Here is a 57671-nt window from a genome sequence, read left to right as displayed (position 1 = left end):
TCGTGCGGCTGGGCCACTGGCGGTCGGCGAGGGCGACCGGGGGGAAGGCGGAGTACTTGGTTTGCGGATTCTTCAACATGATGGTCTTGTCCTTTGCTTTCGTCGGAAACGGTTCGGGTGTTCGGATGCGGGCATGGGGCTGCCAGACTGCCGCGGGCTCGTGGCCTGGCAACCGGGGCGCAGTCGTAGGGACAGCAGGGACAGATCGAGGGTGGACATGGTGAAACTCCGTTCAAAACGCGTGCGAAGACGCAATTCGCCTGTTAAAGGGCGACGGGGTACGACAACAGGAAGGGGGAGAAAAGATGTGCCCGTTAGGGCAGCAGCAGACCCAGCCCGGAGAGGGCCAGTAGGGAGAAGAGATTGGTCTGTTGCGCGGAGGTCATGGACGATAACTTAACAGCCGCGCCGGCGGCCGTCAAACATCCTGATCCAATTCATTCGATAGCCTGTTGCTATGTCGACGTCAGGCAACATTGCAGCTGACGATCTGGTAGCCCGGACCGCTGACCAGCACCGTGCCCGGCTGCAGCTTGACCGTACGCCCCGCCACCTTGGCGAACACCGGCCGCGGCGAGCGCATGGCGCCAGGCTCGCAGACGATGCGCACCGCACGGCCGCGCACCACCGGATCGCACAGGATACCGCTCCAGCTTCGGGCCCCGTCATCGAGCAGCGCCGGATAAGGCTCGCTGGAGATGGTCTGCAGCCCAACCGCCGCGCCGCCTTCGATGTCGGATCGGACACGGCGCACCAGCGCCAGCACCCAGCGCCCTGTTTCGCCCACATGGGCGCCCACCAGCGCGCCCACCCGGCACACGTCGGGGTCGAAGGCCCCGGAGATCACCCCGAAACCATTGCGGCTGGCGTCCCGCAGCGCCCAGGCTGCCGCCGGCCGCATCTGGGCTTCGCCGGAGATCTGCGAGCGGATGAAACCCAGCCCGGTGGCCAGCGCCAGCGCACCGCGCACCGGGTGGCGGCGATACTGGCGCATGGGCGGCACCGGCCCCCACTGACGCGAAAGATGGCGGATCGCCCCGCTCACCGACGGCACACCGATGCCCGCAAAAAGCGGCCCGAGCCCCCCGTCGGCGACCGTCTGGCGTAGCTCGCCGAGCATCACCACCGCGTCGGCGGGGCGGAAATAGCGGATCGTGGAAGGCACGTCCTCGGGCACCGCGAGGCAGCGCTGGGGGGCCGAGAGACTTTCCAGATCGAGGAAGAACTGGCCGCCGCCGCGCGGCTCGCTGGTCAGCGCCAGGGAATGCTGGAGATAACGCACCAGCTTGTCGGTCGCCTCGATGCGGTCGGGCGAGAGCTGGTCGAGGCTGGCGCACTGCATCGCCACCAGCCGGATGAATTCGCGGCTCACCGTCGAGCGCGTCTCGCGCCCTTCGCGGACGTTGATCGGCGTGTTGAGCGCACCGTACTGGCCGGCCGCGCGGTAGGCGACGATGGCCCGCTGCCAGACTTCCGGGGCGAGTTCCTGGTAATCGAAGGCGACCCACTTCATCTCGCCGGCGGCAGCGCGCACCGCCCGCAGCAACACCTCGACCCGCATCGGATCGGCGTCGTCGATGGTGAAATCGGTGGCGAGGCCGTTCAGGACGAGATCGTAGGCGCGCCCAAGGCTGGCGTAGAAATCCCGCCCCAACGCCTTGTAGCGCACGCTGCGCGAGCCGAACACATTGGAAAGGTACAGCCCGGAGGCCTGGCGCAGCTGGGGCTGGGCGGCCTCGTCGAGAATGGCGACAAGGCGCGCAAGCTGGTTGAGGGGGACTTCACCCTCGAAATGGAAGGAATCCAGCCAGCGGATCAGCTCGACAATGGCCGTGGGCGCGGCACTGGTGGCAACGTCGTTCAGAATCCGGCTCAGCGTGTCCTGCTGCATGAGCGGATGGGAGTGTTGAACCGCTGAACCGATTGCCATGTGGGTGTCTCTGCGCCTCTTCGGACCAATGATCCGAAACGTTTTTTCACGATCAACCATGTTAGCACAAAGGTGTTTTTCGTCACGCTTGCCGACGAAACCCCGGCGGGCAAGTACGGATACGCGGGCACGCCCTAAACCGGTAAAATCGCGTCCTCTCGATTCAGCCTCCAGCCTTCATGCGCCAGTACCTCGAACTCATGCGCCACGTGGCGGAACGCGGCCACCGCAAGGACGACCGCACCGGCACCGGCACCCTTTCGGTCTTCGGCTGGCAGATGCGTTTCGATCTCGCCGAAGGCTTTCCGCTGCTCACCACCAAGAAGCTCCACACCCGTTCGATCATCCACGAGCTGCTGTGGTTCCTGCGCGGCGACACCAACATCCAGTACCTGAAGGACAACAAGGTCTCGATCTGGGACGAGTGGGCCGACGAGAACGGCGAGCTCGGCCCGGTGTACGGCAAGCAGTGGCGCCGTTGGGAAACCGCGGACGGGCGCAGCATCGACCAGATCGCCCAGCTCATCGAGGCCCTCAAGAAGAACCCGGACTCACGCCGCCACATCGTGTCGGCCTGGAACCCGGGCGAAATCGAGGGCATGGCCCTGCCGCCCTGCCACGCGCTGTTCCAGTTCTACGTGGCCGGCGGCAAGCTGAGCTGCCAGCTCTACCAGCGCAGCGCCGACATCTTCCTGGGCGTGCCCTTCAACATCGCCAGCTATGCGCTGCTCACGATGATGGTGGCGCAGGTGTGCGGCTACGAGCTGGGCGATTTCGTATGGACCGGCGGTGACTGCCATCTCTACGTGAATCACCTGGAGCAGACCCAACTCCAGCTCTCCCGCGAGCCCCGCGCCCTGCCAACAATGCGCATCAACCCGGACGTGAAGGACATCTTCGCCTTCACGATCGACGACTTTGTCCTCGAAGGCTACGACCCGCACCCCCACATTTCCGCACCGGTGGCCGTATGAGCACTTCCGCCCGGCCGCCCGAAGGAAGTGCTCACTCCTCCCCTGGGGAGGATGCCGCGCAGCGGCAGGAAGGTCGTCCAGTGAGCAAACCCGTTCTCGCCCTGATCGCCGCCCACGCCCGTGACCGCGTGATCGGCATCGACAACCGCATGCCCTGGCACCTGCCGGAAGACATGAAGTTCTTCCGCGAGACCACCCGCGGCAAGCCGGTCATCATGGGCCGCAAGACCTGGGAATCCCTGCCCGACGCCTTCCGCCCCCTGCCCGGGCGGGTGAACATCGTGGTGAGCCGCAACGCGGCCTACCCGGCCGATGGCGCCACCGTGGTGGGCAGCCTGCCCGACGCGCTCACAGCCGCCGGAGACACCGACATCGTCTTCGTGATGGGCGGCGCCGAGCTCTACCGCCAGGCCTTGCCCATCGCCGACCGGCTCTACCTCACCGAGATCGATGCGGATTTTGCCGGCGATGCGTTTTTTCCGGAATTGGCCACGGACGACTGGCGCGAAGCTCAGCGCAACCCGCAGGTCGCCGCGTCGGGCCTCAAGTTTGCGTTTGTGACCTACGAACGCAGATAGATCCTGCGTGGCCCGGGGTTCAACAAAAAACGCCGCGAAATCCGCGGCGTTTTTTGTTTTGACGGCGAGGATGCTCAGTCCCGCACGCAATCCACGTAGTAGTAGATGCGCCCATCCTTCACTTCCTTCACGAGGCCGTGCACGTCGGTCTCGAAGCCCGGGAAGCGTTCGTTGAACTCGCGGGCGAACTGCAGGTAGCGCACCACCGTCTTGTTGAAGCGCTCGCCCGGGATCAGCAGGGGGATGCCCGGCGGATAGGGCGTGAGCAGCACGCTGGTGACACGACCCTCGAGCTCGTCGATGGCGACGCGCTCGATGTTGCGGTGGGCCATCTTGGCGAAGGCGTCCGCCGGCTTCATGGCCGGGATCATGTCCGACAGGTACATCTCGGTGGTCAGGCGGGCGACGTCGTTGGCGCGATACACCGCGTGAATGTCGCGGCACAGGTCGCGCAGGCCGACGCGCTCGTAGCGTGGGTTCTTCTGGACGAACTCGGGCAGCACCTTCCAGAGGGGCTGGTTCTTGTCGTAGTCGTCCTTGAACTGCTGCAGCTCGGTCACCATGCTGTTCCAGCGGCCCTTGGTGATGCCGATGGTGAACATGATGAAGAAGGAGTACAGGCCGCACTTCTCGACGATCACGCCGTGCTCGGCCAGATACTTGGTGACGATGGCCGCCGGGATGCCGCGCTCGGCGAACTCGCCGTCCACGTCGAGGCCCGGGGTGATGATCGTAGCCTTGATCGGGTCGAGCATGTTGAAGCCTTCGGCGAGGTTGCCGAAGCCGTGCCAGCGGTCGCCCGGGTTGAGCATCCAGGCTTCGCGCTCTTCGATGCCTTCTTCCGACAGGTCGTCCGGGCCCCACACCTTGAACCACCAGTCGGCGCCCCATTCTTCATCCACCTTGCGCATGGCGCGGCGGAAGTCGAGGGCTTCGGCGATCGACTCCTCGACCAGCGCGGTGCCGCCGGGCTCTTCCATCATCGCCGCAGCCACGTCGCAGGACGCGATGATCGCGTACTGGGGGCTGGTGGAGGTGTGCATGAGGTAAGCCTCGTTGAACACATCCCGGTCGAGGTGGCTGTTCTCGGCGTCCTGCACGAGGATCTGCGACGCCTGCGACAGGCCTGCCAGCAGCTTGTGGGTCGACTGGGTCGAGAAGATCATCGACTCCTTGCAGCGCGGGCGATCGGCGCCGATGGCGTGGTAGTCGCCGTAGAAGTCGTGAAAAGCCGCGTGGGGCAGCCAGGCTTCGTCGAAGTGCAGGGTGTCGATCTTGCCGTCCAGCTCGTCCTTGATGGCCTCGACGTTGTAGAGCACGCCGTCGTAGGTGGACTGGGTGATGGTGAGCACCCGCGGCTTGGCGGTCTTGTCGGCAATGAAGGGGTTGGCGTCGATCTTCTTCTGGATGCTTTCCCAGTTGAACTCGGAGCGCGGGATCGGGCCGATGATGCCGAAGTTGTTGCGGGTCGGCATCAGGAAGACCGGGATCGCGCCGGTCATCATGATCGCGTGGAGCACCGACTTGTGGCAGTTGCGGTCCACCACCACGATGTCACCCGGCGCCACGGTGGAGTGCCAGACGATCTTGTTGGACGTGGACGTGCCGTTGGTGACGAAGTACAGGTGATCGCAGTTGAAGATGCGCGCGGCGTTGCGCTCGGAAGCCGCCACCGGGCCGGTGTGGTCGAGCAGCTGGCCGAGTTCTTCCACCGCGTTGCACACGTCGGCGCGCAGCATGTTCTCGCCGAAGAACTGGTGGAACATCTGGCCGACGGGCGACTTGAGGAAGGCCACACCGCCGGAGTGACCCGGGCAGTGCCACGAGTACGAGCCATCCGACGCGTAGTGGGTGAGCGCGCGGAAGAATGGCGGCGGCAGGGATTCGAGGTAGGCCTTGGCTTCGCGCACCACGTTGCGGGCGATGAACTCCGGCGTGTCCTCGTACATGTGGATGAAGCCGTGGAGCTCGCGCAGCACGTCGTTGGGGATGTGGCGCGAGGTGCGGGTCTCGCCGTGCAGGAAGATCGGGATGTCGGCGTTGCGCATCCGGATCTCGCTCACGAAGGCGCGCAGATCGGCGATGGCCTTTTCGGCCGCCTCGGGCGAGGAAAACTCTTCGTCGTCGATCGACAGGATGAAGGCCGAGCCGCGGCTCTGCTGCTGGGCGAAGGACGACATGTCGCCGTAGCTGGTGACGCCCAGCACCTGCAGGCCTTCCTTCTCGATGGCTTCCGCCAGGGCGCGGATGCCCAGCCCGGACGTGTTTTCCGAACGGAAGTCCTCGTCGATGACGATGACCGGAAAATTGAAGCGCATGCTCGACTCCTCGGTGCCCGGTTTGAGCCCGGGCAGATCAACAAAAAGTTTTGGGCGGACCCGCGTGCCTGCGCATGGTCCGCCCGATGTTCAAAGTGTAGCTGACAAGTATTTCAGATTTTCGGCAGGGTGACGCCAGTCTGACCCAGATATTTACCGCCGCGATCCTTGTAGGAGGTGGCGCAGGTTTCGTCAGACTCGAAGAACAGCATCTGGGCCACGCCTTCGTTGGCGTAAATCTTGGCCGGCAGCGGCGTGGTGTTGGAGAACTCCAGCGTCACGTGGCCTTCCCACTCGGGCTCGAGGGGCGTCACATTGACGATGATCCCGCAGCGCGCGTAGGTGGATTTGCCCAGGCACACAGTGAGCACGCTGCGCGGGATGCGGAAGTATTCAACCGTGCGGGCCAGCGCGAAGGAGTTCGGCGGGATGATGCACACGTCACCGGTGAAATCCACGAAGTTGCGCTCGTCGAAGTTTTTCGGATCGACGATCGTGGAGTTGATGTTGGTGAAGATCTTGAATTCGTTGGCCACGCGAACATCGTAGCCGTAGCTCGAGGTGCCGTAGGAGACGATCTTGCCACCTTCGTTCTGGCGCACCAGCTCGGGGGCAAAGGGTTCGATCATCTTCGCATCGCCTTCCGCCATGCGGCGAATCCACTTGTCCGACTTGATGCTCACGCTGGCTGTCCCTGCACAAAAATGCGCATTCTACATCCACGCGCACGAAATTTCGGCCAAATGCGTGACGGCGGCCATCAGACCGCCGTCACCCCGAAAGCCCCCGGAAGAAGCGCCCGCTCAGTTGGGCTACTTGTCCTTCGGCTCGTCGTCCTTCACGACGTCGTAGATGCCCTTGCCGACCTTGAAGGGCACCTTCACGACTTCGACGCCCACATCCACGGCGGTGCCGACCACGGTACCCACCACACAGCCGGACAGGCTGGTGGCAAGCGCGGCCACCAGGGCTGCGCGCATCACGACATTGAATTTGTTCACGTATTCTGCACCACGATGTTCGGGAACTTGTGGCTCATGTCCTTCGCCCGTTCGGCGATGGTGATGGCCACCTTGCGGGCGATGCCCTTGTAGATTTCGGCCACCCGGCCATTCGGGTCGGCCACCACGGTCGGCACGCCGCTATCCACTTCCTGACGGATCTGGATGTCCAGCGGCAGCGCGCCCAAGAAAGGCACGCCGTAGTCCTTGCACATGGTTTCGCCACCACCGGTGCCGAAGATGTGCTCTTCGTGACCGCACTTCGAACAGATGTGGATGCTCATGTTTTCCACGATGCCGATGATGGGCACGCCGACCTTCTCGAACATCTTGAGGCCCTTGCGGGCGTCGAGCAAGGCAATATCCTGGGGCGTCGTGACGATTACCGCACCGGTCACCGGCACGGTCTGCGAGAGCGTCAGCTGGATGTCGCCGGTGCCCGGCGGCATGTCGATCACGAGGTAATCCAGATCACGCCAGTTGGTTTCCTTGAGGAGCTGGTTGAGGGCCTGGGTGGCCATCGGGCCACGCCACACCATCGGGGTCTCCACATCCACCAGGAAGCCGATCGACATCACCTGCAGGCCGTGGGCCTCGAGGGGCTCCATGGTCTTGCCGTCGTGGGATTCGGGGCGCTCGCCACCGATGCCCAGCATCTGGGGCTGCGACGGGCCGTAGATGTCGGCATCCAGCATGCCCACCTTGGCACCCTCGGCCACCAGCGCCAGGGCCAGGTTGACCGCCGTGGTGCTCTTGCCCACGCCGCCCTTGCCGGACGCCACCGCGATGATGTTCTTCACGCCCGGCAGCAGCTTCACGCCCTGCTGCACCGCGTGGGCCACGATCCGGCTGAACACGTTGGCGCTCACGTTGCCCACGCCCGGCACCGATTTCACCTGGGCGATCACCGCCTGGCGGATGGTGTCGATCTGGGTCTGGGCCGGGTAGCCCAGTTCGATGTCGAAGGACACGTCGGCACCGCTGACGCGCAGGTTCTTCACGGCACGGCTCGAAACGTAATCCTTGCCGGTATTGGGGTCGGCATACTGCCGGAGGCTGTCGAGGACGCTTTGATCGGTGAGGCTCATGGTGTCAGGGGCCGGCGAACGGCGAAAAAAGGAGAACATGGTGCAATGAAAGCAGGAAAGACGCCAGACGGCGCATTCAAACCCGAGTAATTTACTCCAGTAATTGAGTTTACTTGAAACGCCGCTCTACGGTAAGGGCGCGGGCCTGCCGTGCCGCAGGCGCCGGAGCCGGCCGTGGGGCCTCCGCCTTTGCTAAAATGCGGGGTTCACAACAATTATGTTCCAGGCCCACCCATGAGCTCCCCGCGCAAGATCCTCGTCACCAACGCCCTGCCCTACGCCAACGGCGACATCCACCTCGGCCATCTGGTGGGCTACATCCAGGCCGACATCTGGGTGCGCTACCAGCGCATGCGTGGCAACACGGTGCATTACGTCTGCGCGGACGACACCCACGGCACGCCGGTCATGCTGCGCGCCGAAAAGGAAGGCCTGACGCCCGAGCAGCTCATCAACCGCGTGCATGGCGAGCATAGCCGGGATTTCCGCGATTTCGGCGTGGCCTTCGACAACTACCACTCCACCCACAGCGACGAAAACCGCTGGTACGCGGAAGACATCTACACCCGCCTGCGCGACGGCGCCAAGCTCATCGACACCCGCGCCATCGAGCAGTTCTACGATCCGGTGAAGGAAATGTTCCTGCCGGACCGCTTCATCAAGGGCGAGTGCCCCAAGTGCGGCGCGGCCGATCAGTACGGCGACAACTGTGAGGCCTGCGGCGCCGCCTACGCGCCCACCGAGCTCAAGAACCCCTACTCCGCCGTCTCCGGCGCCAAGCCGGTGCTGAAGACCTCCGAGCACTACTTCTTCCGTCTCTCCGACCCGAAGGCCGTCGAGTTCCTGCGTGACTGGACCCAGGGCACCACGCCCGACGGCGCCCGCCGCCTGCAGTCCGAGGCTGCCAACAAGATGAAGGAATGGCTCGGCGAAGCCGGCGAGAACAAGCTCTCCGACTGGGACATCTCCCGCGACGCGCCCTACTTCGGCTTCGAGATCCCCGGCGCGCCGGGCAAGTACTTCTACGTCTGGCTGGACGCGCCGATCGGCTACTTCGCCAGCTTCAGGAACCTCGCCGCCCGCAACGCCGACATCGACGTGGCCGCCTTCACCGAAGCCGGCCCGGCTGCCGCCACCGGCACCGAGATGATCCACTTCATCGGCAAGGACATCCTGTACTTCCACGCGCTCTTCTGGCCCGCGATGCTGCACTTCGCCGGCTACCGCACGCCCACCCAGCTGTGCGTCAACGGCTTCCTCACCGTCGACGGCGCCAAGATGAGCAAGAGCCGCGGCACCTTCATCACCGCCCGCAGCTACACCGAACAGAAGCTCAACCCCGAGTGGCTGCGCTACTACTTCGCCGGCAAGTCCAACGGCACGATGGAAGACGTGGATCTCAACCTCGACGACATGATCGCCAAGGTCAATTCCGATCTGGTCGGCAAGTTCGTCAACATCGCCAGCCGCTGCGCCGGCTTCATCGCCAAGCGCTTCGACGGCAAGCTCGCCGCCCACGACGAGGCCCTCGCCCTCGACTGGAACATCGACGAAGTCACCGCCGCGTTCGAAACCCGCGACTACAGCCGCGCCCTGCGCAAGATCATGGAGTTCGCCGATCTCGCCAACGGCTACGTCAACGACAACAAACCGTGGGAGCTCGCCAAGCAGGAAGGCCAGGACGCCCGCCTGCACGTGGTGTGCACCACCGCCATCAACATCTTCAAGGCCCTCACCGGCCTGCTCAAGCCCGTGCTGCCGACCCTCGCCGGCCAGGTCGAGACCTTCCTCAACATCGAAGCGCTCACCTGGAACAACCTGCTCGCCCCGCTGCCTGCCGGCCACACCATCAACGCCTACAGCCACCTCATGACCCGCATCGAGCGCAAGCAGGTGGACGCCCTGCTCGAAGCCAACCGCGAATCCCTCGCCCCCGCCGCCGACACCAAGCCGGCCGCCGAAGCCAAGGACGCCAAGGCCAAACACTCCGAGCAGCGCCACGCCCAGCACCAGGCCCACACCGCCGCCACCGAAGCCGCCAGCGCCGACGCGTTCGAGCCCTTCATCTCCATCGACGACTTCGGCAAGGTCGACCTGCGCATCGCCAAGATCGTCTCCGCCGAGCACGTCGAAGGCGCCGCCAAGCTGCTGCGCCTGCAGCTGGACATCGGCGAGGAGAAACCCCGTCAGGTGTTTGCCGGCATCAAGAGCGCCTACGACCCGGCCACCCTGGTCGGCCGCCTCACGGTGATGGTCGCCAACCTCGCGCCGCGCAAGATGAAGTTCGGCATGTCCGAAGGCATGGTGCTGGCCGCCTCCGACACCACCGGCGACGCCCCGGGCCTGTTCATCCTGTCCCCCGACGCCGGCGCCCAGCCCGGCATGCGGGTCAAGTGACAGCCCGACGTAAGCCGCCTGTCAGCCAGCACTTCTAAATTTTTGTATCCATGCAAGCCAACCGTTCTCCGCTTCCGCGCCTTACCCTCGCCTTCTGGGGCTGGGCGCTGCTCGACCTCATCGGCGTGCTGATCCTCGCCATCGGCGCCGCCTGGCTGATGGAAGGGCGCGCCACGATCCTGCCGGGCTTTCCCGCCAGCGCGATGCACGCCTGGGCGTGCGTCCTGATCGGTGGCGCGCTGCTGTTCGTCGCGGCGGTCAAGATGCTGGTGGAGGTCATGCACGCGACCTCCCGCCAGAACCAGGCCGCCAACGACGCCAAGTACTCCTGACCCCATGCCCGCCAGGACAACCACGGATCCTTCCAACGTTCTCCTGGCGGCCGCCCACGGCCAGTCCGCCAGCCGTCCCGACGGCACCCTGAGCGCCCGCAAGCGCTGGATCATCCAGCACCGTACCGGCCCGGGCTCACCGCCTCCGCAAACTGCGTGCACCAACGCATCCCGTCTCACCCCTCAATTGCGGAGGCCCCATGAAGATTTCCTTCCACCCCAAGCTCCTCGACACCCTGCCGGGCTACGACAAGGCCCAGTTCGGCCGTGACGTCTCCGCCGGCCTGACCGTCGGCGTCCTCGCCCTGCCCCTGGCCATGGCCTTCGCCATCGCCTCCGGCATGACCCCCACCGCCGGCATCTGGACGGCCATCGTCGCCGGCTTCCTCATCTCCGCCCTGGGCGGCTCCCGGGTGCAGATCGGCGGCCCCACCGGCGCCTTCATCCCGATCATCTACGGCATCGTCGTCGAATACGGGGTGCAGAACCTCCTCGTCGCCACCATGCTGGCCGGCGCCATGCTGGTGGCGATGGGCGCCTTCCGTCTGGGCAGCCTGATCCGCTTCATCCCCAAAACCGTGGTGGTCGGCTTCACCAACGGCATCGCGGTGGTGATCTTCCTCGCCCAGATCAAGGATTTCCTGGGCCTCAAGATCGACCATCTGCCCGGCGAATTCTTCGGCAAGATGAAGGCGCTCATCACCCACCTGGACACCGTCGACATCCCCACCGTCTCCCTGTCGGTCGCCTCGATCATCGTACTGCTGTCGTGGAACGGCCTCGCCCGGCGCTTCAAGCCCCTGGCCCGGCTGCCGGGGCCGCTGGGCGTCCTGGTGCTTGCCACCGTCGCCAACGCCCTGTTCCAGTTTCCGGTCGAGACCATCGGCAGCCGCTTCAACGGGATTCCCCAGCAACTGCCCGGCTTTGCGCTACCGGCGCTGTCCCTCGAAACCCTCGGCAAGCTGATCTCCCCGGCGCTCACCATCGCGCTCCTTGGCGCCATCGAATCCCTGCTGTCGGCCCGGGTGGCCGACGCCACCATCGAGGATCGCCACGACCCCAACCAGGAACTCATCGCCCAGGGCATCGCCAACCTGGCCGCGCCGCTGTTCGGCGGATTTGCCGCCACCGGCGCCATCGCCCGCACCGCCACCAACGTGCGCACCGGCGGACGCAGCCCTATCGCCGGGATGGTCCACGCCCTGGTGCTGCTGGCGGTGGTGCTGGTGCTCGCGCCCTTCGCCACCGACATTCCGCTGGCCACCCTCTCGGCCATCGTCGTGGTGGTCGCCGTCAACATGGGCGAATGGCACGAGTTCCGCGGCCTGCGCCGTTTCTCGCTCACCTACCGCACCACGCTGCTCACCACCTTCTTCACCACGGTGCTGTTCGATCTCACCCTGGCGGTCGAGCTGGGCATGGTGCTGGCCGCCCTGTTCTTCATCTACCGGATGTCCAACCTCACCCGCATCGAGCGCCTGCCGCTGGCCGAGCTGTCGATGCTGCCGGGCTTCCTGTACCCGGACGGCTCGCCCCGGGTCGTGGCCTACTCGATCTACGGCACGCTGTTCTTCGGCGCCATCAACAAGCTCGAAACCCTGCTCGACCCCAAACAGCGCCATCCGGAGGTGGTGATCCTCGAACTCAACCACCTGGTCAGCCTCGACACCACCGGCCTGGAGGGGCTCGAGAGCCTCAGCAAGAACCTCCACAAGCGCGGTTGCGCGCTGCTCCTGTGCAACCTCAACCCCCAGCCGGAATCCCTCATCACCCGTTCGGGCTTTGTGGACGAGATCGGCCCCAACAACATCTGCGGCGACATCTACAGCGCCCTTGCCCGCTCGCGCGACCTGCTGCCGCGGTTCATCGATGAAGACAACCTCTGAGCCCACCGCCCTCCTCCTGCGCATCCACGGCGTGGTGCAGGGCGTGGGCTACCGCAATGCCCTGCAGGCGCAGGCCACCCGGCTGGGGCTCACCGGCTGGGTGCGCAACCGCAGCGATGGCACCGTCGAGGCCCTCGTCGCCGGTCCGGCCGACGCAGTCGAGGCGCTCATCGAATGGTCGCGCCGGGGCCCGCCGGCGGCGCGGGTCAGCCACGTGGACGACACGCCAGCCGCCCCACCGACCCACACCACTTTCATACGGGAAACAACGTACTAAAGCCTGGCCGTCTCGTGCCGAAATGGTTCTAGAATGCAGATGGCAAGTATTCGCCCTTTTGCTCGACGAACCCTATCGACACCGTACAGACCGTGCCCACGCCCTTGCTCACTCAACCGGCAGTCAACCGGGACAACTCCATGTCCCTGTTCGACCACCTGCCCGCGCTGATCTGGCGATCCGGCCTGAACGCAAAGTGCAACTACTTCAACCAGACCTGGCTCAATTTCACCGGCCGCAGCTTTGAACAGGAGTTCGGCGACGGCTGGACCACCGGCGTCCACCCCGAGGATTTCGACCGCTGCGTCAGCACCTATCTCGAGCACTTCGCGGTCCGCACGCCCTTCGAGATGGAATACCGCCTGCGCCGCCACGACGGCGAATACCGCTGGATCATCGACACCGGCCGGCCGATCTTCGACGCCGACGGCGAATTCGTCGGCTACATCGGCTCCTGCCTCGACATCACCGACCGGCGCAACACCGAAGCCGAACTGCGCGAGCGGGAAACCCGCCTGGGCACCCTCCTCGCGTCGATGGGCGAAGGCGTGGTCATGCGCGATGCCAGCGGAAGGCTCCTCGCCCACAACGTCGCCGCCTGCGAGATCCTGGGCCTGTCCTCCGACCAGCTCCACGACTGGAGCGCCTTGGAGACGCTCATCACCTACCTCGACGAGGACGGCACGCCGCTCGAGCCCAACAACACCCCGTCGGCCCGCGCCCTGCGCTCGGGCCTGCCCCAGGCCGGCATACTCGGCATCGACCGCTCCGACGGCAGCCGGCGCTGGCTGTGGAGCAACGCGGTGCCGCTCTTCGAGGACGATGATCCCGCCGCCCCGGTACGCGGCGTGGTGACCACCATCGCCGACATCACCGTGCGCCGTACCCACGAAGAACAATCGCGCCTCGCCTGGACGGTGTTCCAGAACAGCGTCGAGGCGATCATCGTCACCGACGCCGACGAGCGCATCCTGTCCGTCAACCGGGCCTTCACCGACGTCACCGGCTACACCGCGGAGGAAGCCATCGGCCAGACGCCCCACCTGCTGTGCTCCGGCCACCACGACAAGGCCTTCTACGAAGCCATGTGGCGGGACATCAACATCATGGGCTTCTGGCAGGGCGAGATCCACGACCGGCGCAAGAACGGCACCTTCTATCCCTCGTCCCTGTCGATCAGCGCCGTTCGCAACAAGACCGGACGGGTCACCCACTACGTGGCGGTGCTGTCCGACATCACCGAGCGCAAGGCCTCGGAAGCGCGCATCGCCTTCCTGGCCCAGCACGACCCGCTCACCGGCCTGCCCAACCGAACTCTGCTGCGCGACCGCCTCGATCAGGCCCTGGCCAGCGCCACCCGTCACGGCAAGCGCATCGCGCTGATGTTCCTCGATCTCGACCGCTTCAAGACGATCAACGACTCCCTCGGCCACATGATCGGGGACCGCCTGCTGCAGGGTGTCGCCCAGCGCCTCACCAGCTGCGTGCGCGAGACCGACACGGTGAGCCGCCAGGGGGGCGACGAGTTCCTGATCGTGCTCACCGACGTGGACGTGCCCGACGACGCGGCGCGGGTGGCCGAGAAGATCCTCGACCTGCTCGGCCCGCCATTCGACGTGGACGGGCAGCAGCTCGGCACCTCGTTCTCCATCGGCATCGCCCTCTACCCCGAGGATGGCAACAGCGTCGAGCTGCTGATGAAGAACGCCGACACCGCCATGTACCACGCCAAGGAGAGCGGCCGGAACACCTACCGCTTCTTCGACGAGGCGATGAACGTCAACGCCCTGGAGCGCCTGCACCTCGAAAATGGCCTGCGCCACGCCCTGGCCCAGGAGGAATTCCAGCTCTTCTACCAGCCGCAGGTTGACCTGATGAGCGGCCGGATCATCGGCGTGGAGGCGCTGCTGCGCTGGTTCAGCGGCGTGATGGGGGGCATCTCGCCGGCACGTTTCATCCCCCTGGCCGAAGAATGCGGGCTGATCGTGCCGATCGGCGAATGGGTGCTCGGCACCGCCTGCCGCCAGGCCGTCGCCTGGCAGGATGCAGGCTTTCCGCCGATGCCGGTGGCGGTGAATCTGTCGGCGCTGCAGTTCCGCCGCAGCGACATCGTGGCGAGCGTGGCCGCCGCGCTAGCTGCAAGCGGGCTCGACGGCCGCTGGCTCGAACTGGAGCTCACCGAATCCCTGCTGATGCAGTCCGGCCCGGATGTATCCGCCACCCTCGCGCGGCTCAAGGCGCTGGGGGTGCGCCTGTCGATCGACGACTTCGGCACCGGCTATTCGAGTCTGGCCTATCTCAAGCGCTTCCCGGTGGACCGGCTGAAGGTGGACCAGAGCTTCGTGCGGGATCTGACCGACGACCCGGAAGACGCCACCATCGTGCGGGCGATCATCCAGCTCGGCCATAGCCTGCACCTGGAGGTGATCGCCGAAGGCACGGAAACCCCCGAGCAGATGGCCTTCCTGCTCCGCGAAGGCTGCTCCGCCGCCCAGGGCTATCTGTTCAGCCCGCCCCTGCCGGCCGACGCGGTGACGGGGCTGCTTGAGGCCGGCAGCCTGCCGGCCACGCCGATCAGACCGCTGTAAAGGCGCGCTTCATCTCGGCCAGGTAGCCGGCAACGCCCGGCTCGCCCTCGGCCGGCGCCCACTGGCCCCATTCGGCCGCCACCGGCACCGCGTAGGGGCCGGCCTTGATCTCGATGAACACCGTGCCGCTCTCCAGCGCCACGATGCTGTGGAACACCCCGGCCGGCACGTGAAAGCCGAACGCGCCGGCCTCTGGCGCGATCACCCGCGCCTCCAGCACCTTGCCCTCCCCATCGAACACCAGCGCCCCGAGCCGCCCGCGCAGCGGGATGATGGTCTCGGACTTGTTGGGATCGAGGTGACAATGGGGCCGCACGTACGAATCCGGCTCGATCGCCACCAGCAGGCGGTGGGCCGGCTCGGTGGATTCGAGGTGGAGGTTGTGGTGGCTGCGCAGGCGCGGCACCGAACGGGCCTTGGCGACCAGCTCGTCAAGGAGGCTGGCGTCGAGAAAACAGTTGCTCATGAGTAGATCACTTCAACGGAATCAGGGGGTAGCCATTCGCGCAGGCTTTCCAGCAGGCTGTCGTCGGGGCGCACGCGCCAGCCCGGGCCGAGGGGGAAGTCGGCCTCGGCCTCGGCGTTGCGGTAGCGCACGCGGATCGGGCACTCGCCTTCGCGGAAGGGGGTGAGCATCGTCTGCAGGCGCTCGGCTGCGGCGGTAGCGCCACCCGCCTCACCGACTTCGCCGTTGAGCTTGAGCTGCAGGGCGCGGGCAAAGCGGCCGCGGGCCTCGCCAAGGGTCATCAGGCGGTCGGCGACGATGCGCAGGCCACCGGGGCCGGAGAAATCATCGGGGCTCACCTTGGCGTCGACGATCAGCACCTCGTCCACCACGATGCGCTCCCGGTTGTTGTCGAAGGTCTCCGAGAACACCGACACCTCCCGGGGCGTGGTGCCGTCGTCCAGCAGCACGAAGGCGATCTTGCCGCGGGCGGTCATCTTGGCGCGCACTTCCATCACCACGCCGGCCAGGGTGACGAGATCCTTCGACGGCTCCACGTGGGCCAGGGTGCGCCGCACGAAGCGCCGCACTTCGGGCTTGAAGGCGTTGAAGGGATGGCCGGAGAGGAAGAAGCCGATCGCCAGCTTTTCTTCCTTCAGGCGCTCGCGCTCGCCCCACGGCCGCACCTTGACGTAGTCGGCCATCGGCGGGGCTTCCATGCCGGGCATGTCGAACAGGCCGCTCTGCATGGCGTTGGCGGCGATCTGCTCGGCGGCTTCCATGGCGATGCCCACCGAAGCCAGCAGCTTGGCCCGGTCGGCCGGCTGCACGGGGTCGAGGGTGTCAAAGGCGCCGGCGCGGATCAGGGCTTCGATCACGCGGCGGTTGGCCATCCGCTTGTCCACCCGGCAGGCGAAGTCGAACAGATCCTTGAACGGCCCGGCTTCCCGCGCAGCGAGGATGGCCCGCACCGCCGGCTCGCCCACGCCCTTCACCGCCCCCAGGCCGTAGCGGATGGTCTTCGAGTCGGTGGGCACGAAGCGGTAGTCCGACTGGTTCACGTCCGGCGGCAGCACCTTGATGCCGTTGGCGAGCGTGTCCTCGTAGAAGATCTTGATCGTGTCGGTGTTGTCCAGATCGGCGGACATGGTGGCCGCCATGAACGCCGAGCAGTGATAGGCCTTGAGCCACGCGGTGTGGTAGGTGACCACCGCGTAGGCTGCCGTGTGCGACTTGTTGAAGCCGTACTCGGCAAACTTGGTCATCAGGTCGAAGAGCTGCTCGGCCAGCGCCGGGTCGTAGCCCTTCTGGCGAGCCCCCGCGGCGATGGTCTCCCGGTGCTTGGCCATCTCCTCGGGCTTCTTCTTGCCCATTGCCCGACGCAGCATGTCGGCGCCGCCCAGGGTGTAGCCCCCGATGATCTGGGAGATCTGCATCACCTGCTCCTGATACACGATCACCCCGTAGGTGGGCGACAGGCAGGCGGTGAGATCCGGGTGGAAGTAGTCGATGGCCTGCTGGCCCTTCTTCCGGAGGATGAAGTCGTCCACCATCCCCGAGCCCAGCGGGCCCGGACGGTAGAGCGCCAGCACGGCGATGATGTCTTCGAAGCGGTCGGGCGCGAGCTTTTTCAGGAGCTTCTTCATGCCTTCCGATTCCACCTGGAAGATCGCCGTGGTGTTGGCGTCCCGGAGGATCTGGTAGGCGGCCTGGTCTTCGAAGCCCAGGCTCATGAGGTCGGGCTTAGAGCCGGTGAGACGCTCGACGTAATCGAGCGCCAGCTCGATGATGGTGAGGTTTCGCAGGCCCAGGAAGTCGAACTTCACGAGGCCGACGGCTTCCACGTCGTCCTTGTCGAACTGGGACACCGGCGTGGCGTCCTCGCCGTCGGCGATGTAGAGCGGACAGAAATCGGTGAGCTTGCCCGGCGCGATCAGCACACCCCCGGCGTGCATGCCGACGCCGCGGGTGAGGCCTTCGAGCGGCTCGGCGAGGCTCCAGAGTTCCTGGATCGACTCGCCGTCGTTACCGTCGGCCATCAGCTCGTTGATCTGCGGCTCCTGGGCGCGGGCGTCGGCCAGCGAAAGCGGCTTGTTCTGCACCACCGGGATCAGCTTGGAGAGGCGGTCGCACAGGCCGTAGGGCAGATCCAGCACGCGGCCCACGTCGCGCACCACGGCCTTCGAGGCCATCGTGCCGAAGGTGGCGATCTGGCTCACCGCGTCCTTGCCGTAGCGCTCGCGCACGTACTCGATCACGCGGTAGCGGTTGTCCTGGCAGAAGTCGATGTCGAAGTCGGGCATCGACACCCGCTCGGGGTTGAGGAAGCGCTCGAACAGCAGCGCGTAGGCGAGCGGATCAAGGTCGGTGATCTTGAGGGAGTAAGCCACCAGCGAGCCCGCACCCGACCCCCGCCCCGGCCCCACCGGCACGCCGTTGTTCTTGGCCCACTGGATGAAGTCCGCCACGATCAGGAAGTAGCCCGGGAAGCCCATCTGGACGATGGTGTCGGTCTCGAACTTGAGACGGTCTTCGTAGCGCTGGCGCTGGGCCTCGCGCTCCTCGGGGTGCGGATAGAGCTGGGCGAGACGTTCCTCGAGGCCGGCCTTGGCTTCCTGTACAAGGAAGTCGTCGAGGCTCATGCCGTCGGGCGTCGGGAACAGCGGCAGGAAGTTCTTGCCCAGCTGCACCGTGAGCGAGCAGCGGCGGGCGATCTCGACGCTGTTCTCGAGCGCCTCGGGAATGTCGGCAAAGAGCGCCGCCATCTCGTCCTGGGTCTTGAAGTACTGCTGCTCGGTGAAATCCTTGGGCCGGCGCTTGTCGGCCAGCACGTAGCCTTCGGCGATGCACACCCGCGCCTCGTGGGCCTTGAAGTCCTCGGGCCGGATGAACTGGATCGGGTGGGTGGCGACCACCGGCAGGTTGAGCCGCGAGGCGAGCTGGACGGCCTCGCGGATGTAGGTTTCAGTGCCCGGATGCCCAGCGCGCTGCAGCTCGATGTAGAACGAATCCGGGAAGCGCCGGGCCCAGTCGGCGGCCAGGCTCTCGGCCATCTGCATGTTGCCGTTGGCCAGCGCGTGCCCCACGTCGCCGTCCTTGGCACCCGACAGGCAGATGAGATCGGACGCGGCTTCGGCGGTCAGCCATTCACGGCGGATCTCGGCGCGGCCGCGATACTTGTTCTCCATGAAGGCCAGGGTCAGCAGCTCGCACAGCTGGCCGTAGCCCTTGCGGTTCTTGCAGATCAGGAGGACGCGGGACGGCTTGTCGCGATCGACCGCGTTGGTGATCCAGACGTCGCAGCCGATCACCGGCTTGAGGCCCTTGCCGCGGGCGCCCTTGTAGAACTTGACCATCCCGAACAGGTTGGCCAGATCGGAGATGCCCAGCGCCGGCATGCCGTCGGCGACGGCGCGGGCAATGGCGGAATCCACCTGCGCGATCCCGTCGGAGATCGAATACTCGGTGTGAAGGCGCAGATGGATGAAACGGGGGGAGTGGGATTCAGGCATCCCGGGATTTTACCTTCCGGCCGGCCGCCGGTTGACCCCCGTGGCGAGATTTCCCGACTAGCGGCCGGCGGCCTCCACCGACTTGCGCAGGCGCATCTGCAGCAGGATGTTGTCGGCCTGCACCTGCAGGGTGCGCGAACGCTCGATCCACACCGCCTGATGGGTTTCGATGGCCTGGGCCAGCGCCTTCAGGGCGTCGCGGCGGGTGGTGGCGTAATGCACCAGCTCGTCCCGCTGCCATTCGTAGTCGTCCGGCGCCTCGCGCCACGACAGGGCGGTGATGGCCCGGTCCCAGCGGGGGATGAAGTCGTGCTCCAGCTTGTCGAGGGCCGCCGCTTCGGTGATCCGCTTCTGGCGCATGGCGTCCATCAGCGCGGCCTGCTCGCGCAGGAGCTCCTGCTCTTCGAGGGCAAACTGGCGGATCGTCTGCTGGTAGGCCGAACCGATCTCGAAATTGCGCACCACCTGGGGCGACTCCTTCCACAGCCAGCTGCCCAGCGCCGCCGCCAGCAGCAGCCCGCCCAGCACCTGGGGCGCAAGCCAGCGCACCGGCTTCGGCGACACCAGCGGCTCGGCAAAGGCCGCGCCCAGCAGCAGCCCGCCCACCAGGCCGCCCAGGTGGGCGGCGTTGTCGATGCCCGGAATCGAGAAGCCGGCAAACAGCGAATAACCGATGAAGCCCAGGGTACCCGAGCGCATCTCGCGGAACACCTCGGTGGGCACCGACCCCCGCTGACGCAGCAGGTAGGCCAGCAGCGCACCATACACGCCGAAGATCGCCCCGGACGCGCCGACGCTCACCGGGCCCGGCTTCCACCACAGGCTGGCCGCATTGCCCAGCAGGCCGGCGATCACGTAGATGGTCAGGAAGCCCCACCGCCCGAACAGCCGCTCGACCACCTGCCCGGCCTGGTGCAGCGCCAGCATGTTGAGCCCCACGTGGAGCAGCCCGCCGTGCAGGAAGAGCGCGGTGAAGAAGCGCCACCCCTCACCCTGCTGGACCAGCGGGGCGAAGTTGCCGCCAAACCGGATCAGCAGATCGGGCGGGATCTGCATGGGATTCACCGCCGCGATTGCCAGCGCCGCAAAGACGACCGAATTGATCACCACCAGCGCACGGGTCACGTCGGCCCGGGGCACCCGGGAGAACAGAACGTTGATGAAAGTGTCGTAGTTCAAGAGGGAAGGAAATTGCAGAGGGAAGCCCGGATTATACGCAGCCGGGCGACGACGCAATCCCGACTTCTCGGCGCGACCGCCCGTGGCCCTGCAGCCGCCCTGCGGCATCCAGGCTCCGCTGCACTGCCAAGTACAGGTAGAATCGCGAAAATGTGACCACAAAAAGCCAATAATGTCGCACCGGGCACCATGATCCACGTCCTCAAGCACGTCGAATCCATCACCCAACATCGAGACAGGGCCTTGCTTGAGCTAGGCGTCGCGTCAGCGTTGTTCGAGCTGGTCAAGGCCCGCGAGGTCAATCTTCACAAGATCGTCGGGGATGGCGATGCCCGCGCCCTCGAACAGGTCACCCACGTAGGCAGCGACGGGGTTCGCTACGCGACCGAAGCCGAGATCGACGACCCCCAGCCCATCGGCACCCGGCCGGAGATCCTCGCCTGCGTCGAGAACTCGCAGATCGTGCGACGGGAGCTCAAGGAAACCGGCGCCTACATCCACTGTTTTCCGATCAGCGTCGACCGGCGCGTGCTGGGCGTGCTCGAAGTCTCCTGCGACCGCCCGCTCTCGGAAGACGACCTGGGCACCGCCGAAGGTTTCCTGGGGCTCTACCGCAACTACCTGAGCCTGCTGGACTACAGCGAGCGGGACACCCTCACCGGGATGCTCAACCGCAAGACCTTCGACGAGAGCCTGTCGAAGATCCTCGCCGGCATGGCCGCGATGCAGGCCGCCGAAAACGATCCGGCCGCCGTCCGTCGCCGGCGCCAGCAGGAAGACGGCAACCACTGGCTGGCGGTGGTCGACGTAGACCACTTCAAGCGCATCAACGATCACTTCGGCCACCTGTACGGCGACGAGGTGCTGATCCTCCTCGCCCGCATCATGCGTGAGAGCTTCCGTCACCAGGACAAGCTGTTCCGTTTTGGCGGCGAGGAGTTCGTCGTCACCCTGCGCGCGATGTCGGAAGACGAGGTGCGCACAGCCCTCGAACGCTTCCGCACCGCCGTCGAGAACTACGTTTTCCCGCAGGTCGGGCAGGTCACGGTGAGCGCCGGCTACACCCACATCAGCGCATCCGACACCATCCCGGAGATCGTCGGCCGGGCCGACGAGGCGCTGTACGTGGCCAAGGAAAACGGCCGCAACCAGATCGCCAGCTACGAAGCGGCCCTCCGCGCGGGCAAGGTCGCCGTGCGCGACAAGCCCGACAACGACATCGAGCTGTTCTGAGCGGGCCGGGCGGCCCGCGTCCCTTTCAGCGGCCCGCCGCCTGGGCCGGCAGATCCTTCAGCGCCTGCTTGCGCTCGCCCTCGGCGGCGAAGATCAGCGCCTGCTGCTCATCGGTGAGCGGCGCCTTCAGGTCACGTTCCAGCGAGTTGTAGATCCGCGCCAGACGGTCGGTGAGGCGGCCCTTGGCGGGGATCGCGCGCACCACCTGATCGTGGCTGGCGCCGGTGATGCTCATCACCTTCTGGATGAAGGCCTCCTCGATGCGCCGGGTTTCGGCCTGCATGAAGGCCACCTGGCCCGGCGTCAGCACCGCGGCGGTCGGCGGAGCCGGCGGCGCAGCGCTGGCCGGAGCCAGCGGAAGGGACAGGAACAGGGCCAGGACGGCAGAAGCAGAAAGCGGAATTGCGGATTTCATGATCACGGAAGCAGGACGGTCGAGCCGGTGGTGCGCCGGGCCTCGAGTTCGCGGTGGGCGACGGCGGCATCCTTGAGCGGATAGCGCTGGTTGATCGACAGGCGGACCTGACCGGAGGCCACCACGTCGAACAGTTCATCGGACATCGCCAGCAGATCCTCGCGCCGGGCGATGTAGTGGAACAGGGTCGGACGCGTCAGGAACAGGGAGCCCATCCTGGCGAGCAGCGCGGGCTCGAAAGCCGGCACCGGGCCCGAGGCATTGCCGAAGGTGACCATCACCCCCAGCGGCCGCAGGCAGGCCAGGGAATCCATGAACGTGTCCTTGCCGATGGAATCGTAAACCACCGGCACGCCTTCGCCCGCGGTAATTTCACGGACGCGGCCCGAAACCGATTCGCGGGTGTAAATAATCGTGTGATCGCAGCCATGCTGCCGGGCGATCTCGGCCTTGGCGTCCGAGCTTACGGTGCCGATCACCGTGGCGCCCAGGGCCTTGGCCCACTGGCAGACGATCAGCCCCACTCCACCCGCGGCGGCGTGGATCAGGATGGTATCGCCGGGCTGGACCCGGTAGGTGCGACGCAGCAGGTACTGGGCGGTGAGCCCCTGCATCATCATCGCCGCGCCCTGCTCGAAGCTCAGGCTGTCGGGCAGATTGACCAGCAGGCTGGCCGCGATGTTGCGGCTTTCGGAATACGCCCCGAGGGGGCCGCCCACGTAGGCAACCCGGTCGCCGGGCACGAACTCCACCACACCCTCGCCGACGGCTTCGACGACGCCCGCCGCTTCCTGGCCGAGGCCGGACGGCAGCGTCAGCGGGTAAAGCCCGGAGCGGTGATAGGTATCGATGTAATTGACGCCGACCGCCTCGTGGCGGATGCGGACTTCGCCGGCAGCTGGCGGCGGCAGGTCGGCCTCGACCCATTGCAGGACGTCGGGGCCGCCGATGCGGTCGAAACGGATCAGATGAGTCATGGCGTCACCTCGCAGGACATCGTGGGCCACGATTGTACCGGAGGTGAGCGTCCGCCGCCCCCGGCGGGCATGCGCAAAAGGCCATGCCCGCCGGGGGACGGAGCGCGCGGGATCAGTTGCCTTCGCGCTGCTCCATGGCGTCCACCACCGCCAGGGCGGTGATGTTCACCAGCCGGCGCACGGACGCCGACGGGGTCAGGATGTGCACCGCGCGGGCGCTACCAAGGAGGATCGGCCCCACCGACACGCCGTCGCCGTGGGCAACCTTGAGCAGGTTGAAGGCGATGTTGGCGGCATCCAGATTGGGCATCACCAGCAGGTTGGCTTCGCCGTGGAGGGTCGAATCCGGGTGCAGACGCTCGCGGATCTCGTGGGACAGGGCCGAGTCGCCGTGCATCTCGCCGTCGCACTGCAGGTCCGGCGCCTTGACGCGCAGGATGTCGCGGGCTTCGCGCATGCGGCGGGACGAGGTGGACCGGGCGCTGCCGAAGTTGGAGTGGGACAGCAGGGCCACCTTCGGCTCGATGCCGAAACGCTTCAGCTCGTCGGCCGCCATCACGGCGATCTCGGCGGCGTCCTCGGCGCTCGGCATCTCGTTCACGTAAGTGTCGGTGATGGCCAGCACGCGCTGGGGCAGCAGCAGGATGTTCATCGCCGCGTACAGGCTGGCGCCGTTCTTCAGGCCGATCAGGTTCTGGACGTGCTCGAAGTGGTGGTCGTAGGAGCCGGTGGTGCCGCACACCAGGGCGTCGGCGTCGCCGCGACGCAGCAGCATGCAGCCGATCAGGGTGGTGTCGGAGCGCAGGGCTTCGCGGGCGGAATCCGGCGTGACGCCGTCGCGGCCCATCAGGCGGTAGTACTCCTGCCACAGCTCGCGGTAGCGGCTGTCGGATTCCACATTCACCACATCGAAGTCGCGGCCGGACTTGAGGTTGAGGCCGAACTTCTCGATGCGCATGTCGATGACCGCCGGACGGCCGATGAGGATCGGACGGGCCAGGTTTTCATCGACCACCGCACGCACGGCGCGCAGCACGCGCTCGCTCTCGCCTTCCGCGTAGAGCACGCGCTTCTTGTCGGCGGGGATGCGCTTGGCGGTGGAGAACACCGGCTTCATGATGATGCCGGACTGGTACACGAACTCGGTCAGGCTCTGGACGTAGGCGTCCATGTCGACCTTGCGCGTGGCCACGCCGGAATCGATGGCGGCCTGGGCCACGGCCGGGGCGATCTTGACGATCAGGCGCGGGTCGAAGGGCTTGGGGATCAGGTAGTTCGGGCCGAAGGAAAGATCGGCGCCGCCGTAGGCCTGGGCCACCACGTCGGACTGCTCGGCTTCGGCCAGCTCGGCGATGGCCTTCACGCAGGCGAGCTTCATCTCTTCGTTGATCGTCGTGGCGCCGGCATCGAGGGCACCGCGGAAGATGAACGGGAAGCACAGCACGTTGTTCACCTGGTTCGGGTAATCCGAACGGCCGGTGGCAATGATGGCGTCGGGGCGGACTTCCTTGGCCAGCTCCGGCATGATTTCCGGGGTCGGGTTGGCCAGCGCGAAGATCAGCGGCTTGTCGGCCATGCCCTTGACCATCTCGGGCTTGAGCACGCCGGCGGTGGACAGGCCGAGGAACACGTCGGCACCGACCATCGCGTCGGCGAGGGTGCGGAATTCGGTGTTCTGGGCGTAACGGGCCTTGGTCGGCTCCATCTTCTCGTCACGGCCCACGTAGATCACGCCCTTCGAGTCGCACACGAAGACGTTCTCGCGCTTGATGCCGAGGCCGCACCACAGCTCAAGACAGGCGATCGCCGCGGCGCCGGCGCCGGAACACACCACCTTCACTTCGTCGATCTTCTTGCCGACCACCTTGAGGCCGTTGAGCATCGCGGCGGCGGAGATGATGGCGGTGCCGTGCTGGTCGTCGTGGAAGACCGGGATCTTCATCCGCTCGCGCAGCTTCTGCTCGATGTAGAAGCACTCGGGCGCCTTGATGTCCTCGAGGTTGATGCCGCCGAGGGTGGGCTCGAGGGCGGCGATCATGTCGATCAGCTTGTCCGGGTCGTTCTCGGCGAGTTCGATGTCGAACACGTCGATGTTGGCGAACTTCTTGAAGAGGCAGCCCTTGCCTTCCATCACCGGCTTGGCGGCCAGCGGGCCGATGTTGCCCAGGCCCAGCACCGCGGTGCCGTTGGTGACCACGGCCACCAGGTTGCCGCGGGAGGTGTATTCCTGCGCGTCGGCCGGATCGGCCACGATGGCGTCACAGGCGGCGGCCACGCCAGGGGAGTAGGCCAGCGCCAGGTCGCGCTGGTTGGTCAGGCCCTTGGTCGGCACCACCGAAATCTTGCCGCGGGTCGGGCTACGGTGGTACTCGAGGGCGGCGGCGATGAAATCCTTGTCCATGTTCTATCTCTACCAAAAAAAATGGTCCGACCCCTCCCCGCAAGGCAAACGGCCAAGCGGGCAAGGAGCGCTAACCCTGCTGCACACGGAAGTCTGTAAGCGTCTTGGATGCCCCGAAGTGGGCATTTGCATGGTCTGACGGCCGGGTGCGATTGACGCCTGCGCCTGGCCGGAGTTCCGCCGCCGGGAGGGGGCGACGAAGACTGCAGATTATTCTTGTCGGGCGAGTTTAACCGACGAGGCGCATTTTCGCACCCCTCGTAATTAGGGCGGACCCGCATTGCGTGGCACAATCGCGCCCAGTCATAACACTGGCACCAAAGATCAGAGGGAAGAGACGATGCGACGAGTGGTGTTCAACCAGAAGGGCGGCGTGGGCAAATCCACCATCACCTGCAACCTCGCGGCGATCAGCGCCGCCAACGGCCTGCGCACGCTGGTGGTGGATCTGGACCCGCAGGGCAACTCCACCCACTATCTGCTCGGCAACGGCGCCGAGAACGCCGACGACACCATCGCCGGGCTCTTCGAGCAAACGTTGAACTTCAAGTTCAACCCCAAGAAGACCGCCGAGTTCGTCCAGCCGACGCCCTTCGCCAACCTGTCGATCCTGCCGTCCCACCCGGATCTCGAAGAGCTCCAGGGCAAGCTCGAATCCCGCTACAAGATCTTCAAGCTGCGCGACGCGCTCGATGAGCTCGCCGACGACTTCGACGCGGTGTTCATCGACACCCCGCCGGCCCTCAACTTCTTCACCCGCTCGGCGCTCATCGCCACCCGGCTGTGCCTGATCCCCTTCGACTGCGACGACTTCTCGCGCCGGGCGCTCTACGCGCTGCTCGAGAACGTTCAGGAGATCAAGGCCGACCACAACCGCGATCTGGAAGTTGAAGGCATCGTCGTCAATCAGTTCCAGCCCCGCGCCAGCCTGCCGCAAAAGCTGGTGCAGGAGCTCATCGACGAAGGCCTGCCGATCTTCAAGACCTACCTGTCCAGCTCGATCAAGATCCGCGAAAGCCACGAGCAGGCCAAGCCGATGATCCACCTCGACCCGAAGCACAAGCTGGCCCAGGAATTCAGCGCCCTGCACGCCGAGCTGCGCCGGTGATTTCACGGCGCCGGCACCCGGCGCCGTGACATATCTTTCACCCCGCAACCTTCCGCCACAGCGCGGGGCACTCAAAGCGGATAAGCTGCGCCCGGTCGACTCAAGGGCGCGGCACCGCCCCCCACGCACGCATGCTGTTCAATTCGTATTCCTTCCTGCTGGCCTACCTGCCGGTCACGCTGCTCGGCTTCTTCATTCTGGGCCGCATCGGCAAACAGGCCGGCGCGGCCTGGCTGGCCGCCAGCTCGCTGTTCTTCTACGCCTGGTGGGATTACCGCTACCTGGCCCTGCTGCTCGCCTCGATCTGCGCCAACTACCTGGCCGGCGGCTACATCGCCCGCCGCGCCGGCACCGCCGAGGGGCGCCGGGTGCTCACCCTGGCGGTGATCGTCAATCTGGTGCTGCTGGGCTACTACAAGTACGCCGACTTCTTCCTCTCCAGCGCCAACGCCCTGCTGGGCACCGACTGGCCGATCCTCGGGATCATCCTGCCCATCGGGATCTCGTTCTTCACCTTCACCCAGATCGCCTTCCTCGCCGACGCCTACGCCGGCAAGGTCACCGAATACCGCTTCATCTACTACGTGCTGTTCGTCACCTACTTCCCGCACCTCATCGCGGGCCCGGTGCTGCACCACAAGGAGATGATGCCGCAGTTCGACGAGGACCGTAATTACCGCCCTCACGCCGCCAACTTCGCCATCGGCCTCACCATCTTCGCCATCGGCCTCGCCAAGAAGGTGCTGATCGCCGACAGCCTCGCCGACTACGCCGCCCCTGTCTTCGCCCCGAATGCCGACGCCCTCACCCTGTTCAATGCCTGGGGCGGCGCGCTGGCCTACACCTTCCAGCTGTACTTCGACTTCTCGGGTTATTCCGACATGGCCATCGGCCTGTCGCGGATGTTCGGCGTGCGCCTGCCGCTCAACTTCAACTCGCCCTACAAGTCGCGCAACATCACCGAGTTCTGGCGCCGCTGGCACATGACGCTCTCGCGCTTCCTGCGCGACTACCTTTACATTCCCCTGGGAGGCAACCGCCACGGGCGCTTCCGCCGCCATTTCAACCTGCTCACCACCATGGTGCTGGGCGGCCTGTGGCACGGCGCTGGCTGGAACTTCGTGATCTGGGGCGCGCTCCACGGCGGCTTCCTGGTGGTCAATCATGCCTGGCAGGACGTCTGCCGCCGGGTGCCGGTGCATCTGCCGGCCGGCCTGGGGCGTTTTCTGGGGGTTGCCCTCACCTTCCTGTGCGTGGTGTTTGCGTGGGTTTACTTCCGCGCGCCGGATCTGGCCACCGCCAACAAGCTCATCGCCGGCATGCTCGGCCAGTTTGGCGCCAGCCTGCCCGAGCCCATCCTGTCCCGCCTCGGCCCGCTCAAGGGCGTGGTGGATGGCCTCGGCATCGGCGTGAGCCTCGGTGGCGGCGCGGCCTTCGTCGAGACCTGGGCCTGGGTGATCGTCGGCGCGCTGGTGGCCTTCTTCGCTCCCAACACGCAAGAGATCATGGGCCGCTTCGACCCCGCCCTGCCCGAAGACAGCCGCCACGCCCAACCCGTGGCCCGTCGCCTGGCCTGGCAGCCCAGCCGGCGCAGCGCGCTCGCCATCGGCCTGCTGTTCGCGCTGGGCGTGCTGGCCCTGTCCCGCCCCACCGAATTCCTGTACTTCCAGTTCTGATGGCTTCCCCGACGACTCCCTTCTCCTGGGCCAGCTACCTGCGCTGGATGCTGGCAACCCTCGTCGCCTGCGTCGCGCTGGTGGGCGCCATCAATGTCTTCATCGACCCGCTGGGCATCTTCGGGTCGCCGCGGATCGCCGGCCTCAGCGCCACCAAGCCCTATCTCGACCACCACCGGGAGCTCACCCGCTGGCAGGCCGCCCGCCGGCTGTGCCCCAGCGCCGGCATCTTCGGCAATTCCCGCGCCGAGATCGGCTTCGATCCCGAGCACCCGGCCTTTGCCGCCCAGGGCCTGTCGGCCTTCAACCATTCCATCCCCGGCTCGGCGGTGAGCATGGCGCAGCGCCAGTTTGGCTGGCTGCAGGCCGCCGGCTGCACGCCCAAGGTCGCCCTCATCGGCGTCGAGTTCTACGACTTCCTCGGCTCCACCAAGGCCGCCCCGCTGCCGCCCCTCGACACCCCACCGCAGATCGACGGCAAGGTGCTGGCCGAAACCGTGTTCTCCATCACCGGCCTGCGGGATTCCGCCAAGACGGCCGCCCTGCAGCGCGCCCGCTACGCCGCCACCCTCACCGAGCGCGGCTTCAACCCGCTGGACAACTACATCGCCGAGGTGGACAACAGCGGCCACTACATCCTGTTCCGCCAGCGCGCCGACGAGAACGCCCGCAACTGGGGCCGCAAGGCCAAGGCCATCCAGCCCGCCGAGGGGCAATCCATCGACCAGCAGGCCCTCGACGCCCTCCTCGCCGGCATCCAGACGAGCGGCGGCAAGGCCCGGCTGGTGATCTACCCCTACCACGCCGAAATCCGCCTGATGCAGGCCAGGCTCGGCCTCGCCGATCTCTTCAACGACTGGAAGCGCATGGTCGTCGCCATCGCCGCCCGCCATCCGGGCGTCGAGGTATGGGATTTCAGCGGCATCGGCCCCGAAACCCTCGAAGCCATCCCCGCCCCGGGCGACCGCAAGACCCACCTCCAGTATTTCTGGGAAGCCGGCCACTTCAAGCGCGCCCTGGGCGACAAGGTGATCGCCCGGGTGATGGGCGCACCCGACGCCGATGGCAGGTTCGGCATCCAGCTCACCCCGGACAACATCGAAAACGTGATCGCCGCCGACCGCAAGCAGCTCGACACCCTCCTCACCACCCCGTCGCCGCTCCTCACCGAAGTGGACGACGTGGTCGGCAAGCGCCGCTAAGCCAGTTCATGTCGGACTAAAGTCCGACCTACAGATCGGTGGGGCTGCAACCCACAAACCCGCGAAACCCCTGTAGGTCGGACTTCAGTCCGACAGCACGGCCCAATCAAGCACCCGGTGTCGGACTAAAGTCCGACCTACAGATCGGTGAGGCTTCAACCCACACACCCGCGAAACCCCTGTAGGTCGGACTTCAGTCCGACAGCACGGCCCAATCAAGCTCCCGGTGTCGGACTAAAGTCCGACCTACAGATCGGTGAGGCTTCAACCCACACACCCGCGAAACCCCTGTAGGTCGGACTTCAGTCCGACAGCGCGGCCCAAATCACACACCCGGTGTCGGACTAAAGTCCGACCTACAGATCGGTGGGGCTGCAACCCACACACCCGCGAAGCCCCTGTAGGTCGGACTTCAGTCCGACAGCGCGGCCCAAATCAAGCACCCGGTGTCGGACTAAAGTCCGACCTACAGATCGGTGAGGCTGCAACCCACATACCCGCGACGCCCCTGTAGGTCGGACTTCAGTCCGACAGCACGGCCCAAATCAAGCACCCCGTACCAGACCCAAACGCCCCCTCACAGCCAGACCGCATCCCACAACGGATAATCCCCCACCCGATCGACAATCCCCGCGCGGACGGGGTTGGCGACGAGGTAACGGGCGGCGGCGCGTACATCGTCCTCCCGCCGCAGGGCGCGGTCGTGGTAGGCCGGCGCCCACACCCTGCCCCCGCCCGTGCCGTCATTGAGCGCCAGCGCGCTGCGCCCCTTGAGGCGCCGCATCAATGAGCCCAGAGTCAGCCCTTCCGGGAGCTGCACCAGCCAGTGCACGTGATCCGGCATCACCACCCACGCCAGCGACAGGCCCGGATACCCCAAAGCCAGATCGTGAATCACCCTCGCCACCGCACACCCGGCCCGGAAATCCCCAAACCACGGGCGGCGGTCATGGGTGACGGTCGTCAGCAGATAGACCTGCCCCACCACCGAAACCCGGCCCTTGCGAAGATCGGAATAAGACATACGCCCGGTTGAGATTGCCCGTCCTGCGATTCAATACGGCCTGCTGGTGTGTTCTGTCGGACTAAAGTCCGACCTACAGATCGGTGAGGCTTCAACCCGCATACCCGCAAAACCCCTGTAGGTCGGACTTCAGTCCGACAGCACGGCCCAAATCAAGCACCCGGTGTCGGACTAAAGTCCGACCTACAGATCGGTGGGGCTTCAACCCACATACCCGCGAAACCCCTGTAGGTCGGACTTCAGTCCGACAGCACGGCCCAAATCAAGCACCCGGTGTCGGACTAAAGTCCGACCTACAGATCGGTGGGCCTTCAACCCGCACACCCGCAAAACCCCTGTAGGTCGGACTTCAGTCCGACAGCACGGCCCAATCAAGCACCTGGTGTCGGACTGAAGTCCGACCTACAGGGCTTCTTCTCCGCCGTTCGACACCTTCACCTGCCCCGCGGTGGCGGATTCGATGGCGTGGCGCAGGGCAGCACGGGCCTCGTCGTCGCCGTGGATCAGGCGGACCTCCTTCGGCCAGTGGCGCATGCCGGTGACGAAGCGCACCAGCCCGGCCTGATCCGCGTGGGCGGAATAGCCGGAGACGGAATGGATGCCGGCGCGGATGTCGATGCGCTCGCCGTCGATATCCACATAACCGCCCTTCGGCCCCCAGGTCTGGATCGCGTGGCCTGGCGTGCCGCGGGCCTGGTAGCCCACGAACAGCACGTCGTGACGCGCATCGTGGAGCATGGCCTTGAGATAACCCATCACCCGCCCACCGGCGCACATGCCGCTGGCGGCGATCACGATGGCGGGCTCGCCGCTGCGGGCAAGCCTGCGCACGTTGGCTTCGTGGTCGGCATGCTCGTCGATGGCCACCAGCTGGTCGAAGGCCAGCGGCTTGCGCCCAGCCCGCACCCGGGCCAGGGCCTCGTCGTTCCAGTAGGGTTGCAGCTCACGGTAGAGCCGGGTGAAACGCCCGGCGAGGGGTGAATCCAGATAGATCGGCAGCTTTGCCCAGCGCCCGGCATGGGGCCCGGGCTGGCGCTGTTCGCGGTAGAGGATGTCCTCGAATTCATACAACAGCTCTTGCGTGCGGCCGATGCTGAAGGCCGGCACGATCACCGTGCCGCCGTTATCCAGCGCCTTCTCGACCACTCGCTGGAGGCGCTCCCGGCGGGCCTTGCGGTCTTCATGGAGGCGATCGCCATAGGTGCTCTCCAGCACCACCACATCCGCCGTCAATGGCGAGCGCGGCGCCGGCAGCATCGGTGCGTGGGGCGCCCCCAGATCCCCCGAGAACACCACCCGGGTCCGCCGCGCCCCGGGGCGCACGAGATCGCACTCCACATAGGCCGACCCGAGAATGTGCCCGGCCCGCTGCAGGCGAATGCCACAACTGCCATCCGGCCCCTCGAAAACCGTCTGCCATGTATTCCAGGGCACCGGGCGGATGCGCGCCTCCACCATCCGCAGGTAACGCTCCACCAGCCGGGCGTCCCGCGTCACCCCCACCGCAAAGGCATCGGCCAGCACCACCGGCAGCAGCCGCGCCGAAGGCTCGCTGCAATAGATCGGCCCCTTGAACCCCGCCGCCAGCAGCCACGGAATCCGCCCCACGTGATCGATGTGCACATGGGTGACCACCAGCGCCCGCACGGCATCCACCGGAAACGGAATCTCCAGCCTGTCGCTGGCCGAACCGCCATCGGGCGAAGTCTCGGCCCCCTGGAACAGCCCGCAGTCGATCAGCAGGCTGTGGGTGTCGTCGATGAAGAGCTGATGACAAGAGCCGGTGACCCCATGCAGGGCGCCGTGATGAATGATGTTCGCATGCATGGCCGGGGATTCTATACCGCTGTACGGATCAACGGGAAGAGCAGACGAAAAAATCATCTCAGCTATGCTGTTTACGTATACATCATTTCAACTTCCACTTATCATCGCCGCCAATTTATAGCGAGTCGATCAGCTCGAGCACGCTGCGGCACAGCGACCAATGGTCGCAGCCAACGCCAGCCGAAGCACGCAGACGATGGTTCAGACCTTCCACCACAAGCCGCAGCGTTCCCATCCGCTCCCGCCCAAACCGCCGCACGTGCCGCCGTGCTGGCCGCGCGCCCGGCAATCATTGCAGGACATCCTGCAGCCTTTGCAGGACGTCCTGCAGCAATCCACGGACATCCGGCAATTCTCCACGGACATCCCGCCAGCGCTGCCGGACGTCCGGCAAGCGCTCACGGACATCCGGCCATCCTTGCAGCACATCCGGCAGCCGCAGCCGGACATCCGGCCATCACTCATGGACGTCCGGCTGCAGCCCAAGGACATCCGGCCAAAGCAGCAGGACGTCCTGCAATCATTCCAGGTCGTCCTGCAATCATTGCCGGACGCCTCTCCCAAAACCCGCAAATTACTGCAAAGCCTTTACTGGCGCGGGTTTTCAGCGGTTTTCGGCCTTCCGGCCGCGTAGCAATCACCCACCCACCCACAAGCAATCGGAGGAGAAGCACCATGCCCAAGAACTACTACCTGCCCAACGATGACGCCGGCCGCGCAGCGCTGCTCGAACACCTCGCCGCCCACTTGCCGGCCCTGGCTAACACTCTCGAACTCGGCGAATCACACATCAAGCAACTTGAAGCCGACGCCGCCTCATTCAGCTATACCCTGTCGTCGCTTGAATCTGTACAGGCCACCGCCAAGCGCTGGACCGCTTACAAGAACCTGCAGCGCGACGGCGGCGAGGGCACCGCCGCGTATCCGCACGTGGCAAACCTGCCCCCAGCGGCCCCGGCCGTCCCCCACGGCATCATCCCGCGCCTCACCAGCCTGGTGGCCCGCATCAAGGCCGCCAAGAACTACTCCGACGACATCGGCAGGGAGCTCAACATCATCGGCGCCGCACAGATCGTCGATACCGACGGCGCCAAACCCATCCTCGACATCTCCAAAAAAGCCGGCCAGCCCAGCATCCAGTGGCCCAAGGGCGACGCCGACGCCATCGAGATCTGGGTGGATCGCAGCGATGAAAAGGGCTTCGGTTTCCTCACCATCGCCAACTCCACCCGCGTACCCGACAACGCCCCCCTTCCCGCCACACCGGTCACGTGGCAATACAAGGCCATCTACCGAGTGAAAGACAACCGGGTTGGCGAATGGAGCGACGTGGTGAGCATCACCGCAGGCGGCTGATCCGACGGCCAAGGTAGAACGAATGTCGGACTGAAGTCCGACCTACAGATCGGAAGGGCACCAACCACACCCCCGCGACACCCTGTAGGTCGGACTTCAGTCCGACACCATCGCCACGGAACATCCACGCAGACCGGCCCGGCGCCCCAAAAGAAAAACGGGCAGCCAAAGCCGCCCGCCAAGCTAACCGCCCCATCCCTGCTCGTCGAACTCCATTCCAACGGCACGGCCCAGATCACGCTCCGCGTGTCGGACTGAAGTCCGACCTACAGATCGGAAGGGCACCAACCCGCACACCCGCGATGCCCTGTAGGTCGGACTTCAGTCCGACACCATCGCCACGGAACACACACGCAGACCTGCCCGGTGCCCCAAAAGGAAAACGTGCAGCCAAAGCCGCCCGCCATGCCAACCGTCCCATCCCTGCTCGTCGAACTCCATTCCAACAGCACCGCCCAGATCACGCTCCGCGTGTCGGACTGAAGTCCGGCCTACAGATCGGAAGGGCGCCAACCCACACCCCCGCGACACCCTGTAGGTCGGACTTCAGTCCGACAAACCCTGCCTGGGATGACCGCCTTCGAAACGCCCCCAAAAGGCAGGGCGCGCGTACTTGCGATTCACGCCGTGAGGCAACCGTTGCCTCACGAACTCAACCAATTCGTGCCAGTTCCAAAAAGCAGAAAGGCAGCCCACAGGCTGCCCTTCTGCACCCTTAGAACATCATTACAACCGCCAAACCGTAGCGCCAGCAGCGGCGATCTCGGCCGGGTCGTAGAAGCTCTTCACGTCGGTGAACACGCCGTTCGGCACCAGCTTGTCGCACAGCTTGGCCACGCCCATCTCGGCGTATTCCTTGTGGGCGACGGCGGCGACGATGGCACCGGCCTTCGGGAGCTTGTCCCAGGCGGTGAGGCTCACGCCGTACTCGTGCTCGGCCTCGGCGGATTCGGCCACCGGGTCGTGCACGTGCACCTTGACGCCGTAGCTCTGCAGCTCACGGATCACGTCGATGACCTTGCTGTTGCGCAGGTCCGGGCAGTTTTCCTTGAAGGTGAGGCCCAGCACGATCACGTCGGCGCCCTTGATGTTGAGGCCGTTCTGGATCATGGTCTTGACGGTTTCTTCGGCGACGTACTTGCCCATGCTGTCGTTGATGCGACGGCCGGCGAGGATGACCTGCGGGTGGTAGCCCAGCATGTCGGCCTTGTGGGTGAGGTAGTACGGATCGACGCCGATGCAGTGGCCGCCGACCAGGCCCGGACGGAAGGGCAGGAAGTTCCACTTGGTGCCGGCGGCCTTGAGCACTTCGAGGGTGTCGATGCCGATCTTGTGGAAGATCACGGAGAGTTCGTTCATCAGGGCGATGTTGAGGTCGCGCTGGGTGTTCTCGATGACCTTGGCGGCTTCGGCGACCTTGATGGAGCTGGCCGGGTAGACGCCGGCGGTGATCACCGAGGCGTAGGTGTCGGCGACGATCTTGAGGGTTTCAGGCGTATCGCCGGAGACGACCTTCATGATCTTGGTGACGGTGCGTTCCTTGTCGCCCGGGTTGATGCGCTCGGGGGAGTAGCCGACGTTGAAGTCCTGCTTCCACTTCAGGCCCGAGAACTTCTCGAGGATGGGGATGCACACTTCTTCGGTGGCGCCGGGATACACGGTGGATTCGTAGACGACGATCGCGCCCTTCTTCATGTACTTGCCGACGCTCTCGGACGACTTGACCAGCGGGGTGAAGTCCGGCTGGTGGGCGTCATCCACCGGGGTGGGCACGGCGACGATGATGAAGTCGGCTTCGGAGATCACCTTCGGGTCGGTGCTGCAGGTGAGATGCACCGCGGCCTTGAGGTCTTCGGTGGCGACTTCGCCAGTCGGGTCCACGTGGCGGGCGTAGGCGTCCACCTTCTCCTGGTGGAGGTCGAAACCGACGGTTTTCACTTTCTTGCCGAATTCAACGGCGAGGGGCAGGCCAACGTAGCCGAGGCCGATAACTGCAATGGTGGTCATGCGTAAAACTCCAGAGATACAAAAAAGTAATTAAAAGGCCCTCAATGCAGCTGCGATCTGCTGAACAGCGGCCTTCGATGAATAGAGACGGTCTGACAATGCACGCGCACGGACCGCCATTTCATCCTTGTCCTGCGCGTCACAGACTGCAACCGCGGCAGAGCAAAAATCATCAAGTGAACTACCAACGTAGGCTTGCCCCACCCGCTCCTCAGAGATGAGCTTGGCCAAGTCGTTACCTTCATTGATCCGGGCAAGAACTGGCAAACCAGCTTGCATGTAGGTAATGAACTTTCCCGGCACGTTATGCGTCTTGTGCCTTGGATCGAGCATTACCAAACCCACATGCACTTGAGCAAGCAGGCCTGGTATTTCCTTCGGATCAATCTCATCATGAAAAGCAACGTTATCGAGTGCTTGCTCGGCGGCAAGTGCTTTCAGGCGTGCGACGTCACTCCCCCGACCCACAAGCACAAATCCAATGTCTTTCCTGTGCTTGAGCCTCGAAGCAAGGCTGACGACCATATCCATTCCTTGTGCGACCCCCATATTCCCAGCGTACGCAACAATGCGCCTGCCCGCCAGAGGTCCGTCGTTAACAGAAATGGAACACCCCACATCGCTGGCGGGCGCAAGCCAGTTCTGCAGTACTTCAAGACGCCGCCCCGGATGCTGGGCCCACTCAGCGAGATACCCCAAGTTTGAAGACGACTGAACGCCAATAACATCCGCCACGGAATACTGCAAGCGCTCAAAGAACTTGAAGAAGCTGTATATGAGGCCTTTCTTAAGAAGCCCCATGTCTACAGCCCATTCAGGGAATACATCACGCAGGATCAGATAGCTTCTGGCCCCGCTCTGCCGCTTTAAAGCACCTACAAGCTGCCCCAAGAAAATCGTAGGCGAATACCAGACAACAGCGTCCCAGACGACGTTAGCCAAAGGGCTTCTGCGGAGGCCCCGAAGCATCATTGTCGAAAGCATCACCTCGCCAAGGGTTCTCCGCACGTAGCCGATATCTTTGGTCGGGAGCGCTGCCACGCGGAGCACCTGCACCCCATCGAGATCTTCAAGCGCCCAACTTGTCTGCAGGTCAGATGACGGCACAAGAACACTTACATCATGCCCCTGCCGCTTGAACTCCTGCGACAGATCTCGAAGTTGAACGGCACCCGAAGTACGGAGCGGCGGATAAGAATCCGCAACCAATGCTATTCGCACAAAGACCTCACTTGGACCAGACAGTGCGGTTGATGTAGTCAACGTAACTCAAGACAATCCGCACAATTTGGGTCGACACATGCGGATTCTCATAATCTGCCACCGGCAGCACAGAAGGTTGCCCCTCGGCAAACTGAGTGACCACTGTATTCACAGCCTGCAGGACGCGCTCACGCTTCAGGCCACTCATGACGAGAGTGCCGACGTCCATGCCCTCAGGGCGTTCGTGAGCATTACGGATAGTAACAGCCGGCAGATTGAGTAACGACGCCTCTTCCGTGATGGTTCCGCTATCGGACAACACACAGCAGGCTTTCATCTGAAGGTAGATGTAGTCGTGAAAACCGAAAGGCTTACTGAAAACGATTTTGTCGCTGAGTGTCGTATCCACGATATCTGCGAGCCTATTCCGAGTTCTCGGGTGAGTCGAAACGATAACCGGAAAGCCGTATTCTTCCACCAAGGCGTTCAGTGAATCGAGCAAATCGCCAAGAGCCTCCGGCGAGTCAACATTTTCTTCCCGGTGTGCGCTAACGATGAAATACTCACCCGCCTTCAAGCCAAGCCTCGACAACACATCCGACTCGAGAATCCTCGGCATGTAATGATCGAGGACCTCCCGCATATGAGAGCCCGTTTTGATAATCGTCTCAGGCCGGATCCCCTCGGCGAGCAGATAGCGCCGAGCGTGCTCGGTGAGCACCATGTTGATATCCGAGAGATGATCCAGAACCTTTCGATTCAGTTCTTCAGGCACGCGCTGGTCGAAACAACGATTCCCAGCCTCCATATGAAAGACCGGAATCTTGCGGCGTTTCGCCGAGAGAATCGCCAGACACGAATTGGTATCCCCATAAAGCATGACGGCATCAGGCCTCTCCTCCTCGAAGAGTTCGTCGCTCTTGGCGACGACTTGTGCAATCGTCTGGGCAGCATTAAAGCCCGCAGCCTCCAAAAAATAATCCGGCTTGCGGATACCGAGATCTTCGAAAAAAACCTGATTAAGTTCGTAATCGTAGTTCTGCCCGGTGTGCACCACGAGATGCTCCGTGTGACGGTCAAGTTCTGCAATCACGCGGCTCATTTTGATCAGCTCGGGACGCGTACCGACGATCGTCATGACCTTAAGCATCGAGCTCCTCCCGGATGTAAGCCAGCGTCAACAGGAGCTTCTTCACACCATCGACATCAAGCCGTTCGGTGTTGTGAGAGGTGTAATCATCGAACTCCGAGATCTTGGTTTCGCCCTCGACGAAGTACTTGTTGTAGTTGAGATCCCGATTATCGGCCGGGATCCGGTAATAACGCCCCATGTCTTCAGCTTTGGCCATTTCCTCACGGGAAACAAGTGATTCGTAGAGCTTTTCGCCGTGGCGAGTACCAATGATCTTGACCGGGGCTTCGCTGCCGAAAAGCCCATTCAACGCTTTTGCTAAGTCCTCAACTGTCGATGCCGGCGCCTTCTGAATGAAGATATCACCTTGCGTTGCATGCTCGAAAGCATGCAGCACCAGATCCACGGAGTCCTCAAGCGACATGAGGAAGCGGGTCATCGTCGGGTCGGTGACCGTAAGAGGCTTGCCATCCTTGATCTGCGAGATGAACAGGGGGATAACTGAACCGCGGGATGCCATCACGTTCCCGTAGCGCGTCGCGCACATTACCGTCTCACCCTCGCCCCGCATGCGGGACTTGGCAACCATCAACTTCTCCATCATTGCCTTGGACAATCCCATGGCATTGATCGGGTAAACGGCTTTGTCTGTACTCAGCACAACAACACGCTTCACGCAATTTGCCACCGCAGCATTCAATACGTTCTCGGCACCCAAGACATTTGTGCGCACCGCCTCCATTGGGTAAAACTCGCAAGAAGGCACCTGCTTCAAAGCTGCTGCGTGGAAAATATAATCCACCCCCTTGGTCGCCTCAAAAATACTATCGTAGTTGCGAACATCTCCAATATAAAACTTCAACTTCGGATTATTGTAGGCAATCCGCATATCTTCCTGCTTCTTCTCATCACGGCTGAAGATGCGAATCTCACGAACGTCCGTCTTAAGGAAGCGGTTAAGCACCGCACTACCAAATGAGCCGGTACCACCGGTGATCATCAAAACTTTACCGTTAAACATGAAAACCTCCCGACCACTGTCTTTCATACATATTTTTAATTAATACAGACCAATCCGGTGCAACATAACCAGTAATCGCCTTAAACTTATCCGCACTCAATGAGCGATCGACCTTTACATCCGAGTTAGGAACAATTTCCACACTCAATTTAAAAACATCTGCAACAAGCTTCAAAAGCGTATATTTGTCGATTGGCTTCGCAGCGACATGAAATAAACCGCGCAAATCAGCCCTAGGGAGTACAACATCACGAATCACCCTCGCCAACTCATCCGTAGGCAAACCTGAAAAAACTGCCTCTGTGTACCCATTAACCCGGCCTTTTTGAGACAAAAACCAACACAAAAGGCTACGGCTTCCTGAAAGCTCCCGACCGATTATCGAAGTGCGTAATGTAATTGCATTGGGATAATCAACCTCTCCCAAAAACTTAGTACGCCCATAAACATCATTCGCATCAGGAAAGTCAGTTTCGCAATACGAACCAGCCGCGCCGGAAAAAACACAGTCGGTACTGATATGAACAAGCCGTGCACCAACCATAGAACACAAACGCGCCAACTGATGCGGCAACAAGGCATTAAGTGGAACTGCCGTCAGAACATCCTCTGATGCGTCAAGCTGTTTGACAAGCCCAATACAGTTGATAACCACTGTCGGCTTAGCCACATCGAAAGCACGGCAAATATCATCAAACTTACTGACATCAATGCTCGTTATAATATAATTCCTAAGATCTGCATCTAAAAACGACGAAACTCGATCTGACCGCGAGGTTCCAAAAACAACACAGCCACTTAACTCAGAAAAACAACGTAAAACCGCATTTCCGAGCATGCCCGTGGCACCAAGAACAAGTACCCTAATACCCTTAGTCATCATCAACCTTTATTCCCACGTGATTCGGTTACTTTACATAAAAATTGAAAAGTACGTTTGGCGCAAAGCTCCCATGAATACCGTTTAGAGTCCTGATAACTCGACTTGGCCTTCTCGGCTCTCAATTCAGCGTCACACAGATATGTGCGTAGGCACGATGTAATATCAGAAATATTCTCTGGATCGAAATAAAGCCCCGAATCACCCAAGATCTCTCGCATCGGCCCCCTGTTCGAGCAGGCGACAGGCAATCCTGAAGCCATTGTTTCAACGAGAATATTTGGCATGTTTTCACAACTTGAAGCAAAGACACCCAAATCCGCATTCGCATAAAATTGATTCAACTCATTATAATCAACGGCACCGTGATACTTAACCCACTCACCCGCCGGATCTAATTCTTCAATTACCCTATTAAGTTTCTGAAGCGACGGACTATAAGCTGGCCCAACGAGATCGAGGAATACGGGGATTCCTTCTTGCCGTATTCTTGCCACAGCCTCCACCACATTCCATTGATGCTTATAAGGCTCTACAATCGAAACATAGATAATTTTATATGGACTTCTATCAGAATAGTTTTCAACATTAAATTGAGATTTCGGCGAAAAATCAAACCGTGAATTCATCCCGTGAGGAATAATTTCCACCATTCCATCCATCGATTTCACTACAGCACCAACAGTTTTGCGAGCATATTCGGTCAAAAAGATTACTCCATTCGCCTTCCGAATACTCCTAGACTGTAAAAGACGTAGCAACAGCAACTTAACAGCCATCCACGAAACACCATAACGGCTAAGCTCTCGAAACTCGAATGGCAGCAAGTTTCTACTCATAGTTACGACTGGACTGAATGACGTAGAAAAAACGCCCCCAGGAACAAAAAGAACATTACAGCCAGCTTTCTTCACTGATTTTGACAGTTGTGTTTTCTGCCAAATAAGTCGATGCAGAAAACCTCTATCGAGCGCAGCCGGAGTTATTATGTCAATCCAATTGTTGGTCGGCAATTTCTTGGCTAACTGGCTACCGCAAAATACAACGACTTTGTTAACACCTGAAGGCTTTCCATCCAGAGCAGATAACAGCTCGACAATATGGGTAACTCCCCCACCCCGTCTAAGATTGGTGGCATCAACACCAACATTGATAGATTTCAAGTCCATTCAAATCTTTCTAGAAAACGATGATAATAACTAAATAAGCGCTTTCATCCCAAAAAGCGGACAGCAAATTTCAGATCAAATTAAAATGATCTATGACAAATTACCTCCGACTAACCTCTCAGAGTTGAATTTGTCTTCTTTAGAGCCATTGAAACTGGGGAAGCAAGAAGAAGATTAAGCAGAACCCACAACGGTATTATCCGCGCCTGTAAATGAACGGGCATACCGACTCCAGCGATTAGGAATGCAATAGACAAACCCAAAAAAGGACGCGAAAACGGACTTCCCGTTCTGATAGACAAATAATTTAAATATGTGATGTAGACACAAAATCCATAAAACAGCATCAACAACCCCGCTCCACCCACCAGCAATATCTGCCGATATTCGAAATCCGCATATTTGTAATCAAATGCTTGATCACCGAATCCAAGAACCCACGTCGAGAATTGACTTGTTACATCAACTACATTATCAAAATAGCCTGTAGTGTCAGACGCACCAAATCGACTAGAAAAAATGTCAGAAACACCGTGCCCGCTGTCGCCAAAAAGGAGCAAGAACGGTCTTGACACCATCGGCAGGTCTTCGGCTAGAAATATGACTAAAAAAGCGGCTGCGCCAATGACAAGAAAAGCATACAAATGAAATTTTGTAAGCTTCAAACCAACAGTTGCAAAATTAATTATCAAAATAATTAGTGCGCCAAAATAGTATGTTTTGCTCGTCGAAAGAACACCGCCAACAATGGAAAGTGCCAACGCGAAGGTGACGATATAAAAATGACGCGGAAATTCTTTTTTTGATACGGCAGCTCCGACGCAAACCGACAAGGTAAGTAGATTGTAAATACCCAAGGAATGCATGCCCGAAAAAATTGACGTAAACCTCCCTCCACCTCGAACACTCAATTCTGCTAGCGTTCTGAAATCCTCATAGCGCCCCTCTTCTTTACCGCCATAATAATCAAAGACTAGAGTGACAAATGGCGAATCAGTGTCTGCAAACTGATAAATTGCATACGCGTTGATAAAAATAGAGACCAACAAGAAAGCAATAACGAACGAACGCCATTCAATAGACAGATAAACCCGATGAAAATAATAAAGGGCGCAGCCGAATACAATTAATGAAAACTGGTTAGCCAATTGCAAGGCTCCACTTAGATTTGATAGATCAACGAATATTCTGAACAAAACAAACAAAAGCATTCCAACACCTAAAGCAAAGACTTTAGTCTCGTACTGTCTTTCAATTCTAAATACACCACCCGCAAATAGTGGAAGTACGAATAATGCACAAATATAAATCCAACCGATGATCTGATCGAGACGAAAGCTCGTACCAGGGTAGTATGGTCCAAAAAAACTCAACAAGAGAAAAAACAGAACAAACGGCTTCACGGATCTTGAGTCGGCATTCATTTTCAGTACCTACCCAGTTATATCAGGTGCTAACTTTTGAAAGAAGTTCTTCGTATCTTTTACCAACTTCGGGAGCGCTGAGCATGGCCACATCTTTTTTTGCATTATCTACTATAGATACATTATGTGTTGTATCTTGCAGTGCCGCGTGAAGTGCAGCCGACATCCCTATAACATCATCACAGTCAAAGAAATAACCTGATTTTGGACCGAGAATTTCGCGATGGGCATCAATATCGGAAAGGCAGATTCTGCAACCAACAGCGGCCGCTTCAATAAGTGAGTTCGGCATTCCTTCGTACCTGCTAGGCATTACAAGAACATCAGCAGACTTCATCCATCCATATGCGTTACTCACATAGCCCAAGAAACGAACGCGCTCGAAAATTTTCAAATCTTTCGCTAAAGACTCTAGTGCGGGCTTTTCCGGCCCTTCACCACACAAGATCAAAACACTGTTGTCTTGTTCTAGCACACGCGAAAACGCCGTCAGCAGGTTATGTAGATTCTTTGAAGGGATAAGTCTTCCAACATATAAAATCAATTTACAATCATCCGACCGACGGAACAAGCCGTCGTCTTCTGGAGGCGCCTCTTCGATCTTGTCGAACGGTATTGCATTCGGAATTACCTTACACCGCTCAACCAGCCTAGGGACAACATTCCAATAGGCAATGCCACCACTGGAGTTTGCTACGATTGCATTCGCAAAGCGACCCAAAATTCGCCTTACAAAAATCCGGGCATTACTCTTCGAATATGCGCTTTGCGATGTCCGCTCAGTGAGAATCCATGGTCGACGAGTTGTCAGTGCCGCAATGCCTCCTGCGATATCCATTAATGGCAGCCAGGTCTGCACTACATCAGCATTGACATCTAATATGATCTTCCGAATTCTACTTACCATCGACAAATCATAGTTACTGGACACAATCAGCCTATGGAGCGTCACGTGTTCCCGATCAAGACTCGCAAGATTCTGCCCATACTCAAGCACAACGAGGTGCACTGTCCACCCCAATTTGGCAAGCTCATTGCAAAGAATTACGACCTGCCGTTCAGCGCCTCCTCCACCCAAGCTGGCAATACACTGAACGACTGTCTTGTTCTTACGATTAATGCTATTCATCTCTGACAATAACCCTATTGGACGAACTCACGACCGTAGATTTGGGCTTTATTATTTTGTTAGCAAGAGTAACGCCTGCCCCAATCCTTGAATCATCGCCAACCTCAACCATACCAATAATAGAAGTATTGCAGCCAATAAAAACTATATTACCAATCACCGGCGCCTTACTAGTATTAGATCGACCATCGATCGGAACATCAGACCCAATGGTTACGTGATGCAATATGATACAATCGTCTCCAATAACCGCGGATTGAGATATAAAGATACCATGCAAAGAGTGCACAAAATTAACTCGATTACCGATAGTGGCTTTGTAGGGCAAGAAAGCTCCATACAAGATTTTTGCCAAAGATCCATAGAAAAATAGAGCATGAAAATTATCACTCTTAGGACTTTTCGGCAGATCACACTATCGGCATGAATTTTGTCTAGATGCCTACAGAGCCGATAGCAAAATATGATATGTTTGCAGTAAATAGACATATACAACCAACCGCTCTTTTACTATTTCGTTTCTAGATGGCTGATGAAATCATCTACGATAAAAGCCTCTGGATTAACAGGCAAATCGTGCCACTCAAGATCTCTGGTCCAGAACCCTTGACACGAATAGTAGACATCAGCCGTAAAGCCATAGCTCGTCTCGATCAGCAACGGAACACCATCTCTATAGACATAATCTAGAGCGAGCGACTGTGACTGAATTGCGTCCGCGACACTAAACGCGGATCTAATCATTTCAGCCGGAAAAATCTCTTTGTCGAATTGTACTAACCCACTGCCTGAGGCACGGAAATCGCCAGGACGACAATGTCGACGGATACAAAAGCAGCGGTTGCCGATCACGACCGCTCTATCGTCATACGCCGCATTAGGAACAAAATCCTGAAAATACGCGTACCCCAGCTGCCGGGGCAGTAGTCTTTCGCGCTTAGAGCGAATCCACAACCTAGGCGTTCTCTTTGCCACTAACCATAATGCGTCTAAGGACCGATCTCGACGCCAGCGCCATATCGCATCTTTAAGTGACTCGACTCGATCTAAAAGCGGAAAACCTCTCGAGAAGCAACGCTTAATCAGTGCAGATGATTCATGGAGATTTTTAACTACTTTCACATTCAGTGAGCCAGCTCCTCCTCTCAACTTGAACACTTTTGGGTAGTCCGTGTTACGAGCCCACTCGATGGCTTTATCAAAATCAACGAACACGTAACTTGGTACAAGGGGAGCCCCAATGGCTTCCAGCAAATACTTCTGCGCAAGCTTGTCATCAAAGTAGAGCGACGTCTCGATTCTTGGATAAACCTTCTTACCCGCTCGCCCCAACGCGTCTAGCAGGGGTTTTGCAATCAAATGATCTCGATAGTCCCCCTGGTGCCAGTGCCATAAAAAGCCATCGAAGTTCTGCAGTTTCGAAATTACGTCATTATCGTAAGCGCTAACATAATCAAAATCGACTCCCAACTCCCTCAGCCGATGCACCCAGCCTCGACTAAAACTGCCTTCCCGTTGGTGAATAGCAACTCTCATTCTGCTTTCCTCGAGCAAATAAGCACTAGGACAATCAAAAAACAATTAATCAAACATCCGATCCCTGAGAGAAAAGCCACTATCTGCACAGAGGTTAGCCCTAACGTGCGCCCTGACAACAAAACTAGAACTCGAAGCAGGAGACCTATCAGCTCAATAAAAAGAAAGTGCTTGTGCAAATTTAATGCGGGAATTGCTCTCATGGCAGCCACATTCATCAAACCACACCAACACCATAAAGCGAGCCAACGTGCGTATTCTCCGCCCTGTACCCAGAAAGGACCAAACACAAACTCGAAAATACTCTCACCAAAGATAACAATCAGTCCGTAAGGTACTGAGCCGGCCAGGCCTAGGGCTATCGTAAGAGTTGTAATAAGTCGGGTTGCATCCCGCTTTTCTAATATTGCTTTAGAAATTTTCGGATAAAAAACTGGACCTACGGCTTGACCTATCACGGTCGAGGGCACGGCGAGTACGCGCATGGCCAGTCCATAATATCCAACGGCCTCAACTCCATACTGGTAGCCTAAAAACAGTATCGGAATATTTGCGGCCACCGCGTTAATAATTTCCTGAGGCGCTCGGTATAAAAGAAACCCTTTATGTTCTCGCGCTACACTCCTCAATGAAGGAACCTCTCCATCTAACGCCAACGCTGAACAGACGCCATCTTTAGCCTTACTAAGAAAGTAATACCGACCTACGTGAGAGAGAACATTCGCTAGGATTAATGCCTGAGCGGACCCAAGTGCGAGACCAGCAAGCACGGAAAAAAAACCATTAAATAATGACTGCAGAACTGTTGCAATCGACGAAGCTCTAAATGCTCCCTTGACAATGAGCAAGGCATTACTCGCATTGCATTCCGCAATGATATATATGGCTACAGGTAAAGCCCAGTAGTCCTGAAATCGTCCTGAAAATCCTGAAAACGCGCCTTGAAAAAAAAAAGCAAACACAAGGATCATCGCGCTGAGAAGTGAGAAAACCTGAGCCCCTCTCTGGCACAACTTAACCAATGCCAACATCTCACCATCGCTTTTTGCCAAGGGCACCGCATTATGGTAAGAAAGTGTTCCAATCTGCCCGCCAAGTGCCGTTAATGAAACGAAGAGGCTAAGGGCTCCCATTTCATCAGGTCCGAACATGCGAGTAAGGATCGGGGAAAATAATAGCGCAATGGCTTGAGCGCCAATGCCCCCCATACCAACTATCGCTACACTTCGAACAAAGGCACTGCCTAATAATTTCTGAAATGAGTTATACATCGCGCTCAGATACTGCAAACCGCCCGTTTAAACAAGTCACCATCACTAGAATCAATATGATTTTTTATCATCCAACCAAGCTCAGGGGTTGAAATAAAAGTAACATCGGGCCATTTTTTCTTAATCGCCAAAAGCAGCCTTAAAAGTGACTGCCTATTTTTTTTGGCGTACTCTTGGCTAATCGATCCTACATAGTTAACACGGTGTGAGCAAATTACTGCTGGGCGCCTGAAAAAAAAAGCGCGCTTGATTTGTGCCAAGCACATTTCAACAGGATCTTTCCCCATGCCTCCGTCTGCCGGCTCAAACCAACAATTCCTCATGAGATATGTTTGACCGTTCGAATTAACCTCACCTAAATAATGTGAAGCCTTATAAACTGTCTCACCTTGAGGAACAAGTTGAACTCGCGCACCTTGAATGTATTCAATCCCGCAACGATGCCAAGCTCTCTCTATTAAAGGCGACCACGTGTAATTTGGTGCAATAGCGCTTTGGGAAACATAACCAAATATTCTTTGAAATGCGTGGGCGCCATCTAGAACAGATTTTTCAAGATCAATTCCTTTTAGCGCCGCTACCGCGGGATCAATGTAAACGTGTCGATAGAAGGAAAGTTTTTCCTGGGATGCAGCATGGGGGACGCCGCACATGCCAAACGAAAACGTTTCTAGCGCTTCTTTAGACCCTGAATTAAGCGCATCCATCCACTCCCACCATCTGACATGCTCTTTTGCATGGAATTGCGGAATGAACGACATCTGGTTGTAGCTTGGAGCCCATCGCGTTATGACCTCTTCTGATCCATCCCTACGCATCAATGTTTCAATAACACTCTCTGAATAATATCTCTGATATTCAGCTAAGCGAATCTTATTAAAATCGGGATTCTCTAGAACCATGTTGGCGGTCATACACGCTGGACGGCCCGTCAAGTCACGAACACTGTGCAAAACCTCGTACAGCCGGTCTAAATCGTCTCGTGTTTCTAGCGCGTCAAAACAATAAGGCGAGGCGTCCATTTGATAGCCTAGGCTTTTCAAACTCGCATGCGCATTGGCACTTGACGTTCGAATGCTTCCCCAGTCGTCGCTTTCAATAACGATGAATTTCTTTGTTGTTCGCCACCCCCTGGTTGCAGCGTTAGCAATAGAAAAAATCGACGCCAAAGATGAGTGAAGCATTTTATTCACTTGTCAGCCTCCGCGATCACCGCCAACAATTATTTGAGATTATCGACGTACCAGCGCATCGCGGTTTTTAAACCTTCACGCAAAGTATGTGAAGGCTTGTACTCCAAGCATCGCTCAGCTCGCTCGATACTCGCCAGTGAGTGGCGAACATCTCCCTCACGGAAATCTCGATAGACAGGCTCCTGATCTGAAAAACTTTGTCCAAGATCTCGTAGCGAACTCGCGATCTCTCGATACAATTCGTTCAAAGTTGTCCGCTGGCCGACGGCAACATTAAAGACTCGCTCCGAAAATTTATTTACATCCGCCAAAGCCGCACGAATATTAGCCTGAACAACGTTATCGATATAACAAAAGTCCCTACTTGTCTCGCCATCACCATTAATATAAATGGACTGCCCCTTAATCATGGCGGCCGCCCACTTAGGAATAACAGCGGCGTAGACGCCGTCCGGATCTTGACGTGGTCCAAAAACATTGAAGTAACGCAAACCTATGGATTTCACGCCGTAGCACCGCTCAAAGACGTGCGCATAAAGTTCATTCACATATTTCGTCACAGCGTAGGGCGATAACGGCATGCCAATTCGCTCTTCAACCTTCGGCAGAGCGGGGTGATCTCCGTAAGTAGAACTGCTCGCCGCATAAACAAAACGCTTTACATCCGCGTCTTTTGCTGCGACCAACATATTCAAGTATCCGGATACATTTGATTCATTTGAAGTGATCGGATCAGCTATAGAGCGCGGCACGCTCCCTAAAGCAGCTTGGTGAAGTATGAAATCTGCTCCTCTGCAGACCCGTCTACAAACTTCCGAATCACGTATATCACCTTCAATGAATGCATACCTGCTCCATTGCTCCGCGGTCACTAAAGACTTGATCTGCTCTAGATTGGTCTTGTGACCTGTTGAAAAGTTATCCAAGCCAATTACATACTGATTAGCCCCAAGAAGGGACTTCACAAGATTGCTGCCAATAAAGCCAGCCGCGCCGGTTACGACCCATTTATACTCTTTCCCCGCCAAAAGGGAACAAACAATATCACTCATAAAAATTCCGATCGAAAGTTTCTGCTCTAAGGTCAATTAGTTGCGGTAGGAATATCGGTAGACATAACCTTTATACCCGTATCTATAGCGCTGGCGATCGGTGTTCAGATCGTTGAACACGAAGCCTTTGACCTGAACACCGGCATGGTTAAGGCGCTTTACCGCTTGCTCAAGCTCTGCAACCGGGTGGCAGCCGGACCGCGCTACCATCAATGTTGCGCCTGCGTGCCGTCCTATGATTGCAGCATCCGAAACAGCAAGAATCGGAGGCGCATCGATAATCAGCGTATCAAACTGCTCCCCCAATTGCGCTAGCATTTGCTCGAATCGAAGATGCATCAGCAACTCAGAAGGATTGGGGGGAATCTGCCCGGTCGTAACGACCCACAGGTTGGGCACCGAAGTCGGTTTGACAATGTCTTCGAGCACGGCAGTTCCAGCCACATATTCAGAAACCCCCACCTCGCGGCGTAGACCAAACTCTTTGTTGATATGCCCCCTACGCAAGTCAGCGTCGATGATGACAATCCTTGACCCCGCTTGCGCCAGCACGGCACCCAGGTTCTTGGAAAGGAAACTCTTGCCAAGACCAGGGCTAGAGCCTGTGATCAGGATTGAATTGTGGGTGGCATCCATCATCGCAAAATGGATCGTGGTGCGCAGACCGCGCAAGCTCTCAATGGCGTCGTCTTCAGGTTTCATCACGGCCAAAAGTTCGCTAGCACCCTTTGCCTTTCGGGCGTGAGAGAAAATCTTCACCTCATCTTCGCTGTGCGGGACCGTGGCGTAAACAGGTAGACCCAGCTTTGCTTCGATAACCTCTGGGTCTTCAATCACCACACGGAGGGAGCGCTTCGCCCAGATACTGATGAGGCTAATGATGAATCCGAGCAAAGCTGTGATAGCAAGTTTAGCTGGGGTTTGGATACCTACTGGTTGCCTAAATACTGCTGCCGCATCGATGACCCGCACATCACCCACTGTACCTGCCTTGGAAACCTTGAGCTGCTGAGCGGTATTGACGAGATTGGTGTAGAGAGTAGTGGAAACTTCGACATCCCGGGCAAGACGCAGCACCTTCTGCTGGGTATCGGGCAGTTTGTTAACGTCGGCGTCGAATTGATTTCGGCGCTCGCGGAGCCGTTGAAGCCGCTGGTCCACTGCTTGGACACGGGGATGTTCGGCGGTGAAGCTCTGGCGCAGTTCGTCACGCTCCTGCTTTAGGGCGACAATCTGGTTATCGACCTCAACGAGGGATTGCAACACGCTTTGGGTTTCTAGATTCAGGTCCAGGGAACCTCTGCTCTGTCGATAGGCGTTATAAGCAACCTCGGCGGCATCCATTTCACGCTTAAGAGCTGGAAGCTGGGTCTCAAGGAATTTGAGGGTATTTTCCGCTTCGGCGGAGCGGCGCTCCACGTTCTGGCGCACATACGTTTTAAGTATGTCATCAAGGATGACACCGATCCTGTCCTTGTCCGAACCGGTGAGGCCCACCTCAAGGATGCCTGATTTCTTTCCGCGCTCTTTAACCGTAAACTCTTTGCGAAGTCGATCAACTGCGGACTCCATAGATCTTCTGATTAGCACGAACCGGGTGCCCGGACGCGCGCTCATTTTTGACACGAAGATCGAGAATTTTCCGGCAGTCGCGCGGATACCAACCTTCCCTTTGACAATACTGCCCTCCCCCTCATCGAAAAGCTCGAAGCCGTCATTTTCTTCGGCGGTAAGGATCAGCGGTTTATCTTCGGAGCTAGAAGGAACGTCGAGTGCGTCCACTTGCAGCGCTTCCCCGCCCCAAGCGTAACTGGATAGACCAAACAGCGGACTGTTGGGGTCGTCACCTTTATAACGTCGGGCAATGACAGAGCCGATGAGCGGTAAATGCGTGGGCTGGACCTCGATATCCAGCTTAAGGCGATGAATGACCCGGCCCAGCACCATGCGGGAGGTAAGAATTTCCTGCTCAGCCGCAACAGTGGTGTTATCACCCAGTAGAGGTTCGAGATCCTTGAGGGCAGCCGACATGCCTCCGCCACCCTTTTCTTCGACCTGCAACAAGGCATCGGCCTTATATACGGGTTTAGAGACCATCGTCCAGGCGACACCCATGAGGACAGCAATGGAAGTCACGATAGCGATAAGCCATCGATGCTCCATGACCACGGCGACGATTTCGCCGATGGCAAGACCTTGCTCTTCTTCAGCTCCAGTAGCTATTTGCTGACCGGGCACGGGGGCCTTGGGTTTTAGGGATTCGTTTTCCATGGTCGAGTGGGTATGGGCTAATGCGGGTCAGGGTCGGGATTTGTGCGAGTACCGGGGCTTGCTTGAGCTGCGGCAACTTCCTCCTCGGCCCTCCCCTTGTCAAGGGAGGGAGCGTGGGGGGCTTGGACTAGAGTCGGCAAATCCATGATTTACCCCCTGCGAGGGGAGTAAAGAACAGTAAAGTTTGCGGGGGTGCGGCGGTCATACTCTTACGGTTGGCGGCCGCCGAAGAGCGGGTAGCGAGCCGCACTCGTCTGGTTAAGCGTCTGCGCCGTGGGCAGAACGTTGGTGATAACGCGGTTCCAGCGCACCACATCGGCAGCGTCGACGTAAACGATGTCGCGCGGCTTGAGGGTGAAGCGGTCGGCCAGCAGCATCGCGTCGGGAGAGCTGCCGTCCAGATGGAAGAGCTCTGGTGTGTCACTGCCGCCGCGCATCACGTAGATCCACTTGGGATTGGCTTGCTCTTGGGCGATGTAGCCCGAATCGGCCAACGCCTCGGCCAGGGTGGAGCGCTTCTTGGTCATGACCAGTGAACCCGGCTTCTGCACTGCACCCAGCACAAAGATCTTGTTGAAGCTACGATCCTGCACATTGAGGATGTCGCCGGTCTCGAGCAGAGCGTTCTGCTCGGTGGCGCCGTTTTCGTACATGGCCTGGATATCCACGCGGTACGTCGTCCCCTTGCGAGTAAGAAGCACGCGGCTGTGATCGGCCTCAGGGCCAAAGCCGCCGGCCTGGTTGACGGCCTCCAGCACAGTCATGGGTACATCGGTGATGGGCAGCAAGCCGGGCTTGGTCACTTCGCCAACGACGTAAACGCGCTGGCTGCGGAAGGCTGCAACCCGCACATCTAGCTGGACTTTTTCAATGTACTTGGCAAGGCTACGAACCAGCATGTCGCGGATCTGGCGGGTGGTCTTGCCAGTCACCTGCAGCGTACCCACATAAGGGTAGTAAATGGTGCCATCTTCGTTGACTACCGTGCCGGCTTGGTCAGCCGCACGATATTGGCCGGCAGGGGTGGTGAGCTCAGGGTGATCCCAAACGATGATAGTGAGCACATCGCCCGGAGCCACCTTGTAGTCGGGCGCGGGGGGCATCACACTACCCTTGGGGGCGCGGCCGTTCATATTTGTGGAGGTGGCCGTCGGGCGTTCAGCGGCGGCGAGCTTCATTTGCTCGATGATCAGCTCAGCCGTGATGGGCTTAATGCTGACGTTCTCGGGCGCAGGCTCGGCGGCTTCTGATTGCCGCACCGGGAGCTTGATGGACGATTGCTGGTCACGCAGGCCATAGGCCTTGTCACCGGGAACAACGGCACATGCGCCCAGACTCGCGCACACAACAGCCAGCAGCAGGCTGCTGGCAATACGCGACTTGGCAGGCATGGAGGGAGCGAATGCTCCATCAGGAATAGTGATCATGGATGCCCTGACTGATTGTGTTTGAACAGTACCCCGAATGATAGTTGAGCCCTGTTAACGTCATAGGGCACAAGACACACATTGGACACGATAGTTGAGATTGGCCTTACAGTCGCCGGGACCATTCGGTCACGCCACGGTCGATGAGGCCTACAGCCTCATCCCATACGGTCTGGGCCCGCCTGTAAGGGTCGGGGATTTCAAACTTGCCCCAGTGCCCCAGCAGGAAGGTCTTGCCGCGAACAGCGGGATCGATGTCGGTGAGCGCCTCACGATGGTGGCTTTCCATCACCAGCACGAGCTCGGCCCAGCGGCACAGAGCCACATCGGCCTGCTGCGCCCGGTGCGGCGCAAGATCAATGCCCCTGGCGGCCATCATGGCGGTTGCGGTTTCGTGGGCAGGATCACCCACCAGCGCACCAACGCCGGCCGAAGCCACTTCTGGCTTGCGGCCGGAACGCAAAAGGGCATCGCGAAGCAGATATTCAGCTACGGGGCTACGGCAGATGTTGCCCGTGCATACAACTAGGATGCGGTCGTACAAGACTATCTACCCCTCACCCGTGCGCGACAACGCTGGGCTCGCCCGCCGCGCTGTCAAGACGATAGATCAGCGCGGCGTTGCCGGTAGAGCGGCGGTCGCCCGCCCGGCGTTCGCTGCGCCGATACTTTGCGCCGACGCGGCGGTCGTGGGTTTCCTTCCGGTCTACAAACTGGCGGACCTTCACGCCGGGTTCGCGCCCGACTTCTCGGCGCAGCACGGCAATGATGCGGCTGATGTGAGCCTGAGTGAGATCCTGGTCGTCACCAAGGAGCTGGATCACGCCATAGCAGGCGGGGCCTGCGTTACCCTCGGTGTGGTAGGCGCGGAAACGGAAATCCACATGGGGGCCGATGCAGCGGTTGAGCATATCGGCAAACGAACCCAGCTTGTGCTCCGGCAGGCCGGCCACATGCACACCCACGGCATGGACGGACGTCATGCCGAGCGACCGGTGGATGCGCCGCAGCAGCGGCACCAGCCGCCACGGGCGCAGCACGATGAAGAAGCACACCGCAAACACGACCAGGAAGGCCGCCAGCATCACCAGCTCGTCTACGCCGGCATACATGCCCAGCAGGCCGATAGCCCCAAAGCAGAATTGCACCAGCGCCAGCACCAGCACGGCATCCTGCACCCGGAAACCGGCCCGCAGGAAGAGGTGATGCAGATGGTTGCGGTCGGCATGGAAGGGGGAGCGCCCCATCCACATGCGTCGCAGCATGACGCACAGGGTATCAATCAGCGGCACCGCAAACAGCCACAGGGTGGTGATGGGGGTGATGGCACGAACGCTCTCGTTTGACTGGGAAAGATCGGAGAGGAGCCAGGCAAACACGAAGCCAAGCTGCATGCTGCCGTTGTCACCCATGAAGCATCGTGCGCGACGCCAGCCCAGGTAACGCAGGTTGAAGCACAGAAAGCCCGCCACCCCGCCGGCGATGATCACGATCAACGAAAAGTAGGCCGGATCGCCCGAGATATAAACGGCCAGAGCAATCAGCAGAAGACTGACGATGGACAGGGAACCGGAAAGCCCGTCGATCCCATCGATCATGTTGAGGGCGTTGATGGCGCCGATGGTGGCCAGCAGGGTGATCGGGACAGCGAGATAACCCAGGGAGAGGAGATCACCCGAGAGCAGCTGCCCGAGATCGGAAATCTCGACCCCCCCCAGAAACACCATGGCCAGACCCACGGCAGCCTGGATGCCGAAGCGGATCTTGTAGTTGAGCTGCAGGATGTCGTCGGCAAAACCCGTGATGAACAGAACGAGCACGCCACCAAGCAACACGTAGATCCGATCTCCGAAGGACGGGAAATACTGGCTGACAACGTAGCCGCCCGTGAGCATGGCCGCGAGGATGCCCACCCCACCCACAAAAGGCGTCACGGTGTCGTGCGCCTTGTGACCACCGGGCTGATCGACAACCCCGAAGCGATGGGAGGCCTGGATGCTGTAGTAAACCGCCACAGCGGAAACAATCAGACCCAGCAGGAACAACGACATCGATAACATTCGAATCAGCCTTTTATTGGCAGGCGCTTACGCCCACGCAAACTTGATTGCACACCACGGAACGTCGTACGCCACCGCCACAGCACCGACTTGAACAACAGGGAGCATACAGATGCAACCCGACCAACATATTTCAGTATTTTACAAAGCCCGCCGTCGACGGACAGGTAATTTCACACAACAACGTTAAAACAATGCCAAACGCGACCCGTGTTTGACGACTCTTCACACAATTGCAAAATCATGTCGCACCGCAATGCTTAAGCAATAATCAGGCCAAAATCAAAACCCAGTTAAATCAGTGGATTAAAATATGCATTTTTCACTATTTTACAATGTGTGTAAAATTTTCCGACACTTCACCATTCCGAAGCGGCAGTGCAGCCACGCCGTACGCTGAAGGCTACACAGCAGCGATCAGCCGAGTACAGCACTGCGAAGGCCAAAGGTCAGCACCACCCGACCTCCGCGAAAATGATTTGGCATACCTCACAAACAATGAGATTCCCGGGCACACTTGCCGCCCAGACACCCCAGCCCAGCCTGAACAGGCACACGCCAGCGCCACTAGCAAAGGAATGGGCACAGCGGCACACAACGGAAACAAGGGGAGGGAGAAGCCGACAACCACAGGCCACTAAACTCAGGAAACCAACGCAAAAAAGCCTCGCAGGATCTGCGAGGCTTTTGAAATGACTGGCGGAGTGGACGGGACTCGAACCCGCGACCCCCGGCGTGACAGGCCGGTATTCTAACCGACTGAACTACCACTCCGCGCTTTGACTGCTGTCACAGCCGGGCTTGGCTGCAACTGCCTGCATTGCTGCAGGACGCTTGATCCTGGCGTCCCCACGGGGATTCGAACCCCGGTTATCGCCGTGAAAGGGCGGTGTCCTAGGCCTCTAGACGATGGGGACCTGTGTATTCGGTTGTTTGGTGGAGGTAAGCGGGATCGAACCGCTGACCTCTTGCATGCCATGCAAGCGCTCTCCCAGCTGAGCTATACCCCCACAACACAACAACTACTAGCTTGACCACTCCTGGCGAAAGTGGCGTCCCCACGGGGATTCGAACCCCGGTTATCGCCGTGAAAGGGCGGTGTCCTAGGCCTCTAGACGATGGGGACTGCTATTACAGCCCAAAGAAAGCAGAGCCTTCTTCGTTTCTGTTGGTGGCGGAGTGGACGGGACTCGAACCCGCGACCCCCGGCGTGACAGGCCGGTATTCTAACCGACTGAACTACCACTCCGCACTTTAACTGCCGTCACAACCCGGTCTTGGTTGCGACTGCCTGCATTGCTGCAGGACGTTTGATCCTGGCGTCCCCACGGGGATTCGAACCCCGGTTATCGCCGTGAAAGGGCGGTGTCCTAGGCCTCTAGACGATGGGGACCCTATTTACTGCAAGTCGTTTGGTGGAGGTAAGCGGGATCGAACCGCTGACCTCTTGCATGCCATGCAAGCGCTCTCCCAGCTGAGCTATACCCCCGTGCAACGAGAAGCGCATTATAGACATGCTTCAGGAGGCTGTAAACCCTTTTCTGCATTTTGCTAAAAAAAACACCCATCCAGCCCGCCCAGCCCCACATAAAGCACAAACGGCAACCTGACGGTTGCCGTTTGATCACGCATACCGCACCGGACAAGCCGGTGCAGCGAAGCGGCTTACTTGCGGCGACGCACGGCAGCCAGACCAGCCATGCCGAGGCCCAGCAGCGCCATCGAGGCGGGTTCCGGAACGGCGTAAAGCACGCCATTGGTGGCGAAGGTGCCGTCGATGATGCCATTGCGGTCACCAGCACCCTTGCCCGGGATGGTGCCGGCAGGCATGTTGTCCAGCACCAGCAGCGCGTTTTCGAAGCTGCCGCCAACCAGGTTGGTCTCGTCGATGGCGAAGTCGATACGGTCTTGATAGACCTGATAGAGGATATCGACGGTGCCGGAGACTGCGCCGCCCAGGAAGCCGCCCAGGCCCAGCAGGGTGCCGAACAGGGAGGTCGCAGCAGCACCGGTGACGGTGAGGCTGCCGGTGGTGTACGGAATCGCCTGGCTCACGCCGTCCAGCTTGAGCGTGGTGGCGTTGGTGCCATTGAAGTTGAACTCGAGCAGGCTGGTGCTGACGCCGGTGACGGCCAGCGGGCCCGTGCCGATCTTGGTGTTTGCAGCATAAGCCACGCCCAGGTCGGGACCGACCACGCCGTCGAAATCGATGACGGAACTGGAGCCAGCCTTGGCGTAGATGTCGTAGATGCCGGCAACCGGGACTTCGATGGTGACCTTGCCGTTGACGTTGGTCAGCGACACATTGAAGGTGTGATCCGCATCCGGCAGCGTGGGGGTGGCGCCCGGCATGTCGGTGCCGAAGTTGTTGATGAGGAAGTTGCCGTTGAGGCCTTCAAAGGTGGTGGAGTACACCGCGGCGTTGGCGCCAGCGCTGAGAGCACCCAGCGCAACGGCGACGAGCAGAGCCGATTTCTTCATGAGTTGAATCTCCTTGTAATGAACCTTAGGTTCAGATTGCTGGGGCTGGCCGCGTCTTGAACGCACGGCGAACTGGCGCCACATCAAAATCTGTTTCCAGCTCAAAAAGAAGCAGGTTACGTGCCAGACAGTTAATTTTTTTTAAATTCATGAGCTTAAAAAAAACGCGGGTGGCGCTTTTCAGGATGTGTCAAAAATTCCGACAAATACGCCAATGCCCATTTTGAGCCTAGAAATATCAATGAGATATCGCTCACATATCGCCCGTGCACTGCGTCACATCAGAGTAATTTTCCCGGATTCATGCGCCCTTCCGGATCGAAGGCGCGCTTGAGGATCTTCATCATCTCAAGCTCGATCGGGGGCTTGTAGAACATGAGAATATCGCGCTTCAACTGGCCGATGCCATGCTCGGCAGAAATCGACCCGCCCAGCTCGGCTGCGAGGCCGTGGACGATCCGATTGACCTCGGCGGTGCGCTCGATGAAGGCGCCGTTCTCGCCCTTCAATGGCCGCGACTGGTTGTAGTGCAGGTTGCCATCGCCCAGATGGCCGAAGCACACGATGCGCAGGCCCGGGTAGGCGGCTTCGAGACGTTCTCCGGCGAGGGCGATGAAGCGGGGAATTTCGCTGACCGGCACCGAGATGTCGTGCTTGATGCTCACGCCTTCGCGCTTCTGGGCTTCGGAGA

Annotated in this window: 46 protein-coding genes and 7 tRNA genes (2 of these 53 cut by a window edge); 13 read left to right on the top strand and 40 right to left on the bottom strand. The window is 60.3% G+C overall.

What is annotated here, in order from left to right:
- Together leuA and GH681_RS10795 are read right to left on the bottom strand one after the other, a co-directional pair.
- Nucleotides 1-79 carry the 5' portion of a 2-isopropylmalate synthase gene (leuA, locus tag GH681_RS10800; RefSeq protein ID WP_194271205.1) on the bottom strand. Its footprint begins 1610 nt before the window's first position, so 79 of the gene's 1689 nt are visible here — the first part of the coding sequence; the start codon lies at nt 77-79; the stop codon falls past the left edge of the window.
- A gap of 387 nt (nt 80-466) precedes the next feature.
- Nucleotides 467-1930: a hypothetical protein gene (locus tag GH681_RS10795; protein ID WP_153161485.1), complete on the bottom strand. Its 1464-nt coding sequence runs from the start codon at nt 1928-1930 to the stop codon at nt 467-469.
- 179 nt (nt 1931-2109) lie between these two features.
- Here GH681_RS10795 and GH681_RS10790 point away from each other — a divergent pair, with 179 nt between their 5' ends.
- Together GH681_RS10790 and GH681_RS10785 are read left to right on the top strand one after the other, a co-directional pair.
- Nucleotides 2110-2904: a thymidylate synthase gene (locus GH681_RS10790; RefSeq protein ID WP_153161484.1), complete on the top strand. Its 795-nt coding sequence runs from the start codon at nt 2110-2112 to the stop codon at nt 2902-2904.
- An 80-nt stretch (nt 2905-2984) separates the two neighbouring features.
- Complete coding sequence (locus tag GH681_RS10785; RefSeq protein ID WP_228111870.1) at nt 2985-3482, top strand: dihydrofolate reductase; 498 nt, start codon at nt 2985-2987, stop codon at nt 3480-3482.
- A 74-nt stretch (nt 3483-3556) separates the two neighbouring features.
- Here GH681_RS10785 and GH681_RS10780 read toward each other — a convergent pair whose 3' ends face one another.
- The 4 genes from GH681_RS10780 to apbC all read right to left on the bottom strand — a co-directional run bounded on the left by GH681_RS10780 (nt 3557) and on the right by apbC (nt 7889).
- Nucleotides 3557-5800, bottom strand: coding sequence for an arginine/lysine/ornithine decarboxylase (locus GH681_RS10780; protein WP_153161482.1), 2244 nt, complete (start codon nt 5798-5800; stop codon nt 3557-3559).
- 113 nt (nt 5801-5913) lie between these two features.
- Nucleotides 5914-6483, bottom strand: coding sequence for a dCTP deaminase (dcd, locus tag GH681_RS10775; protein ID WP_153161481.1), 570 nt, complete (start codon nt 6481-6483; stop codon nt 5914-5916).
- A gap of 129 nt (nt 6484-6612) precedes the next feature.
- A complete protein-coding gene (locus GH681_RS10770; protein WP_153161480.1) occupies nt 6613-6801 on the bottom strand; it encodes a hypothetical protein in 189 nt (62 codons plus the stop codon).
- The gene (apbC, locus tag GH681_RS10765; RefSeq protein WP_153161479.1) at nt 6798-7889 is read right to left on the bottom strand and encodes an iron-sulfur cluster carrier protein ApbC; all 1092 of its coding nucleotides are present in this window, start codon (nt 7887-7889) and stop codon (nt 6798-6800) included. The genes GH681_RS10770 and apbC overlap by 4 nt, the downstream gene beginning before the upstream one ends.
- 234 nt (nt 7890-8123) lie before the next feature.
- On the opposite strand from apbC, the gene metG reads away from it, so the two are divergent.
- The 5 genes from metG to GH681_RS10740 all read left to right on the top strand — a co-directional run bounded on the left by metG (nt 8124) and on the right by GH681_RS10740 (nt 15369).
- Nucleotides 8124-10286: a methionine--tRNA ligase gene (metG, locus tag GH681_RS10760; protein WP_153161478.1), complete on the top strand. Its 2163-nt coding sequence runs from the start codon at nt 8124-8126 to the stop codon at nt 10284-10286.
- Between the two features lie 50 nt (nt 10287-10336).
- Nucleotides 10337-10618, top strand: coding sequence for a hypothetical protein (locus tag GH681_RS10755; RefSeq protein WP_153161477.1), 282 nt, complete (start codon nt 10337-10339; stop codon nt 10616-10618).
- A 200-nt stretch (nt 10619-10818) separates the two neighbouring features.
- Nucleotides 10819-12504 carry a SulP family inorganic anion transporter gene (locus GH681_RS10750; RefSeq protein ID WP_153161476.1) on the top strand — a complete coding sequence of 562 codons (1686 nt, stop codon included), beginning with the start codon at nt 10819-10821 and terminating at the stop codon, nt 12502-12504.
- The gene (locus tag GH681_RS10745; protein ID WP_153161475.1) at nt 12488-12781 is read left to right on the top strand and encodes an acylphosphatase; all 294 of its coding nucleotides are present in this window, start codon (nt 12488-12490) and stop codon (nt 12779-12781) included. Before GH681_RS10750 ends, GH681_RS10745 begins: the two co-directional genes overlap by 17 nt.
- Before the next feature lie 140 nt (nt 12782-12921).
- Nucleotides 12922-15369: an EAL domain-containing protein gene (locus tag GH681_RS10740; protein ID WP_153161474.1), complete on the top strand. Its 2448-nt coding sequence runs from the start codon at nt 12922-12924 to the stop codon at nt 15367-15369.
- On the opposite strand, the gene GH681_RS10735 is transcribed toward GH681_RS10740, so the two are convergent.
- From GH681_RS10735 to GH681_RS10725, 3 genes are read right to left on the bottom strand one after another with little or no spacing between them, the layout of a single operon-like run.
- Complete coding sequence (locus GH681_RS10735) at nt 15356-15835, bottom strand: WbuC family cupin fold metalloprotein (RefSeq protein WP_153161473.1); 480 nt, start codon at nt 15833-15835, stop codon at nt 15356-15358. The genes GH681_RS10740 and GH681_RS10735 overlap by 14 nt on opposite strands.
- Entirely contained in the window at nt 15832-19326 is a 3495-nt protein-coding gene (gene dnaE / locus GH681_RS10730; RefSeq protein ID WP_153161472.1) for a DNA polymerase III subunit alpha, read from the bottom strand. Before dnaE ends, GH681_RS10735 begins: the two co-directional genes overlap by 4 nt.
- 57 nt (nt 19327-19383) lie before the next feature.
- Nucleotides 19384-20505: a rhomboid family intramembrane serine protease gene (locus GH681_RS10725; protein ID WP_194271204.1), complete on the bottom strand. Its 1122-nt coding sequence runs from the start codon at nt 20503-20505 to the stop codon at nt 19384-19386.
- 189 nt (nt 20506-20694) lie between these two features.
- Between GH681_RS10725 and GH681_RS10720 the strand changes: the two genes are divergently transcribed.
- Complete coding sequence (locus GH681_RS10720; protein ID WP_153161470.1) at nt 20695-21738, top strand: GGDEF domain-containing protein; 1044 nt, start codon at nt 20695-20697, stop codon at nt 21736-21738.
- A 25-nt stretch (nt 21739-21763) separates the two neighbouring features.
- Here GH681_RS10720 and GH681_RS10715 read toward each other — a convergent pair whose 3' ends face one another.
- From GH681_RS10715 to GH681_RS10705, 3 genes are all read right to left on the bottom strand, one after another.
- Complete coding sequence (locus tag GH681_RS10715) at nt 21764-22153, bottom strand: hypothetical protein (RefSeq protein ID WP_153161469.1); 390 nt, start codon at nt 22151-22153, stop codon at nt 21764-21766.
- Between the two features lie 2 nt (nt 22154-22155).
- On the bottom strand, nt 22156-23130 hold the full coding sequence (locus GH681_RS10710; protein ID WP_153161468.1) for a quinone oxidoreductase: 975 nt from the start codon (nt 23128-23130) through the stop codon (nt 22156-22158).
- A gap of 112 nt (nt 23131-23242) precedes the next feature.
- Complete coding sequence (locus GH681_RS10705; RefSeq protein WP_153161467.1) at nt 23243-25531, bottom strand: NADP-dependent malic enzyme; 2289 nt, start codon at nt 25529-25531, stop codon at nt 23243-23245.
- A 340-nt stretch (nt 25532-25871) separates the two neighbouring features.
- Here GH681_RS10705 and GH681_RS10700 point away from each other — a divergent pair, with 340 nt between their 5' ends.
- The 3 genes from GH681_RS10700 (at nt 25872) to GH681_RS10690 (ending at nt 29517) form a co-directional block, all read left to right on the top strand.
- Nucleotides 25872-26639 carry a ParA family protein gene (locus GH681_RS10700; RefSeq protein WP_153161466.1) on the top strand — a complete coding sequence of 256 codons (768 nt, stop codon included), beginning with the start codon at nt 25872-25874 and terminating at the stop codon, nt 26637-26639.
- A gap of 131 nt (nt 26640-26770) precedes the next feature.
- Complete coding sequence (locus tag GH681_RS10695) at nt 26771-28315, top strand: MBOAT family protein (RefSeq protein ID WP_153161465.1); 1545 nt, start codon at nt 26771-26773, stop codon at nt 28313-28315.
- On the top strand, nt 28315-29517 hold the full coding sequence (locus tag GH681_RS10690) for a hypothetical protein (protein ID WP_153161464.1): 1203 nt from the start codon (nt 28315-28317) through the stop codon (nt 29515-29517). Before GH681_RS10695 ends, GH681_RS10690 begins: the two co-directional genes overlap by 1 nt.
- A 577-nt stretch (nt 29518-30094) precedes the next feature.
- Here GH681_RS10690 and GH681_RS10685 read toward each other — a convergent pair.
- Nucleotides 30095-30541 (bottom strand): transposase, encoded by a 447-nt coding sequence (locus tag GH681_RS10685; protein ID WP_153161463.1) that lies wholly within the window; start codon nt 30539-30541, stop codon nt 30095-30097.
- 402 nt (nt 30542-30943) lie between these two features.
- Nucleotides 30944-32368, bottom strand: a complete 1425-nt coding sequence (locus GH681_RS10680; protein ID WP_153161462.1) for an MBL fold metallo-hydrolase — start codon at nt 32366-32368, stop codon at nt 30944-30946.
- Between the two features lie 160 nt (nt 32369-32528).
- Here GH681_RS10680 and GH681_RS10675 point away from each other — a divergent pair, with 160 nt between their 5' ends.
- Both GH681_RS10675 and GH681_RS10670 read left to right on the top strand, forming a co-directional pair.
- The gene (locus tag GH681_RS10675) at nt 32529-33002 is read left to right on the top strand and encodes a hypothetical protein (RefSeq protein WP_153161461.1); all 474 of its coding nucleotides are present in this window, start codon (nt 32529-32531) and stop codon (nt 33000-33002) included.
- A 41-nt stretch (nt 33003-33043) separates the two neighbouring features.
- On the top strand, nt 33044-33724 hold the full coding sequence (locus GH681_RS10670) for a hypothetical protein (protein WP_153161460.1): 681 nt from the start codon (nt 33044-33046) through the stop codon (nt 33722-33724).
- A gap of 726 nt (nt 33725-34450) precedes the next feature.
- Here the strand turns inward: GH681_RS10670 and GH681_RS10665 are convergent.
- The 26 genes from GH681_RS10665 to GH681_RS10540 form a co-directional block, all read right to left on the bottom strand.
- Nucleotides 34451-35731 (bottom strand): nucleotide sugar dehydrogenase, encoded by a 1281-nt coding sequence (locus GH681_RS10665; protein WP_153161459.1) that lies wholly within the window; start codon nt 35729-35731, stop codon nt 34451-34453.
- Nucleotides 35732-35761: 30 nt separating this feature from the next.
- Nucleotides 35762-36994, bottom strand: a complete 1233-nt coding sequence (locus tag GH681_RS10660; RefSeq protein WP_228111869.1) for a glycosyltransferase family 4 protein — start codon at nt 36992-36994, stop codon at nt 35762-35764.
- Nucleotides 36960-38084 carry a non-hydrolyzing UDP-N-acetylglucosamine 2-epimerase gene (gene wecB / locus GH681_RS10655; protein WP_153161458.1) on the bottom strand — a complete coding sequence of 375 codons (1125 nt, stop codon included), beginning with the start codon at nt 38082-38084 and terminating at the stop codon, nt 36960-36962. The genes GH681_RS10660 and wecB overlap by 35 nt, the downstream gene beginning before the upstream one ends.
- Nucleotides 38077-39087 carry a polysaccharide biosynthesis protein gene (locus GH681_RS10650; protein WP_153161457.1) on the bottom strand — a complete coding sequence of 337 codons (1011 nt, stop codon included), beginning with the start codon at nt 39085-39087 and terminating at the stop codon, nt 38077-38079. Before GH681_RS10650 ends, wecB begins: the two co-directional genes overlap by 8 nt.
- The gene (locus tag GH681_RS10645; RefSeq protein ID WP_228111868.1) at nt 39080-39970 is read right to left on the bottom strand and encodes an SDR family oxidoreductase; all 891 of its coding nucleotides are present in this window, start codon (nt 39968-39970) and stop codon (nt 39080-39082) included. Before GH681_RS10645 ends, GH681_RS10650 begins: the two co-directional genes overlap by 8 nt.
- Nucleotides 39970-41136, bottom strand: a complete 1167-nt coding sequence (locus tag GH681_RS10640; RefSeq protein ID WP_153161456.1) for a glycosyltransferase family 1 protein — start codon at nt 41134-41136, stop codon at nt 39970-39972. The genes GH681_RS10645 and GH681_RS10640 overlap by 1 nt, the downstream gene beginning before the upstream one ends.
- Nucleotides 41137-41246: 110 nt before the next feature.
- Nucleotides 41247-42560, bottom strand: a complete 1314-nt coding sequence (locus GH681_RS10635; RefSeq protein WP_153161455.1) for a hypothetical protein — start codon at nt 42558-42560, stop codon at nt 41247-41249.
- A 22-nt stretch (nt 42561-42582) separates the two neighbouring features.
- Nucleotides 42583-43689: a glycosyltransferase gene (locus GH681_RS10630; protein WP_153161454.1), complete on the bottom strand. Its 1107-nt coding sequence runs from the start codon at nt 43687-43689 to the stop codon at nt 42583-42585.
- Nucleotides 43682-43849, bottom strand: a complete 168-nt coding sequence (locus GH681_RS24125) for a hypothetical protein (RefSeq protein WP_368666703.1) — start codon at nt 43847-43849, stop codon at nt 43682-43684. Before GH681_RS24125 ends, GH681_RS10630 begins: the two co-directional genes overlap by 8 nt.
- 350 nt (nt 43850-44199) lie before the next feature.
- Nucleotides 44200-45225 (bottom strand): hypothetical protein, encoded by a 1026-nt coding sequence (locus GH681_RS10620; protein WP_153161452.1) that lies wholly within the window; start codon nt 45223-45225, stop codon nt 44200-44202.
- Entirely contained in the window at nt 45222-46496 is a 1275-nt protein-coding gene (locus GH681_RS10615; RefSeq protein ID WP_153161451.1) for a lipopolysaccharide biosynthesis protein, read from the bottom strand. Before GH681_RS10615 ends, GH681_RS10620 begins: the two co-directional genes overlap by 4 nt.
- A gap of 5 nt (nt 46497-46501) precedes the next feature.
- Nucleotides 46502-47689: a hypothetical protein gene (locus GH681_RS10610; protein ID WP_153161450.1), complete on the bottom strand. Its 1188-nt coding sequence runs from the start codon at nt 47687-47689 to the stop codon at nt 46502-46504.
- A gap of 29 nt (nt 47690-47718) precedes the next feature.
- Nucleotides 47719-48741 carry an SDR family oxidoreductase gene (locus tag GH681_RS10605; RefSeq protein ID WP_153161449.1) on the bottom strand — a complete coding sequence of 341 codons (1023 nt, stop codon included), beginning with the start codon at nt 48739-48741 and terminating at the stop codon, nt 47719-47721.
- A gap of 36 nt (nt 48742-48777) precedes the next feature.
- Complete coding sequence (locus GH681_RS10600; RefSeq protein WP_153161448.1) at nt 48778-51012, bottom strand: polysaccharide biosynthesis tyrosine autokinase; 2235 nt, start codon at nt 51010-51012, stop codon at nt 48778-48780.
- A 209-nt stretch (nt 51013-51221) separates the two neighbouring features.
- Nucleotides 51222-52403 carry a polysaccharide export protein gene (locus tag GH681_RS10595; protein WP_153161447.1) on the bottom strand — a complete coding sequence of 394 codons (1182 nt, stop codon included), beginning with the start codon at nt 52401-52403 and terminating at the stop codon, nt 51222-51224.
- A gap of 142 nt (nt 52404-52545) precedes the next feature.
- Nucleotides 52546-52983 (bottom strand): low molecular weight protein-tyrosine-phosphatase, encoded by a 438-nt coding sequence (locus tag GH681_RS10590; RefSeq protein ID WP_153161446.1) that lies wholly within the window; start codon nt 52981-52983, stop codon nt 52546-52548.
- Nucleotides 52984-52996: 13 nt separating this feature from the next.
- On the bottom strand, nt 52997-54490 hold the full coding sequence (locus GH681_RS10585) for an MraY family glycosyltransferase (RefSeq protein WP_194271202.1): 1494 nt from the start codon (nt 54488-54490) through the stop codon (nt 52997-52999).
- Between the two features lie 706 nt (nt 54491-55196).
- A tRNA-Asp gene (locus GH681_RS10580) sits at nt 55197-55273 on the bottom strand.
- Between the two features lie 67 nt (nt 55274-55340).
- Nucleotides 55341-55416 (bottom strand) — tRNA-Glu (locus GH681_RS10575).
- 17 nt (nt 55417-55433) lie between these two features.
- Nucleotides 55434-55509: transfer RNA gene (locus tag GH681_RS10570), tRNA-Ala, on the bottom strand.
- A 40-nt stretch (nt 55510-55549) separates the two neighbouring features.
- Nucleotides 55550-55625: transfer RNA gene (locus tag GH681_RS10565), tRNA-Glu, on the bottom strand.
- A 46-nt stretch (nt 55626-55671) separates the two neighbouring features.
- A tRNA-Asp gene (locus GH681_RS10560) sits at nt 55672-55748 on the bottom strand.
- A gap of 68 nt (nt 55749-55816) precedes the next feature.
- Nucleotides 55817-55892: transfer RNA gene (locus tag GH681_RS10555), tRNA-Glu, on the bottom strand.
- 20 nt (nt 55893-55912) lie between these two features.
- Nucleotides 55913-55988, bottom strand: a tRNA-Ala gene (locus GH681_RS10550).
- A gap of 176 nt (nt 55989-56164) precedes the next feature.
- The gene (locus tag GH681_RS23665) at nt 56165-56980 is read right to left on the bottom strand and encodes a PEP-CTERM sorting domain-containing protein (protein WP_228111867.1); all 816 of its coding nucleotides are present in this window, start codon (nt 56978-56980) and stop codon (nt 56165-56167) included.
- A gap of 281 nt (nt 56981-57261) precedes the next feature.
- Nucleotides 57262-57671, bottom strand: the final stretch of a protein-coding gene (locus GH681_RS10540) for an FAD-binding oxidoreductase (protein WP_153161444.1). The gene runs 997 nt beyond the window's last position; the window shows 410 of its 1407 coding nt (coding positions 998-1407); its start codon lies off the right edge, out of view — the gene reads right to left on this strand; the stop codon is at nt 57262-57264.

This window comes from Zoogloea sp. 1C4, from assembly GCF_009469605.1.
Lineage (GTDB): Bacteria > Pseudomonadota > Gammaproteobacteria > Burkholderiales > Rhodocyclaceae > Zoogloea > Zoogloea oryzae.
This window is presented reverse-complemented; position numbering and strand designations above follow the sequence as displayed.

What these genes read in the sequence shown, in the direction of transcription:
- GH681_RS10795 (WP_153161485.1), bottom strand. Translation starts at nt 1,930, where the DNA reads ATGGCAATCGGTTCAGCGGTTCAACACTCCCATCCGCTCATGCAGCAG.
- GH681_RS10790 (WP_153161484.1), top strand. Translation starts at nt 2,110, where the DNA reads ATGCGCCAGTACCTCGAACTCATGCGCCACGTGGCGGAACGCGGCCAC.
- GH681_RS10780 (WP_153161482.1), bottom strand. Translation starts at nt 5,800, where the DNA reads ATGCGCTTCAATTTTCCGGTCATCGTCATCGACGAGGACTTCCGTTCG.
- apbC (WP_153161479.1), bottom strand. Translation starts at nt 7,889, where the DNA reads ATGAGCCTCACCGATCAAAGCGTCCTCGACAGCCTCCGGCAGTATGCC.
- metG (WP_153161478.1), top strand. Translation starts at nt 8,124, where the DNA reads ATGAGCTCCCCGCGCAAGATCCTCGTCACCAACGCCCTGCCCTACGCC.
- GH681_RS10755 (WP_153161477.1), top strand. Translation starts at nt 10,337, where the DNA reads ATGCAAGCCAACCGTTCTCCGCTTCCGCGCCTTACCCTCGCCTTCTGG.
- GH681_RS10750 (WP_153161476.1), top strand. Translation starts at nt 10,819, where the DNA reads ATGAAGATTTCCTTCCACCCCAAGCTCCTCGACACCCTGCCGGGCTAC.
- GH681_RS10745 (WP_153161475.1), top strand. Translation starts at nt 12,488, where the DNA reads ATGAAGACAACCTCTGAGCCCACCGCCCTCCTCCTGCGCATCCACGGC.
- GH681_RS10740 (WP_153161474.1), top strand. Translation starts at nt 12,922, where the DNA reads ATGTCCCTGTTCGACCACCTGCCCGCGCTGATCTGGCGATCCGGCCTG.
- GH681_RS10735 (WP_153161473.1), bottom strand. Translation starts at nt 15,835, where the DNA reads ATGAGCAACTGTTTTCTCGACGCCAGCCTCCTTGACGAGCTGGTCGCC.
- dnaE (WP_153161472.1), bottom strand. Translation starts at nt 19,326, where the DNA reads ATGCCTGAATCCCACTCCCCCCGTTTCATCCATCTGCGCCTTCACACC.
- GH681_RS10720 (WP_153161470.1), top strand. Translation starts at nt 20,695, where the DNA reads ATGATCCACGTCCTCAAGCACGTCGAATCCATCACCCAACATCGAGAC.
- GH681_RS10715 (WP_153161469.1), bottom strand. Translation starts at nt 22,153, where the DNA reads ATGAAATCCGCAATTCCGCTTTCTGCTTCTGCCGTCCTGGCCCTGTTC.
- GH681_RS10710 (WP_153161468.1), bottom strand. Translation starts at nt 23,130, where the DNA reads ATGACTCATCTGATCCGTTTCGACCGCATCGGCGGCCCCGACGTCCTG.
- GH681_RS10705 (WP_153161467.1), bottom strand. Translation starts at nt 25,531, where the DNA reads ATGGACAAGGATTTCATCGCCGCCGCCCTCGAGTACCACCGTAGCCCG.
- GH681_RS10700 (WP_153161466.1), top strand. Translation starts at nt 25,872, where the DNA reads ATGCGACGAGTGGTGTTCAACCAGAAGGGCGGCGTGGGCAAATCCACC.
- GH681_RS10695 (WP_153161465.1), top strand. Translation starts at nt 26,771, where the DNA reads ATGCTGTTCAATTCGTATTCCTTCCTGCTGGCCTACCTGCCGGTCACG.
- GH681_RS10690 (WP_153161464.1), top strand. Translation starts at nt 28,315, where the DNA reads ATGGCTTCCCCGACGACTCCCTTCTCCTGGGCCAGCTACCTGCGCTGG.
- GH681_RS10685 (WP_153161463.1), bottom strand. Translation starts at nt 30,541, where the DNA reads ATGTCTTATTCCGATCTTCGCAAGGGCCGGGTTTCGGTGGTGGGGCAG.
- GH681_RS10680 (WP_153161462.1), bottom strand. Translation starts at nt 32,368, where the DNA reads ATGCATGCGAACATCATTCATCACGGCGCCCTGCATGGGGTCACCGGC.
- GH681_RS10675 (WP_153161461.1), top strand. Translation starts at nt 32,529, where the DNA reads ATGGTCGCAGCCAACGCCAGCCGAAGCACGCAGACGATGGTTCAGACC.
- GH681_RS10670 (WP_153161460.1), top strand. Translation starts at nt 33,044, where the DNA reads ATGCCCAAGAACTACTACCTGCCCAACGATGACGCCGGCCGCGCAGCG.
- GH681_RS10665 (WP_153161459.1), bottom strand. Translation starts at nt 35,731, where the DNA reads ATGACCACCATTGCAGTTATCGGCCTCGGCTACGTTGGCCTGCCCCTC.
- wecB (WP_153161458.1), bottom strand. Translation starts at nt 38,084, where the DNA reads ATGCTTAAGGTCATGACGATCGTCGGTACGCGTCCCGAGCTGATCAAA.
- GH681_RS10650 (WP_153161457.1), bottom strand. Translation starts at nt 39,087, where the DNA reads ATGTTTAACGGTAAAGTTTTGATGATCACCGGTGGTACCGGCTCATTT.
- GH681_RS10645 (WP_228111868.1), bottom strand. Translation starts at nt 39,970, where the DNA reads ATGATGACTAAGGGTATTAGGGTACTTGTTCTTGGTGCCACGGGCATG.
- GH681_RS10640 (WP_153161456.1), bottom strand. Translation starts at nt 41,136, where the DNA reads ATGGACTTGAAATCTATCAATGTTGGTGTTGATGCCACCAATCTTAGA.
- GH681_RS10635 (WP_153161455.1), bottom strand. Translation starts at nt 42,560, where the DNA reads ATGAATGCCGACTCAAGATCCGTGAAGCCGTTTGTTCTGTTTTTTCTC.
- GH681_RS10630 (WP_153161454.1), bottom strand. Translation starts at nt 43,689, where the DNA reads ATGAATAGCATTAATCGTAAGAACAAGACAGTCGTTCAGTGTATTGCC.
- GH681_RS10620 (WP_153161452.1), bottom strand. Translation starts at nt 45,225, where the DNA reads ATGAGAGTTGCTATTCACCAACGGGAAGGCAGTTTTAGTCGAGGCTGG.
- GH681_RS10615 (WP_153161451.1), bottom strand. Translation starts at nt 46,496, where the DNA reads ATGTATAACTCATTTCAGAAATTATTAGGCAGTGCCTTTGTTCGAAGT.
- GH681_RS10605 (WP_153161449.1), bottom strand. Translation starts at nt 48,741, where the DNA reads ATGAGTGATATTGTTTGTTCCCTTTTGGCGGGGAAAGAGTATAAATGG.
- GH681_RS10600 (WP_153161448.1), bottom strand. Translation starts at nt 51,012, where the DNA reads ATGGAAAACGAATCCCTAAAACCCAAGGCCCCCGTGCCCGGTCAGCAA.
- GH681_RS10595 (WP_153161447.1), bottom strand. Translation starts at nt 52,403, where the DNA reads ATGCCTGCCAAGTCGCGTATTGCCAGCAGCCTGCTGCTGGCTGTTGTG.
- GH681_RS10585 (WP_194271202.1), bottom strand. Translation starts at nt 54,490, where the DNA reads ATGTCGTTGTTCCTGCTGGGTCTGATTGTTTCCGCTGTGGCGGTTTAC.
- GH681_RS23665 (WP_228111867.1), bottom strand. Translation starts at nt 56,980, where the DNA reads ATGAAGAAATCGGCTCTGCTCGTCGCCGTTGCGCTGGGTGCTCTCAGC.